This window comes from Fretibacterium sp. OH1220_COT-178 (genome assembly GCF_003860125.1).
Taxonomy (GTDB): Bacteria; Synergistota; Synergistia; order Synergistales; family Aminobacteriaceae; genus CAJPSE01.
In genome coordinates this window covers 1-57,504 of the sequence record NZ_RQYL01000018.1, presented here as the reverse complement: position 1 = coordinate 57,504, position 57,504 = coordinate 1, and the positions used below count along the sequence as shown (strand labels likewise).

The window sequence follows — 57,504 nt, the reverse complement described above, 5'->3', positions numbered from 1 at the left end:
TCGAAACAAACAGACCTTCATCGATATGATTTACCTCGTCGCAGGACATTTGAATTTGACTGAATAGTTCCTTACCCACACAGAATAACGAGGAACCAAATAAAATTTGTAGCCGGACAGGCCTTTCGGATGCCAGGAGGACAAGCTGTTGAGAACACTGAGAAGATTATTCTTGAAATGTTTATAAAGTTCTTGAATATCCGTAACATCCTTTACCTCTAAAGGAAGTATATGGCATTCGGGACTTTTTCTTTGTTCCTTCAATATACGTTTTACCTCGTAAGCCCTGTCCTCTGTTTGATTTTTTGGATTTTTAGCCTTCTTTTTACTGGACGGGAACAGATACACGCTGTCCAACTTCAACTCTCTGCAAAGCGTCAGGATACTACCCGAAGACGATGTATCCGGAGCTCCCGATTTATCGTCCGGGTACGGGTCCCGCATTCCCACAAACGACAACAACACCTTTTTCTCCGGTGCATCCTCTCCCACGTCCTGCCCCATCTCCTTTATTACGCAATCCTCCATGATTTTCTCTCTTCCTCGAAGCGTTCACTCCCGGCTTCAGACAATCTCCGGCGCTCCTATCCTGACTGAGGAGGTCCCCCCTCACCGCGGGCTCCGACGGCTCGAATCAAGCCGTCTTCCCCCTCAAAGATCTTTCCACAATCGATAAAACCTCGGCCAGCAGGTCGACAGGAAAGACAACGCCCCTTGGGGATCCCCCCACGGATTCCCGACCGCCCCATTCTCTTCCCTCAAGGTTGGGCAGGAGGGGGAAGACATTCTTCAGACCACCGGCCCCAAAAGCCCGTTCGGCCACCTCTTTGTTCGGACAGGCCAGCATGACGTTCCCCGCCTTCTCCACGTGAGAGATCACGCACCAATGACGCCATCCCTCGAGTGACGTCGGAGAAAACGCCTCCTGCCGAAAAAAATGCACGTCATGTCCCCTGACGGTCGAAGGCGCCACCAGAAGCACCTTGCCCGAGGGGCCCAAGACCGCTCTTGCGTAGTCCTTCAAGGCCTGTTCCCTGCGCGCCCTCTCCCCTTCCTGAAGCTGATCGATTTTTTTCGCATAACGATCAAAATGACAGAACAGGTCGAGAAACAACTGAACTCCATAGAGCCAGCTCCAGCCGCTCCGTCTGACGGAGGCCATTCCGGCCCTCCAGAGACGGATCGCATCGCCGTAACGCAGACCTTCGGCATTCATGTTCAGAGGATCCGTGTCCAGAAGGCCCACTTCCGGGTTGAGCTCTTCCAGAAGTTCACGGGGCAGGAGCCCCATAAGCGTCACCCCCGTCAGCACGGAGTCCGCGTCGGTATGGTTGACCATCAGACGGGCGGGGGCATCCTCACCCAGTGTACCGTAGAACGCGAGCGCGGTGACGCAGGCAGAGGGGAGATGCGAATAGTCGTTGTGATGGTCCAGGCAGCGAAAATCGACATACGACACCGTCCCCTCGGCCATCTCGATGGGGATAAACCCCTCCCCCATGAGCTCCGGAATCGTCTCCGGCTCAGGCTGCCAGAGCAGCTGGATCTCACGCCCCCTGCAGAAGGTCGTCAGCAGTTCTCTCATCGAGCATTCTCCTTTTTCACCGGCTTGCCCCGCCGTCTGCCTGCATCCTCCTCTTTAGGAAAAGGACGGCGCACCACGGAACCTCTACGCCAATAAAGATGCGTTCCCGCCACCCATTTTCGAGCACCTCGACGGCGCCGTTTGCACACCAGGTCTTTCTCTCGTCTCCGTTCCGGACAACACAACGCAATTTGCATGGCAACGCCCTCACCACGCCTACGCGGTGAGGGCTCGGGGCGAAGCGAACGGACCCCGCCAGCCCACCGGAACGGGCCGACGTTGGGCGACCGGCTTCCGTATCGACGTTCCAGTGGAACATCCTCCCCGAATCCCCAGACCATTCATTGTCTCCAAAGGGGTGAACATCGATGTCGTCCCCTCAAACGTCCGCTGTCCATTCCATAAATTCACTGGGATTGTAATTTGCTCTGAATGTGTTCTCGAGCTCCTTCTCATATTTGTCGTGAGAGCTGAAAGCATGGGTGACGTGAAAGACTCCCTCATGAAGAAAACCCGCAAGACGCTCCGAGGATGCCGAACGTTTCATGATGATCAGATCCGTCTTGTCCCTGCTCCAGGTATGATAATGGGTGTTCCTCCACAAGGGACTGCTGCAGTTGGATATCATGGTCCTCAGGATCTTCCCCGAATCGCCGAGATCCCGCTTCAGAAAATCCCTGACCTGAGAGCGGATTTTTGGCGGGCGGCTCCCTTCGGTTTCAATCTTGAGAAGACAAAACGCCAGGGGAGAGAGGGTGATGTTCCCGCTACTGTCGACAGGTTCCGTGAACGACAGGAATAAATCGCGTTCCTCCGGGCAATAGCCGTCGATAGCGTCGAAAAAGATCTCCTCACGGACGGCCGTCTCCTGTTCGATGCGCTGCAAGGCCTTCTGGGCCCTTTGATAGAGGTTGAGGTCGAACGCAAAAGGAAGGGGCGGGAGGTCGATCAGTTCCTCGGCGTGCTCGAAGATATACACACTGCGTCTTCGGTAGAGCATCCCCAAAGTGGTAAGGAAGGGAACCACCCCTTTGAATCCCCCCGTCGGGTTCAGGATCACCTCATACTCATAACGGATCTGCTCATCGGCCAGATAGTCCAGCACAATGTTCACGAAGTTTCTGAGACCTTCTTTACGCAGTTTTTTGGAATCCCGAACCTGGAGTCCCACGACATGCTTCAGCTCCACCTGTTTTTCGCCCATACCGTAGGTCTTCAGGATCGTCTCTCTCAGGACCTCCGAGGTGGCGCGGCCGTCGGCCGTATCCGTGGCCAAAAGCACCACCCTGTCGTCCCCGCACAGCTTCAGGCGGTTCAACGAGTTCATCTCCGCGCTGCATTTCCTCTGTTCCTGATCCTGAGAGAGATCGATGTCCTTGAGCCTGTCACGGATACATTGCTTCAGGCCAGGCACACTTTCATGTTCCCAGGGATGGCCCTTTTTCGCCGCTTCCCTGAATTCTTTGCATCCCCCTCCAATAGAGGTTCCCGTCGTGCACAGGACAAGCTTGTTCATCCTTTTCCCTCCTGCAATTCAAGCAAAAAATCAAAAATCACCGCAGTTCTCCAAAAACCCTCCATCCAATCCCGAGCCCCGACACAGCACCCGACGGAACTGACTTGAGGAGGGGGGAGTATCCTCCCCCCTCTCAGTCACGGCACACGTTCCAAAACATAGCATCCTTTTCCGGAGAGATCGACCCCCACAATCCTCGCCCTTACCTCGGTTCCCTTATCGACCTTCAGAACCGGATCGAACCGGGCTTCCTTACCCTCTATCGTAAAGGAACTGTTCCCTTTCTTGTTGACCTTGTCGCAGCGAACCGTCAACTCCTCACAGATCGGATGAGTAAAACCGGCCTCACGACTGCGCTTCTCCGCATCGGCCTGCTGGGCTGCCTGCAGACGCGCCCGCTTCTCCTCTTCGGACTCCTCATGCCGCATCCGTCCATAGCCCGACCGGGTCTTCCCGCCCGCACCATAGCGCTCAAAAGCCTCTCCCAGAAGCCGAAGCGCCAGATCCTCCCATTTCTTCCGGACCTCAGGGTCGGGATCCTCGCATCCCACGCGCACCTCGAACGCCCCCTTCACGGAGAGGAAGGTCACCGGGTTGGGGTCGTCGAAGTCCGTCGGGGCTCCCTCGCCCGTGTAATACGCGCTATGATGAGGCGTCATGACGTCAGGGCAGAGCGAATTTGGAAGGGAGTCGGGAAGGAGCCATGCGTCGTAAAAGCGAAGGAAACCCGCCTTGGCGTCCTTTTCTTTACGGGACAGAGGGACTTTTCCAAAAAGCACCTCGTAGACGGGCCCCGCCTGCCGGGTCGGACGCGTCCTGCCGTCCAGGGCAGGAGAACGAAAACGTTCGTCCTCCGCGCCCCAGACCTCGGAACAGTAGTGAGCGGCCAACCCTTTCAGGGAGCTTCCGGGGATCATCGGCGCCCCGTAGAGCGGGTTCAGGGTCAGTCCGGTCTCGAGCACACTGCCGCCCCCAAGCCCCGCGATGAGCCGCCCCTCGGTTTTGAAAATGCGCGAGGACGTGCAGGCCGACAGCGCGCTCTTCCGCATCTCGAAGGCCCTGGCATAGAGGGCCTGGACCTCCTCGTCCCTCACCGAGGAGCGCGCGGCCCGGAAGAGCTCGTCCCGTCCCCTCTGAGCGGCCTCCTTCTCCTCCTCCCCACTCTTGGTCTCCGTCAGGTAACGGGCCAGGAGCAGCGAGGCGTTCTGCCCTTTGGAGAGGTCTTTCAGCGCATCTCTCAGCGCCTGCATCTCAGTTCCCTCCCTCCGCCTGACAGTAGCGCTTGATCCAGGACGAGGCCATCAGGACACGGCGCGAGAGGCGCATATACTCCATCAGCTCCGCCTCCCGGCTCCGCGTGCAAAGATCCCCGCCTCCGTCCTCGCCCAGAACCCTCTCCAGATCCGACAGGTAGTCCGCCCTGCCCTTGGCCTGAGCGAACGCCAGCGCCTGAGCCAGGCCGCAAGAATGTACCAGCGACGGGAACGCGAGGGCGAAACTGCTGTATTCCTCAAACCCACTGCTCCTGCCCTGGACGCGTTCAAATGCGGTCTGGGCCATCTGCTGATCCTTCGTCCGAATACTCATGACCAACCTCCTCACAGCTTCTGGAAGAGGCAGCGTACCTGCCCCTTGCCGGTCGAGGCCTTGCCGCCGATCTGCAGTTCGAGGGGCTTGGAACAGAAATTCTCCAGCAGCTTCTCCTTCGTCAGCTCATCGTTTGCATTCTTGTTACGGTACACGCGATCGCACCAGACCGTCCCCGCCAGAAGGGCCTCGACCGGCAAGGCCTCCTCGTACCAGAGCGCACCATCTGCAACGGTCCCCGACGCTTCGTCGATCCGGATATGCGCGCTGACCTCCGTGCCGGACTCGCACAGAAAGGTGAAGATATCGTCGTTCACGATCGCCAGCCTCTCCCGGAAGATGGCCTGCCATTCGGGGCTGTCCGCAAAGACAGCCCCCGCGATGAGTTCCGCGCAGGCATCGGCCTTTTCGTCCCTCTTACAGTCGAGATCCAGATCCTCGAGGTAGAGTCTCGAACCGTCACGAACGAGCTTCGTCGTCTTCGTCAGGACAGCGGAGCCCACGCTCATGGACGGCACGTCCATCCCCGCGTCCCGCTTCAGCCGCTCGAGACAGAAGGGCGAGGTCACCCAGGCAAACGTCCCGTAGAAGCTCCGGACGGGCAGGCAGACGATACGGGCATCCGTGAACACCAGAGAACCCGCCGTGCTGTTTGCCTCATTGCTGTCCGAGGCGTTGGCCGTTCCGAACGCGGCCCGGACAAGTCCATTCTTCTTTCTCTCCTCCTCGGTAGCCCCGAAATGATCGGCCACCACTCCTTTCACGGCGGAGCCGGGAATGCAGGGCCAGTTCGTGACCTTCTCCCGTGCTATCGGCAGGTCGATGTAACCAACGCCCCGTCCCGTCCCTACGTGAAGCGGTGTTACCGTATGAATCCAGTAGCGTTTCTCGAACTTCGTATTATCCACCACAACCCTCTCCTTCCCGAAACCTCAAAAACATCGAGCGGATTCACGGCCGCTCCAGAGCCCCCAGAGGGCCAGCCCGAACCCGTCGCGCCCGTCCTGTGCGGAGTCGCAGACGGAACGGAGCCAAAGCGTGGAAAGTTCCGCCCCGCCCTCCAATACCTCGAAGAAATACACGCTCCCCGCAGGGACCATCCGACGCAGGGCCTTGGGGCCGTTCCTTCCCCTTTCGTAGCTCCAGCCGGACAAGGGCTTCCAGCGTCCCACGACGGCGGAGACGAGTCGGACCGACACGCCGCTCCCCGGTATGGTCCCCGTCAAATTGCCGTGCTCCTCGCGAAGCCAGCCCGGAAGCCAGCCCTTCGCAAAGAGGGCCGGAGTTGCCAGGACCATGCGCAACCCCTTGCCGGACCTCACGTTCAAAGCGTCGGGCGCCTTCCAGAATTTGTCCTGGTCTCCGCTCTCCACCGTCTCCGCAAGGCGCCGCTCCCCCCCAAGGGGAACGAGGAAACGTCCGGCCAGAAGGGTGTAATCCCCGAAGTTCACCCGGACGCCGATCCGCATCTGGCTCAGCCGTCCCTTCGACTCGCCATCCCTGGGCCTCCTCACGAAGTCCAGCCCCGTGGTCGTGAACAGCTTGGTATCCTCCGCCGCGCCGCTCTCCGGAAGGATCGTCACGTTCGTGCGGTCCTCCTTCACGGGGGCGGGAAGTCCGTCGATCCTCATCAAGACCCGCTGATCCTCCTCGCATCCCAGCCACTTCGCCATCGCCTCCAGAGACCAGAAGTCGTCGCTCCGCTCCGGCTTGAAATCCTCCTCGGGCATCTCCACCGGAGCGGACGGAACAAGGCTCTCGTGGGGCATCGGTACGCCCAGCCCTTCGCCCCGGGCCATCGGACGGATGCGAAGGATATCCGCAATCCCCGTCTCTTTCTCCACCTTACGGATCAGGGCGTCGAGCGGACGGGGAAAATAAATCTGCTCGTCCGCGATCGGAAAGGCGCCGTGCACCTCGATCGTCTTGAGTTGTTCCGGCGTGAGCGTGTCCTTCTCCTTCCAGACAGCGGTACGGACAGCCCCCGCGATGACCGACGGGGAGATCCAGTCCATCGAGCGCACCCGGTTCCCCTGCCCCGCGCCGAAGGGCCTGGAGTCCCGCGCGATCAGCGGGCTCAACGGGGTCAATCGAAAATACCTCATACTCTCTCCCATGTTCACCGGTCCCCTCCCTTCGCCTGCCGGACCCCAAACCCGATCCATTGAGCGATCAGCAGCTCGTCCGAGAGCCTATCGATATCGCGGGCATCACCCCGCGATATCACCAGCTCGTTTTGTAGTCTGTCGATCTGGCATGAACCACACAACGCCGCATCAATGTACGTCTCTACCCGATTCCGTTCCTTATCACTCAGATTCACGTCCTTGCGACGGAATATTCGTTTTATATCGTCCTGCATGGCGGCCTTCAGGACATCTCCGGCCTCCCATCCCCTGTAAAACTCCACGTTTTCACGCAACTCGTAGGGGAACTTATTGGGTATGGCCCCATCGGCGAACAAACGCGCCCAATAGTGCAGGCGCTCGTCCAGGGAGACCTTGGCCAAGGCTCGCGTCTCTTCGGCCCTATCTCCCCACTGTTCCCGCACGACGACGGCTCCGGAGCCGCGCGACCGCACGACGACGGCAAGCCCGTTGCGGTCCGTCTTCGCTTTGAGGCTCCCTTCCCCCACCCCCTTCTTCGCAACCTTTTCGGCTTCGCGGCCGAATGCCAACAGGTCCTCCAAATCCTCCATCGCGTGTCCGATCGAGATCCCCACGGACAGGGTGGGAGCCCTCTGATCCTTGATGGACTTATAATCCTTCAGGAGCTCGCCAAACGCATCGTGCAGCTCCCGGGCACAAGGCAGGCACGTGTCGAGCGGCAGGAAGGCCAACACGTCGTCCCCTCCCGTGTAGACGCAGACGCCACTGTGCTCTTGGACGATCTCTCGTGCCTTCCCCGCAAATTTCGACAGGGTCGAGGAGAATTTCTGGTGCCTCTCCATGTCCCCGATCTCCGAGATCGCCGCGCCCATCCGGTCGCCGTCGGCGACCAGCAAGGCGAAATAGGGCTCCAGAGGCCTGTCCTGTGGGCGCAGACGGGACAATATCTCGGCGATGGCCTTACAGGCCGCATTCGCCCCCTCCTTATCCCCGCACTCCGCCAGCATCGAGGCATGGCGGGAGAGCAGCACGGCCGTCCCCTCATAGGGAAAGGCTTCGCCCCCCCTCACGCGACTGATGGCCCCCGCTTTGACCAGTGCCTCACAATGCGGCGTCAGCTCCCGGAGCGTCTCCACCCGGAGCGTCTCCTCCCTCGCGCCGCGCACCCACGGGTCCACGGCGACGCGCGACACGGACGGGAAACGTTCGTCCCCGGCAACGCGCTTGATGAGCCCCACGGAGTCGAGAGCCTCACCCTCCTTCAGACGCAATCCCGCAATCGCCGGGACCTTTCCATCCCTGAACACACTCTCCCGCAGTCCGTCCAGCGAGGACTTCGGAACCCCGAACTCCCCCTCATACGGCAGAAAATCGCGCAGGTTCTTCCGGGCCGCCAGCAGGCGGGCCACTCTTTGGCGGGCCGCCTTATAGGCCCCCTCCCCCGTCCCGATCTCCGTCCAGGCGGCATAAAACTCGATGACGTCTTCGATCTGCTTATCCCAACGTTCCTTTACAATACAACGCTCCGCCTTTTTATAGGCCTCGTCGGCAAACGCCTTAAAACGCTCGACTGCGGCCGTCCTCGTCTTGTCCGACAAAGCCCTCATCTCGGCATGGCCGCCATGCACCCGCGCCAGAATCACGTTGGCGACGTTCAGCTCGGATTTCGGATTCAGGTCCCCGTCCGGTTCGGGAAAAATCAGCTCGGCCTTGGCATCCTTCAGGGCTTTCGCCGCGGCCTTGGAGATCTCCGAGAGCATGAACGAACCGAACCACAGGTCGCGTGTGCGCCGTGCCGCGGCGATGAACTCCTGAACCGGCCCGATGCTCAGCTGCAGAAGACAGCTTTTGACCTCCTGGCTCACAGGCTCACCTCCTATAATCTCTTTCTTTCAAATAAGCCCTAAACGCCTCGAGCGCATCGCCGTTATTCGAACGTCCCTTCATCGGTGAATTGTTGTAGGTTGAAAACTTGGGGTTGATGATCTGGTCAGAAGAAATTGGATACGTATCTTTTGTGTCGCTGCGCTCAAGCAGAAGACTGCAGAGAGGCCCAGTCTTCAAGAAGATGATCATGGGGACGACTTTACCATTTTTCAATTTGACTGGAGAGAGAAGAACGGGGCTTGCCATTCTGGAACTGGATTCCGGCTGTAGACACGTGTCAATCGGGTCCATACCTGGTTTGGATTTACCCCCAAAATCGCTGTCCTTAAAGTGAAAGATGATCGGCATACCAAACCTCGCGCGGGGGAATCCCTCAACTTGCATGGTCGGCGCATGGCGCTCCAAATGGGCTTCAACCTTCCCTCGAATCGTATCAGGCTCCGGCCATCGTGAGCGACCCGGCGTTTTTGTTTTTTCTTTGCTCTGTCCTTCGTTTCGCCCTATCCCCGCCCCCTGACGGAACTGCTTTATGAGGCCAACCATCTCGCACCAGGCACTTTCCGCATCATCCTTCACATTCCCCATCAGAACAGTTTCAATACCTGGAGCTCCTGTTAAAAGGCTGGAAATATTTTCCGTGCTTTCCATCGCGCAGTCTTTAGAATAAAGCGCTCCGCACCCACGCCGTGCCCGAGCCCCCAGTCCACCGAAATTAATCCATCCATGGAGGGAATTCAAAACCTGTTCCCTCTGAGCATCTGGAAGTTTCGGAGAAAAGGACAGCAAAAGTTTGAATCCCGCGTTTACGAGAGCCAAAGATGGAGCGACGTCCGGTTCTCCTTTTTTTCCGATTTTCCCCTGAAAAGGAAAAATCGCGTACTGTAGCTTGTTTTTCCCCGTTTCAAAAACAATCTTTTTCTTTCCGCCTTCTTCTGAAATAGAAGCCATAGCTTTTAAGCTCAAGCGGGTATCAGGCAGCCTGACCCTGAGCGCTACCTTGCTGGCTGATTGAGTGCTTCCGAAAATTGCGGCTTCCTCCTTTCTCATATCGTTTAAGGACAGTTTCAGCCCATAGAGCAAACGCCACCAAAATCGCAGATGTCCGCGAATAGAGGTCGCCCTCACCGGCATCTCCTCATCGACAACCCCCGCCACAACCCCGCCGCCGTACATCGGGGTGATCAGCTCGATTTCATAGACCCGTTCTTCCGGGGAGCCGCCTGGCCCGGTACTTTCAATCCCGTCAATGCACACCGTCTCCGGAACACTCCGCCCCATACCGCACCATCCTTTCCATAAAAAATACCGATCGCCTCAAAACTCCACCAACACCTGCCCCATTCCCTGGGTCGTCTTGTAACCGACGCCGCAGAAAAAAGCGAAAGCGGTCAGGCAGGCAAGCGCCTTTCTGACCGCCGTTCTTTCGTTTTTCCAGACATAACGGATCCGTCCCACACAGCCCCGAAAGACGAGGCTCTCCTTCAGCAGGACCGCCGCACTTCGCAGGGAGTAATCCGCGACAAACGTGTTTTCCAACGTGTCTTCAATCAGGCTCTCCCCATAGGCCGCTTTCCACCGGGCCGCCAGGCTCCTGAACCAAAAAATCGGCTCGGGAAGGATGTTCTGAACCGAACCGCTCTTGAAACCGGAAGGAGAGAGAAACACGACGTCAGCCCCATTACAGGGGGGACTCTCCCGAAGCTCTTCTTCGTTCACCCGTCGGCTCATCGCATTCTCTCCGGGGCGCGAGACGTGTCGGACCCCGATGGGCGCCCCGCCGAGGGTGAGCGAAGAGCCCGCCACAGCCTGCGCAAAGGAATCCAGAAGCGCATCCTCCAGGAAGGAAACGCGAAAGGCCAGCTTTTCGCCCTTTTTAAGTTGAAGGACCCCTTTCCCCCAGGAGTAATGCAGCGTACGCCAGAAGGACTCCGGCGTGAGCGCGCTCAAAGCCGCGCCGTTGAACCCGGACACGCCATGCAGACACTCCGGGACGCCCCTCTCCGAGGCCGCCGCGTCAAAGCGGAAAAAAGCAGGTAACCGTTCGAGACAGGAAGGTGACCGTCCGACAGAGCCTCGCACAGGACAAGAGAAGAGATCAAGATTTCCCCACCCTCTCAGCAGATTGTTTTTGGGAAAAGTTCCCATTTCAAAAAAGGGTCTTCTTCAAATAAGGATCTCCAGGGGCTCGGCCTGCCACACATCCTCATCTCCGGAAAGCAGCCGCAGCCGCCAGTATATCCCCGTGAGGAAATCGTCCGAACCCTTCAGTCCCGCTCCGAGGGCCACCTCTCGGGCTGCAGCGATCGGGACGAGGATTCGCCTGTGGTTCGGTGCCGGAAAGATCAGCTGCCCCTCCTCGATATCCATAGCCAAAGCATGGACTTCTCTCCCCGACCTCAGCGCGTACAGTCCGCCTCTGACCGCCGCCCACGCGGCCCAGGCATCAACAATCACCGTCCCCATACGGGGACCGTTGGTGTGTATGGTCTCGATTTTAACAGCAAGACAGCGCTTTGTAGCATCTTTTTCATCATGATCGCTAGATTGTCAATCTAAAAGCGACAGGCAAATTGAAAAAGGCCTCATTCGGGGTACGAAAGCCGAGACACTTTCTTGGACGGTTGTTCAGCCGTTCTACAATTCGCAGAACATGATCGTTGCGTACCTCTCGGAAGTCGAGTCCCTTGGGCAAATAGCGCGCGAATGAGTCCGTGGGGAGCAGCGTAAATCTTGAGGGACCTCGATGAGGGTCAGAACTTGAACTGCTTTCTTCTAATCCTGCCTTTGTCGATAGGACTGCATTTTACTCCGAGGAATTGAGATAAAGGTGGTGTTGCCGAACAGCCATGTCAAATAGCTCGTTCATTACCGTGTCGGCTGCCGCCGTTTCATAGAAGTTCGCCATAGAATGCAAAAACTCACGCGTCGGTCCCTCAATGACGACCGCCGGATATCCATACGACATCAGAATGGCATTCATGCACAGTGCTGCAGTTCTCTTGTTCGCATTCTCGAACGGCTGAGTTCGGGATATAAAAAGAAATGTCGCAAATGCGCGCTCTGGGACAGACAGAGCCCCTTTGTTGAGAAAATCAAGCCCCTGTTCCATGATCCCGCGGATTTGAGCGGGAGGTGGAGGAATGTAGCTGCTCTCCTCTATGCGAACGGGCATTTGGCGCAGTTGGCCAGGGTGTCGTACTTCGTCTCGAGCCAAGATTCCGTGCAGTCTGCCGATCAAATCGAGGTCGAGTGCAAAGGTTGAGGATTCCTGGTTTTTCAGTCGTTCAAACAGATAACGTGATGCTTGCCCATAATTTTCAACCGTGCGAATGGCCATCGTCGGCATATCTGCAACACCACGCCCATACTCGATGATGATTTTGGCATCGAGATCGGAGGTCTTGATGTTCTCAAACGTCCGCAGCGTTGATGCAACATAGGACGGGATTTCCCGAACGAAAGCATAAAGAGCGTCCTGACGGTCCGCAAGTGGATGCAGAGTCCTCGTCTTTTCGGGCGCGATATGCCAGGTGAATCCCAAGGAAACCTTCTGAGCAAATAGGTCTTCCATGTGATCCCTCCTTCCGAGAGGAAAACTATTTAATAGATGACATACGTATTTTGTATAGCCTCAACTTTCGCATTGAAAAAGGGCTGTAAAAAAGGGCCTTGCATCTTGCAAACAGAATAACGAGCCAGAAACAAGAAGAGGCATGGAAGCCTTTCGGGTAAAATTGTATCGTCCAAAAACACAATCCCCTGGAGGTCCATGCCATGCAAATCATAACACAAACCGCTGCTGCCTTAAACGAAACCTCTTCCATAACGGAGTCCTTCTTCAGCGCCTTCAAACTTGGCTCCCTTCTGAAGAAAAGCGGAGCCTACAAGACAAAAGGCATTCCGGTGCTCGGAATTTTTCGCCAACTCTTCGAGCTGGCCTTCATTCACAAAAAACTGTTCGAAGCCCTCCGTGCAGGAGGCGCCGTCTTTGCTGCAAAAGACACCTTCTATCGGTTCCTCAACTCGCTCGAGGCGGAGCTTCAGTCGCTTCCCGTACGCCTCGTTTTTGTCCGTAACCGAAGGAAGCGGAAGGAGTATCTGGTTCTGCTCCCCACGGATCGTTCTCTTTCGGAGGAGGAGGTCGTTCGTCTTTACGGCAAACGTTGGAGTATCGAAGTGTTTTTCAAAACCTGCAAGTCGTTGCTGCGCCCGACAAGGAAATGCCAGTCCATCAGTTATGACGCGATGAGCGCGTGGATATCCATGGTGTTCGCGCGTTACGTGATGCTGGCGTACCTGAATCGACTCGATGCGGACGAGCGAACGGCGGGAGAGCTGTTTTACAGCGTCTGTGACGAACTTGCGGACATCACGTTGCTGGAAGCCTTTGAGCTTCTGAATAAGGGGCTGGGTGGCGTATGTGTCGGAGAAGCTGTGCCTGTCGGAAGAGGACCTGAGTGCAATGCTCGAAGTCTTCCCGGCCTCCCTTCCGGCCCCATTGAGAAATAAACTGAAACTGTCCGCATGAACGGGTTCCTTTAGCGGTTCAGGATCAATAGATGCCCTGATAACAACGGTTTACATCCTAAAACCAGATGCGAAAGTTGAGTCGTTTACTTGTCCCATCACGACCTTCGAGAACGACGAGGCGAGACCATGTACCGAGGCACTACACAAGAAGCTGCAGAAACCGAACTTCAGCAAGAGTAAAGGCTTTCCCATCGATAGTGATGAGGATACCCTGAACCTGAGCGACTCGCCATGCTACACAGTCCGCCCAAACTGGACTCCAGTCAAGAAACAGGACGCGGTAAAAACCTCGATACGCACAAATACGGAACGCTTGTGCCACTCCTGGGTACAAAAACATCTCTAAATTCAGCTCCTCCTTCCTGAAAAATTCAGAGACTCGTACCGGCCGGGAGGCCGCAATATCCGAATTCGCTCTCCAGACCGCGCCGGCTCGCCGCCAGGCCGCACAAGGATGCCCGCCATAGGCCGTGTGGTGTACAATGAGGACAACACGACATCGAGGAGGCGCATCCCTTGCTGCTGATAGAAAATCCGTCCACCGACCCCGCGTACAACCACGCGCTCGAGGAGTATCTGCTGAAGAACCTTCAGGAGGACGTCTTCATGGTCTGGCAGAACGTGCCGACGATCCTCATCGGCCGGAACCAGGACGCCCTCTGCGAGTACGACGCCGATTACGTCCGGGAGAAGGGCATCCGCGTGGTGCGCCGGCTCTCGGGCGGCGGGACCATTTACTGCGACCTCAAGAATCTGCAGTACACCCTCATCGCCCCCTTCCGGGACGATGGGGAGAACCCGTTCCTGAAGTTCGCCGCACCGGTCGTCGGCGCCCTGAGGCAGCTCGGGATCGACGCGGAGTTCACGGGCCGAAACGACATCACCGTAGAGGGCAAAAAGGTCTCCGGCAACGCCCAGTTCCGGTACGAGAACCGGGTGCTGCACCACGGGACGCTCCTGTTCGACGTGGACAGGGAGGCCATCTCCAAGGCGCTGCGGCCCAACCCGGTCAAGTTCGTGAACAAGCAGGTCCGGTCCGTCGCCAGCCGGATCGGGACGCTTGCCGAATACGTGCGCATGGACGTTCGGGAGTTCATGGAGCACCTTAAGGGACACTTCATGAATCACTACGGCATCCGGGAGACCTACGCCCTCCGCGAGGACGGGCTGCGGGAGGTGATGCGGATCAAGCGGGAACGCTTCGACTCCCCCTCCTGGAACCTGGGGGTCCGGCATCGATTCACCCACGGCTACGACGTCCGCCACCCCTTCGGCATGATCGGCTACCGTCTCGACGTCGACGCGGGGGTCATCCGGCACGCGGAGATCCTGGGGGACTTCTTCGGGGATCGGGACGTCCTCGAGCTCGCGAGGCGCCTGGAGGGAAACGCACTGGACCATGCGGAGCTCTCCCGGGGACTTGAGGGCATTCGTGTCGACGACTACATCCGCGGCATGGAGAACGGCGCCCTGATCGAGGACCTTCTGGCCGCCCGCACCACGGCCGCGTAAAAACAGAGGGAGGGATTTTTCCATGACGGCCCCAAAAACGGCCTTGCGCAAGCCCGAGTGGCTGAAGATCAAGATTCAGGGGGGACGCCCGTTTCAGGAGGTCGAGGAGCTCCTGAGGAGCCTGCACCTGAACACCGTATGTCAGGAGGCCAACTGTCCCAACCGCATGGAGTGCTACGGCAAGAGGACGGCGACCTTCATCATTCTGGGGCGGAACTGCACGCGCAACTGCACCTTCTGCAACGTCAGCCGGGAGCTTCCCGACCCCGTGGACCCGCTCGAGCCCGCGCACGTCGCCAGGGCGGTCCGTTCGCTGAAGCTCCGCCACGCCGTCGTCACCTCCGTCACGCGGGACGACCTCCCCGATCAGGGCGCGGAGCAGTTCGCCGCCTGCGTCCGGGAGATCCGGGCCCAGTGCCCGGAGACGACCATCGAGCTGCTCATCCCCGATATGCAGGGGCGCGAGGACCTTCTGGACATCATCCTGGCGGAACGGCCGGACGTCCTGAACCACAACGTGGAGACGGTGCCCTCCCTCTATCACAAGGTCCGGCCGCAGGCCGACTTCGAGCGGTCCCTCGCCGTCCTCCGCTACGCGAAGAGCAAGGGCTTCAAGACGAAGTCGGGCATCATGGTCGGGCTCGGAGAGCGGGAGGACGAGGTGATCGCCGTCATGGAACGGCTGAGGGAGGGGGACTGCGACATGCTGACCGTGGGGCAGTACCTGCAGCCGACGGCGCAGCACATCGCAGTCTACGAGTACGTCACGCCGGAGACCTTCGAGCGCTATCGCGCCAAGGCCCTGGAGCTCGGCTTCGCACGGGTGGCCTCCGGCCCCTTCGTCCGGAGCTCCTACAAGGCGGAGGCTCTGTAGCGGCGGGGGCTAGCGGAAGGGGACGTCCGCGGAGACGGGGTGGAGGGCCCCGGCGTTGAGGGGGGTCTTCCGGTTGCTCAGCAGCAGGACCCTTCCCCCGTCATGAATCACGTTGACATCCTGGGGCAGGGGCGCGTGGAGCGTCTGCTCGCTCTCGATGAGCAAAAAGGCCCTGCCCTTGCCCCCCCAGAGACGATGCAGCGCGGTGTCGCTTCCCGTCGGCTGCTCCAGCAGCCCCGGAACCAGCGGAGCGTTGATGAGCTCGGAGCTCCGCAGCGTGTAGAAGAACAGGGATGGACGGTTCATCGCGTACTGCACCAGAGTGTCCCCTCTGTGCATCTCCCCTCGAAGCAGGGTCCCCTCGTCATGAAGGGAGGAGCGCTCCGCCACGAGGTCGAAGGCCCCGGCCAGAGGAAGAAGCCCCATCAGGGCGACGGCCGAGACGTTGCGCATCAGCTTGACCAACTGCCTTGTCCGGGCATAGTACCAGCCCGCCAGGGCGACGAGCGCCATAAAGAACGCCCACATCAAGATCGAGGACCACGCGTCCGAAAGGAAGGGCGGGAGGCCGAAGAGCAGGACCGGGAGCCCCAGCACCAGGAACAGGGCGATGTAGAGGATATTGAGCGCCACAGAGCTCTGAACCCTGAGGATTTCGTTCGCCTCCACCCACTCGTCCAGGCGGTCCCCGGCCAGGGCCGCCAGCGGAGGAAGACAGGCGACGAGGGCCAGGGCATCCCCCATAAGCACCCCGAACACGAGGAAGATCCCGGCCCAGAGGAGCAGAAAGAGCCTCGGCCCCTCCGGGTTCAGCAGGTCCTCGCCGTTCCTCGGCCAGGATTCCGTGACCGCCTGCCACAGAATCCCCGTCCACGGCACGGTCCCCGCCAGAAGCATCGGAAGGGCCAAGGGCAGCGACGGCAGAAACACCGGCGTTCGATAGCCCATCAGCGTCAGGATCATGGGGTTCTTAGAGTACAGCAGGAAAACGTAGCCCAAGACCAGCAGAGCGGAGACCGCCACGCCCGGCCCATAGAGCAGGGGCCCCGTCAAGGAGGCGGAGTCATCGGTCAGAACCGAGTAGAGGTAAAGACAAAGCCACGGCAGGAGGAGCCCCTCGGGCCCCTGGACGATAAAGGCCAGGGCGGCGGCGGCATGGGCCCAGACGGCATGGCGGCGATCCTCCCAGGCCCTGACGAACGCCGCCAGCGCGAAAGTGACGAGGCAGGCGTAGAGGGCATGCGGCGCGGCCAGCTGGGACGCGACGAAGCTCAGGGGCATCGACCCCGTAAGCACCGCGGCCAGTCGTGCCCCGCGAGGACGGGCCCTTCCCAGGACCATGGCGGAGGCGAGGGCCATGCCGAGCCCGGAGAGGGCAGGAACGAGGCGAACCGCAAACTCCCCCCACCCGAAGAATCCCAGGGACAGCGCCTCGAGCCACCAGAACCCGATGGATTTCCCGGCGTAGGGGACGCCCCCCACCTCGGGCATCAGGGAGGACCCCCGTGCCGCGGCATTCAGCCCCACGGAGGCGTGGATGCCCTCGAGAGGATCCAGAAGCCCGTGATCGCCGATCCCCCGCAGATACAGGTATCCCAGGGTCAGGGCGATCAGCAAAACGGTTTTGTGGCGGAAACAGAACGACTTCAAGGACAAGGCGTCACCCCATCAGAACCGTATGTCGCGCGAAAGGGCCTTGACGAGGTTGCATCCGAGGAGCGTCAAGGCACTCGGCTCGAGCGCGAACGGAACCCTCCCCAGATAGACCCCGTCGAGCTTGATGTAATCGCCGGGATTCAGGCCGGTCAGGGGGTTCGCCAGGGAGGGAGCGTAGAAGACCGCCAACAGGTTGTCCTTCGGAACGAGCGAGGGATTGGGCCCCCCCAACTTGAGGGCGTAGCCGTAATCGTTGAGCCTCCGCACGGCACTCACGTAACCGCTGACGACGATACGCCTGTCCTTCCACCGGGCGTCGAACGACACCTCTCCCTGGGCCATCTCCAGCGCCAGGGCGCCCGCCTCCTGAACGCCCGCGTTCCGATCCGCGATGCGCTGTTCGATATCGCGATAGAGGGGGACGAAGGGCTCGAATCCCTGTTCGACCAGGGGCTTGAGCAGCGACAGCGCGTCGTCCAGCCGGCGCTCCCCGCCATGGGCGTTGGCATAAAAAAACGCCAGGACGTAATCCACGTAAGGGTCCTTGCCTTGGAGCGCCTCGAGCTTGGTGCGCCACACCATGGGAGAACGCGTCTCCCCCCCCACGCCGGAGAGGGAGAAATTCGCCAGCTGCGCCATGGCCCGATAGTTGCCCTTGTTCGCCGCCTTGTGATACCAGTACGCGGCCTTGTCCTCGTCCTGCTCCACGCCCTCGCCGTAGTCGTACATCACGGCGATCGCGGTCATGCAGCGCGGGTCGTCGGAGGCCAGCATCCACTGATTCAGGGCCTCCGTGTAATCCCCGTCCCGACGGGCCTCGAGCCCCTTCTCGTAATTGGCCTCCGCACACCCCGAGACGAACAGAAGAAACAGCAACGTCGCCAACGTCCCTCTCATTCCCGATCCCTCCCGGCGGCAGCGTCCGATCGAAAAAAACATTCCATCACCTTCAAGGAGCGGCCGCTACTTGAAAAGGGGGAGCAAGGCCTTGAACTCCGGCGTGCCCGCGGCCCCCAGCATTCGATACACGACCGTCTCCGTCGGCACGACGAGGGCTCCGCCCCTCCGGACCGCGTCCAGGGCCAGGGCGTGATTCTCCGAACTGCGGCTGCCGCAGGCGTCGGCGGCCAGGACGACGTTCCGCCCCCGGTCGATCAGGTCCATGACGGTGGACAGGATGCAGATGTGGGTCTCGATGCCGAACACGACGGTCACGGAGCGCCCCAGGGCATCGAGCGCCTCGTCGAAACCGGCGCACCCGCAGCAGGAGAAGCGCGTCTTCTCAAGGCGCGGCGTTCCGGCCGGGACAAGCTCGTTCAGCTCGGGCAGGGTGGGGCCGATCCCCTTGGGATACTGCTCGGTAACGATCAGCGGCAGCTTCAGCACCTTTGCCGCAGTCAGCAGACGCACGGCGTTCCGCAGCACGGCCTCGTTCCCGTCGATACTGGGCATCAGGCGCTCCTGGATATCGACCATCAAAAAAGCCGTATTCTCCGCTTGGACGGAGCCAAACATTGGACCCACTCTCCTTCAGGCGTTCCAAAACTTTTCTCGACAAGGGCAAGCACGAAAAATCCGGTCCCTTCCTCTTTAGGAGCGTTTTCATTATACAATAGGAGAATCAAGGAACTTCGCGACGCCCGCGGAACTTCGACGGCCGGAGCGGAACCTCAAAGAACGCAAAAGAAGGAGAATCGACTTGGAACGTGAAAATCTGCGCGGCTGCAGGCGCATCGTCGTGAAGGTGGGAACCAGCTCCATCACCTACCCCACGGGGCAGATCAACCTGGAGAAAATGGAACTTCTGGTCCGGGAGGTCTCCGACCTGCACAACTCCGGCCGTGAACTGATCCTCGTCAGTTCCGGGGCCGTCGGGGCCGGGGCCGGAAAGCTGGGACGCATGCCTTCGACCCTGCCGGAAAAACAGGCGTTGGCCGCCGTCGGGCAGGGGCTCCTGATGCAGATGTATGAAAAATTCTTCGCGGAGTACTCCAAGAGCGTGGCCCAGGTCCTCCTGACGCGGGACTGTTTCTCCGAGCCGGGACGTTACCTGAACTCCCGCAATACGATCTTTGCGCTGCTGGACTACGGCGTGATCCCCATCGTCAACGAGAACGACACCGTTGCGGTCCACGAGCTGAAGTTCGGGGACAACGACCGGCTCTCCGCCATGGTCGCCTGCAACGCGGGGGCCGACCTGCTGATGATCCTGTCGGACATCGACGGCCTCTACGACGCCGATCCCCGCAGGAACCCCGGCGCGCGCCTGATCCCGAAGGTCTCCGTCGTCACGGAGGCGATGGAGGCCAACTCGACGACGAGGGGCAGCTCCATGTCCAGCGGGGGGATGGCCACCAAGCTGGCCGCGGCGCGGATCACGATGGCCAACGGAATCCCCATGGTGATCGCATCGAGCGACGAACGCAACGTGATCCGGCGCATCGCCGGGGGCGAGGAGGTCGGCACCTTCTTCATCCCCAGCCGGGAGGGATACGCCGCACGCCGGCAGTGGCTGGCCGTCGGCAGCGCCCCCAAGGGAGTCCTGCGGGTGGACGAAGGGGCCGAGCGGGCCCTCGTCCACCAGGGAAAAAGCCTCCTGCCCTCCGGGGTCCGGGACATCGAGGGGAACTTCCGGCCGGGGGACGTGGTCTCCATCCGCAACGGCGCCAACCAGGAGGTGGCCAGGGGGATCAGCAACTACGCCTCCGGGGACGCGCGCAGGATCCTCGGCCGCCGGTCGGGGGAGATCGCCTCCATACTGGGCGTCTGCGACTACGAGGAACTGGTGCACCGAAACAACATGGCCCTGGTCTGAACGAAAGGACGGAAACGCATGAGCATGGAGCACGAACTGGCACAAATGGGAGACCGGGCCCGGGCGGCCGCACGGGAGCTGGCGGTCGCGGGGGCGGAGGCCAAAAACGGCGCGCTGCGAGCCATGGCGGCGGCGCTCCGCAAGGACTCCGGCCTCATCCGCTCGGAGAACGCGAAGGACCTCGAGGACGGCCGTGCCGCCGGGCTCTCCGCGGCGACCCTGGACCGCCTCGCCCTGGACGAATCCCGCATCGAGGGGATGGCGTCCGGCCTGGAGGAGATCGCCGCCCTCCAGGACCCCATCGGCACGGTCCTGGGGATGTGGACGGTGGATCGGGGCCTCAAGGTGGGACGCGTCCGAGTCCCTCTGGGCGTGGTGGGCATCATCTACGAGGCCCGGCCCAACGTGACCGCCGACGCGGCGGGGCTGTGCCTGAAATCGGGCAACGCCGTCATCCTCAGGGGCGGCAAGGAGGCCCTGCGCTCCAACGTCGCCATCGCGGGCGCCCTTCGGGCGGCGGCCACGGGAGCGGGAATGCCGGAGGGGGCCGTCCAGCTCGTCTCCAACCCCGACCGCACGGCCTCCGTCGGGCTGATGCGCCTCCAGGCCCTGGACGTTCTGATCCCCCGCGGGGGCAAGGCGCTGAAGGCGGCCGTGACCGAACACGCCCGAGTCCCCTACATCATGACGGGCGACGGCAACTGCCACACCTTCGTCGACGCCTCGGCGGACGTCGACATGGCCCTCGACATCGCGGTCAACGCAAAGACGCAGCGCAGCGCGGTCTGCAACGCCATGGAGACGCTGCTGGTCCACAGGGACATCGCGAAGCGATTCGTCCCTGCGGCGATGGAGGCGATGGCGTCCCGCGGCGTGGAGCTCCGCGGGGACGAGGACATCCGGGCCCTCTATCCGGACGCCAAGCCCGCCTCGGAGGAGGACTGGGACACGGAGTACCACGACATGATCCTGGCCGTCCGGGTGGTGGACGGCATCGAGGAGGCCATGGAGCACATCCACCGGCACGGAACGAAACACAGCGAGGCCATCGTGACGGAGAGCTACGCCAACGCACAGCGATTCCTGGCCGGCGTTGACGCGGCCGCCGTCTACGTCAACGCCTCGACGCGCTTCACCGACGGGGGCGTGTTCGGGTTCGGGGCCGAGATGGGCATCAGCACGCAGAAGCTGCACGCCCGCGGCCCCATGGGCATCGAACAGCTCACGTCCACCAAGTTCGTCATCTACGGCACCGGCCAGATCCGGGGAACCAACCCCGAGCCGCTCCGCTAGGGACGCTCCGCCGCAATGTCGAGCGGCGGCACCGATTCTGTTCTGTATCGGCAAAAAATCATGAAAGGACGTGTATCGTTTTGAATTGGGAGACGATCAACGGAGTGTTCACCCTCAGCTTCGACCCCTTGTTCACCACGGCCATCGCGGCCATCCTCTACATGATCGGCGTCGGACTCCGGCGCAAAATAGCTTTCCTGACGCGCTACAGCATTCCCGCCGCGGTTATCGGCGGGCTCGTTATGGCTCTGATCACCCTCTTTTTACACCATCGGGGCGGAGCCACGGTGAAATTCCAGACCACGCTCCAGAGCCCCATGATGCTGGCGTTCTTCACCACGGTCGGAATCGGCGGAAGCCTGGGGCTCCTGAAAAAAGGAGGGCGGGCGTTGATCGTCTACCTCTGCGCCTGCTGGGGACTCGCGGTGTTCCAGAACGCATTCGGAGCCTCCTTGGCCAAGATCTTCGGCATTCATCCGGTTCTGGGCGTCATGGCCGGTGCGGTCTCCCTGGAGGGCGGACACGGAGCGGCCGCGGCATTCGGCCCCACGGCGGAGGCCATGGGGATCGCCGGGGCCAAGGCCGTCGCCATCGCATCGGCGACCTTCGGCCTGATTGCGGGCGGGATCATGGGAGGGCCTCTGGCAACCTGGCTGATCCAGCGCAACAAACTGGAGCTCTCCGCCTCTCAGGACGCGCTTTACAAGACGCATCCGGACCTCGAGACAATGTCGAGGGAGACCGACAGTTTCGACCTCTTCCGCATGCTGACCCTGGTGCTCGCCCTCATGGCGCTGGGCTCCATGGCCTCCGGCTGGTTCAATGATCAGGCCAAGAACGTCTGGAAATGGCAGAACTTCTCCCTTCCCGGGTACGTCGGAGCCATGTTCGCAGCCGTGATCTTCCGCAACCTGAACGATGGACTCAAGGTCGTCAGGCTTCACGAGCGAGCCATCGAACTCATCGCGGACATCTCCATCGGCATCTTCCTGACGATGGCCATGATGAGCCTGCGCATCTGGGACCTCTACGATCTGGCCATCCCGCTGATCGCCATTCTGTTGCTCCAGGTACTGAGCATCGCGATCATCGCCATTTTCGTTCTCTTCCGTCTTCTGGGCAGGGACTACGATGCGGCCGTCATCTGCTCCGGCTTCGTCGGACACGGGCTCGGAGCGACCCCCAACGCGGTCTCCAACATGAGTGCGGTATGCGAGCGCTACGGAGTGATCTCCTACAAGGCATTTCTCATCGTCCCGCTGTGCGGCGCGGTGCTGATCGACCTGGTGGGAATCCCCAACATCGTCTGGTTCATCAATCGCCTCGCGGCTGCCTTTCCTGTCGTCACACCCTGAGCTCCCCACCCGAGGCAACCGGTACCAAACGCCCTACGAAAATCCGCCCCAAGGCTTCCCTCCGGGCGGATTTTCCCTCCCATACTCAGAAATACTCCCGTTGAGTAAAGTCCGGGGCTTCTATATAATGTGACCCTGGGCCCGGACATCCGGGCCAATCGACAGCCTGATTCGGAAAGGGCACCATTTGTATGGAAGTCTCAAGCATTCAAGGCTTTGCGAACGTTCAATTCGACCCCGTGTTCACCGCAGCGATCGCCTCGCTCCTCTTTCTTCTGGGCGTCGGTCTGAGAAACCGCTACGAGATCTTCAGGCGCCTGTGCATTCCCGCCGGAGTCATCGGAGGCCTCCTGGCCGCGGCGACGACCTTCTCGCTGAGCGCATCGGGGGTCGCCGCGGTCAATTTCGACCTCAGCCTGCAAATACCGATGATCGCCGTATTCTTCACCCGAATCGGCCTCACGGGAAGCTTTCGCGCCTTTCATCGGGGCGGCGAGACGCTCTTCCTCTATCTCTGTTGTTGCTGGGGCCTGGCCCTGTTGCAGAACATCGTGGGGGTGTCGGCCGCAAAGCTCCTCGGACTCCATCCCCTGCTGGGCGTCATGGCGGGCGCCGTGTCCCTCCAGGGCGGGCACAGCCTGGCCGTCATCTTCGGCCCATCGGCCGAATCCCTGGGGGCGGAGGGAGCGCTGGTCGTCGCCGTGGCGGCGGCCACCTTCGGGATCATCGTCGGAGGCACCCTGGGGGCCCCCGTCGCGGACTGGCTGGTCCGCCGAAAAAATCTGAAGCTCACGACGGACCTGGAATTCTTCAAGAAGGGCTACCACGACTCCGAGGAGCGGGAGGCCATCACGATCAACGACTTCATCCACACGTTGGGGCTCCTCCTGGCCCTGATGGCGTTCGGGCGCTGGGGGGCGGATCGGCTGCAGCACTGGGCCAGAGAGGTCTGGGGCTGGGGGAACTTCACCTTCCCCGGATATCTGGGCGCGATGTTTCTGGCGGTGGCGTTCCGCAACCTGAACGACGCCCTGAAGATCGTTCGCATCCACCCCCAGTGCCTCGACCTGATCTCGACGGTATCGGTCAGCCTCTTTCTGACCACCTCGATGATGAGCGTCAGGATCGGCGAACTTTACGGCCTGGCCCTTCCGCTGCTGGCGATCCTGGCCGTTCAGACCGCCATGATCCTCCTGATGACGGTATTCGTCATCTTTCCCCTGATGGGCGGGGATTACGACGCGGCGATCATCTGCTCCGGCTTCATCGGCCACGGGCTTGGAGCCCCGCCGAGCGCCGTCTCGATGATGCGGGCGGCCTGCGACCACCACAATCTGGTCTCCTACAAGGCCTTTCTGATCGTCCCCCTCTGCGGGGCCGCCCTGATCGACCTGTTCGCGATCCCGAACATCCTCTGGTTCATGAGGTCGCTGGCGCACTGACGGACGGCGCCGAACCTTCGACGCCCATTTCAAGGAGGTGTGAAACGATGGAATACCGGAACTTCGAGGTGCTCGTCGAACGGGCCCGGGCCCTGCCGGGCAAGCGCCGATGCGTCGTGGCCGGCGCGGAGGACGAGCACGTACTGGAGGCGGTCCTCGCGGCGGAAAAGGCGGGAATCATCGGCCTCCCCGTACTGACGGGCAACGCACGCCACGTCGCGGAGCTGGTCCGATCCCTGGGCGGAGCCCCGGACCGGTGCGTCCTCTCCGACGTCCCGGACGGCGAGAACCCGGCCCAGCGCGCCGTGGAGCTGATCGCCTCCGGGGCCGGAGACTTCCTGGTCAAGGGCAGGATGGATACGAAGGACCTGTTGAAGCCCGTCGTGGACCGAGCGAACAACCTGCATACCGAGGACTCCCCCTCCGGCGGCCTGATGTCGCACCTCGCTTTCTTCCAGATCCCCGGCGTCGACCGGCTCGTGGTGGTGACCGACGGCGGCATGGTCGTGTATCCCGACCTGAACCGGAAGAAGGGGCTGATCCTGAACGCCGTGACGACGCTGAGGGCGATGGGCTGGGAGCGCCCCAGGGTGGCCGTGCTCTGCGCGATCGAGAAGCTGAACCCCAAGATGCGCGAGACCGTGGAGGCCGCCGAGCTGACGGAGATGAACCGGCGCGGGGAGATCGACGGCTGCATCGTCGAGGGCCCCATCTCCTACGACGTGGCGATGAGCCCCGAGATCGCCGCGATCAAGGGCTACGAGAGCGAGAACTGCGGCCGCTTCGACGTCCTGCTGACGCCCGACATGACGGCCGGCAACCTTTTGGGCAAGAGCCTTCTGGTGTCGGCCCACGCGCAGCTGGCCGGGATCGTCGTCGGGGCGAAGATCCCCGTTGTGGTCACCTCCCGCGGATCGAGCGCCGAGGAAAAGTTCCATTCCATCGCGCTCTGCGCCGTAGCCTCCGCGCCTCACTTGGACTGAACATCGCCGCCTACTCTGGCTGCAGGAAGGAACATCCGAAACCATGGAAAAAAGCACAGAAAAACTTCAGAACACGCGCATCACGTTCCACGATCTCCTTCAATACCGTTTCCTGTCGGCCCCGCGCTTCTCCCCCGACGGTTCCAAGATCGCCTTTGCCGTCCACCAGGCCGACCTGGAGAACAACCGCTATCTCTCCGACCTGTGGATCTACGACCTGGCCACCGAGACCCGTTTCCGTCTGACCGCCACGGGCGCGGAGAAGGCCTTCTGCTGGGACGTCTCGGGGACCGGTCTGATTTTCGTCAGCGGCCGGGAACGCCAGCCAGTCGAGCACAAGCCCAAGGAGGACGCGGAGAAACGGCGTGCCGAGGCCGCCCGCATCTACCGCATCCCGGTGGCGGGGGGCGAGGCCCGCTTTTTGGCGGAGGTCCCCCGGACCGTGGCCGCGCTCTGGGCGCTCGACGAGGAGCGCCTCCTGCTCCAGACCGTCGATGCGCGTCCGGAGGACCGGTTCGAGGACGCGGACTACGAGGTCTTCGAGCAGATCCCCTTCTGCTCGAACGGCAAGGGGTTCACCGGTCAGTCCCGAAGGACGCTCTCCCTGCTCGCCCTTGGTTCGGGCGAGCTCGAGGACCTGTCGCCGCACGACATGGAGGTGCGTCAGGTGCGCCTCTCGCCCGACCGCAGGCGGGCGCTGGCGACGGGGGTCGTCTATGGGGACGCGATGCCGGAGACGAGCGGGGTCTGGGAGTTCGACCTGGAGGCGAAGGCCGTGACCGAACGCGCCCCCCAGGCCCAATTCGCATGGTCCTGCGCGGACGTGTTCGCGGGCGGACTCCTGCTGACCGGCACGGACATGAAGCGCCACGGGCACAACGAGAACGTGCGCTTCTACCGGGCGGCGAACGGCGCTCCGCAATGCCTGACGCCCGACCTCGACCGGAGCCTGAGGAACTCCATCATCTGCGACTGCCGCTACGGAACGACCGACCAGGCGCACGCCTTCCTCGTGGACGGCGACCGGGCGTGGTTCGTCTCCACGGACGGATGCCGCTCGCACCTGCACGCCATCGACGCTCAGGGCGGCATCGAGCAGATCTCGCGGGAGCTGCGCAGCATCGACGAATACGACGTTCGCGGCGGCCGTGCGGCCGTCGTCGGCCTCGAGGGGCTGGGGCTCCAGGAGCTGTACCTCGTGGAGCCCGGCAGGGAACGGCGTCTCACGGACTTCAACGCGAAGGCCCTCGCGGGAAAGGACCTGAGCGTGCCCGAGCACGTCCGCCTGGAGAACGGTTCCCCCGAGGGGCTCGACTGCTGGTACATGCGTCCCGTCGGTTTCGAGGTCGGCAAGAAGTACCCGACCCTGCTGCACATCCATGGCGGGCCCAAGGCGACGTTCAGCGACGTCTTCGTGCACGAGATGCAGTGCTGGGCGGCGGAGGGGTTTGTCGTGCTGTTCTGCAACCCGCGGGGCAGCGACGGAAAGGGCAACGCCTTTGCCGATGTCCGGGGCAAGTACGGCACCATCGATTACGAGGACCTGATGGCCTTCGTGGACTGGGCCGTCGACACTCTTCCCTTCGTGGACCGAGACCGGATGGGCGTGACCGGCGGCTCCTACGGCGGGTTCATGACCAACTGGATCGTCGGTCATACCGACCGTTTCCGGGCGGCCGTGACGCAGCGGAGCATCTGCAACTGGGTCTCGATGGCCGGCATCTCCGACATCGGATACTTCTTCGTCCCGGACCAGCAGGCGGCCGACGTCTGGAGCGACGTGGACAAGCTCTGGCAGCACTCCCCCCTGAAATACGCCGACCAGGTGAGGACCCCGACCCTGCTCATCCACTCGGACGAGGACCATCGCTGCGAGATCTCGCAGGGGCTCCAGTTCTTCACGGCCCTCAAGCGCAACGGCGTGGAGGCCCGCCTGTGCGTCTTCAAGGGCGAGAACCACGAGCTGAGCCGCTCCGGCCGTCCCAGACCGCGCCTGGCCAGGCTGCAGGAGATCGTGCGCTGGTTCAAGGATAAAGTGTAGGGGGTGCGGGGAAAAGTCCCTCCCCCCGCTAGAGCAGCCGAATCAAGAACATATAGAGCGCCGTCCCCAGAAACACGCTGAGGATGGCGCTCTTCTTCAGGATCTGGGCAGCGACGACGACGGCCACGGCGGACAGCTCCGCGATCCCGTAGGGCCAGGCCGTCAGCTTGACGTGCCTCAGGCAATGGACCACCAGGACGACCATGATGGAGGCGGGCAGCACCGCGCCGAGGTAGCGGAGGAAACCGGGCACCTCCCTGTTTCCGCCGAACAGAAGATAGGGCAGGCCACGGGTCAGCATCGTGACGAGGGCGACGACGGCCAGGACCGACAGGGAGCCGAGGCTCACGATGCGCCACCCCCCATTCCCAGGGCGACCCGGTCCCTGAGGACGAGCAGCACGATCAGGCTTGCGGACAGAGCAGGCAGAAGGAAGCGGTCCGGCCCCAGGAGGCCGTAGAAGGCGAGCGCGGCGAGGAACCCCGCGACGGCGGGAATGTGAGATCCGAACCGGCGCCACTGATCGACGCAGATCGTCGTGAAGAACGCCGTGGCGGAGAACTCTATGCCCCGCATGTCGAAGGGCATCGTCCGGCCGAACAGGGCCCCCGCAAGGCAGCTGAAGGCCCAGAGCAGATGGCACGTCGCGGCGATGCAGAGGTCGGCCTTCCGCGAATCCATTTCCGGCGGGTACTCGATGGAACAGAGCACGGAATAGGTCTCGTCGGTCACCGTGAGGGCCAGATAGGGGGACATCCAGCCCCGGCCGCGGAACCGTTCGACGAACCCCAGGCCGTAGAAGATGTGACGCGCGTTGACGAAGAACGTCATGAATGCGATGGCGTAGAGGGGGACCCCGGAGAGCATGAGCGAGATCATGACGATCTGCATCGAACCGGCATAGATCAGGAGACCGGCCAGGAACGTCCAGAGGACCGAGTGGCCGGCCTCGACGGCCAAGACCCCGAAGGCGATGCCGATGAACAGATACCCCACGGTCAGAGGCGCTATGTGCTTCAGGACAAAGCGGAACGGACTCACGATACGCACTTCCCCCTCGCGGAAAAATTGGGCTTATTATCCCACAACCCGGCGGCCGGTCGCCCCATCGCTCCCGGAGGCCGCAGAAAACGCCGAAAAGCCTCCCCCGTCGCCGAAAAGGCCGTGCCGATTCACCTGGCCCCCGCTCCCGTCCTCGATTATAATGATGAAGGGACTTGCCTCTTCCTCGCGTACCCAAAGAGGAGCGGCACGCAGCCGGGCCGGCGCTGCGGCCCGGGATTTCTTGCGGCGCTCCTCCTCGCCCGCCGGAGCGGTTCCGCAGGACGGGAGCGGAGGAACGGCGCCATCTCCTTGGCCTTTTTCCTTTTCCTAAAGTCCATTCACGAGACAAATCCGAAGGGAGCAAAGCATGGACAAGAGAGCGATTTTGACGTGGATCGACGCGAACCGGGCCCCCTTTGAGGCCCTGGCTCTGGAGATATGGGCTTCTCCCGAGCTCGCCTATCAGGAGCACGAGGCCGCCCGGCTCCAGATGGACTTTTTGCGGCAGCGCGGTTTCAAGGTGGTGCAGAAGGGCGACATGCCCACCGCCTTCATGGCCGAGTGGGGAGAGGGGGGCCCGGTCGTCGGCATCCTTGGCGAGTACGACGCCCTAGCCGGGATGTCCCAAACCGTGAGCACAAGGCCCGAGGCAACCGCCCCCAAGGCCCCCGGACACGGCTGCGGACACAACCTGCTGGGCGTCGGCGGCCTCATGGCCGCGTGCGCCGTAAAGGAGGTCTTCGCCTCCCAGGGGATCCAGGGCACCGTACGCTACTACGGCTGTCCCGCCGAGGAGGTCCTGACCGGCAAGGGGGACATGGCGAAGGACGGCTATTTCTCCGGCACGGACGTGGCCCTGAGCTGGCACCCGGCCGACTGCAGCTCCGTCACCGCCGCGACCATGACGGCCATGGTCTCCGCAAAATTCCGTTTTCAGGGAATCTCCGCCCACGCCGGCGCGTCCCCCGAGGCCGGTCGGAGCGCGCTCGACGCGGTGGAGCTGATGAACGTCGGCGCCAACTACTTGAGAGAGCACATGGTCGCCCAGGACCGCCTGCACTACGTCATCACCCAGGGCGGACTCGCCCCCAACATCGTGCCGCCCGAGGCCGAGGTCTGGTACTTCGCCAGGGCCCCGCACGACGGAGAACTGGTCTCGCTCTGGCGGCGTCTGGTCAAGGTGGCGAAGGGCGCGGCCCTCATGACCGAGACCGAGGTCCAGACCGAGATCCTGGGCGGCTGCTACAACACGCTCCCCAACAAGGTCCTCAACGCGCTGCTGGAACAAAATCTCCGTTCGTTTGCCGGTCCCGTCGCCTACAGCGAGGAGGAGATGCGCTTCGCCCGGGAAATTCAGGAGTCCCTGCCGTCCGGACAGCGCGAGGCGGCCCTGAGCCGGATGCCCGAGGGGATCGGGACGATCCTGAACACGGCACCTCTCCCCTGCTTCGACGCGGGAAAATTCGTGATGGGTTCGACCGACGTCGGCGACGTGGCGAACATCATGCCCACCTCCATGGTCTGGGTGGCATCGTGGCCCCTCGGCGTTCCGCACCACTCCTGGCAGGCCGTGGCCTGCTCGGGGGGCTCGCTGGGGCTCAAGGGCATGGTTCTGGCCGCAAAAACCCTTGCCGGGACCGTTTATGACCTGGCTGTCGACCCCAGCCTCGTTCGGCGGGCCCGAGAGGAGTTCGAGGCCGGGCGGAAGGGCAGGGTCTACCGCCCGATCGGGGCCTTGCTGAGCGCGGCCGGCTCCGAATAGGATCCGTTCGCCGTGATCGAAAGCGCTCTCGGGATCCTTTCCCGAGAGCGCTTTACCTTGAGGATGCCTACGGATTGCACGATCGGCCCAGACCTTCGGCGAACGTTCCCAAAAGGCGGCGCACCCCAAAAACGATGAGAGCACGCCTACGAGAACGAGTCGGCTCGGCGGACGGATCCCGATCCCCGTACGCGACGGGCGGAGCCGAAGAGGTCCGGCTCCGCCCGCCACCAAGAAAGGGCCCCTCAGTCCAGCTTCACGGCCGTCCCGCTGCACGTCACCATCAGCATGTCGTTGCCCGTTCCCAGCACCTCGTAATCCATCTTGACGCCCACGACGGCGTCGGCCCCCATCGCAGCCGCCCTCTGGGCCATCTCGGCCAGGCTCTCGTCGCGAGCGCGGGTCAGCTCCTCCTCGTACCCCTTGGAGCGCCCTCCAAAGACGTTCCGCAAGGCCGCTCCGATGTCCTTCAAAAAGTTGACGCCGGCGACCACCTCGCCGAACACGATGCCCCGATACTCCCTGATGTTGCGCCCCTCCACGCTGGGCGTCGTGGTCACGATCATCAAAAATACCTCCTCCGTTCTTTCCCACACAAGGCAAGGCCCGGCATCGTCACCGGGCAAACGGGTCCTCGTCCCGATCCGCGTTGCGGACGTACTCGATCCTCCGTGCCGCCGCCTCCGCCTCCGCCCGGCCCAGGCGGTCCTCCAGGAATCCCAGGGCCATGTCCATCCCGGCGGAGACCCCGGAGGAGGTGTAGAACTTCCCGTCCACGACCCAACGGGCGCAGGATACCCACCGCACCGAGGGATTGACGGAGACGACCCAGTCGAAGGCCCGCTTGTTGGAGGTAGCCCTGAGCCCGTCCAGAAGCCCCGTCGCGGCCAGAAGGGCCGAGCCGGTGCAGACCGTGAGGACATGGGCCGAGCGTTCGGCAACGTCCTTCAGCCCCGCAAGGTACGCCGGGTCGCCGACCAGAGCGCGCGTACCCATCCCACCCGGCACCAGCAGGACCTCGGGCTCGGATCCCGTCCCCAGGGGTTCCGTCCATACCCGAACCCCCTGAACGCTCACGACCATCCCGCCGTTCGGGGAGACGCAGCGCACGGAGAAGCCCGGAACGCTCCCGAGGATCTCCACGGGGCCGAAGGCGTCCAGGGTCTCGAAATTCCGAAACAGCAAAACGTCGACGTTCATGCCTCCACACCTTTCGTTGCATCGGCCCTGCGCCGCCGGTCTTGTCCTCCCTGCGGAAGCCCCGCGGCGGAGGGGCTCACTCCGGCTTGGGCTCCCTGAAGAGCAGCCGCTCGATGACGTCCTGAAGCACCGCCCCCTCGTAGAGGATCGCGTGAACCCCTTCGGAGATGGGCAGCTCGATGCCCTTCGTTCGGGCATAGGCCACGAGGGCCTTCACCGTGTGGGCCCCCTCGACCACCTGGCCGATCTCCGAGACCGCGGAATCGGCCGACGCCCCGCGCCCGATCGCCGCACCGAAGCGAAAGTTGCGGGAGTGCGCGCTGTAGCAGGTTGCCATCAGGTCCCCTACCCCCGCGAGCCCGGCCAGGGTCAGGGGAGAGGCGCCCATGGCGGAGCCCAGCCTCATGATCTCGGCCAATCCGCGCGTCGCCAGGGCGGCCCTGGCGTTGTCGCCGACCGAGAGCGAGTGGGCGATACCTACGGCGATCGCGATGATGTTCTTCACCGCCCCTCCCAGCTCCACCCCGACGACGTCCCCGCTCGTGTAGACCCGAAAGCGGGGGGCGTTCAGCAGCTTCTGCCACTCGACGGCGGTGGCGGGGTCCTTCGAGGCCACGATGACCGCCGTAGGGAGGTCCCGGACGACCTCCTCGGCATGGCTGGGCCCGGAAAGCGCGCTGTAGGAGGAGCCGGGCAGGACCTCCTCGAAGATCCTGTGGGGCATGAGCCCGGTCGATATCTCGATCCCCTTGGCCAGGCTCAGAAAGCTCCGCCCCTCCGGGGACAGGGGGGCGAGGCGCTCCAGAACGCTCCTCAGGCTTTGGGTCGGAAGGGCCAGGACCACGCGGTCCGCCCCCTCCAGGGCCTCCTCCAGGACCGCCGTGGCCCTCAGGGATTCCTGCAGAGGGTAGTCCTTCAGATAGCGCGGGTTGCGATGACGCTCGTTGATGTGGCGGGCCTGGTCGCCCCCCCGGCACCAGAGGACGACCTCGCGCCCCACCCGGGCGGCATGGTCCGCCACCGCGGTGCCGAAGCTCCCCGCTCCCAGAACGGCAAGACTCATGGATCCGACTCTCCTTTTCTAGCTTTCCTTCTTCCGGCGAACGACAAGGACGATGCCGTCGAGGGCGGAGACGATCCCGACGTCCCCTTCCGAAAGGCTCCCGTCCTCCGCACGGGCACGCCAAAGCTCCCCGCGGCACCGCACCATTCCCTCGGCTTCGGCCGTCAAGGGCTCGACGGCCACGGCCTCCAGGCCGATCAGCCCCCGACGCCCCGTGGAGACCTTTCGCCTCAGGCTCCGGGCCACCATGAACGCGAACAACGTGAAACAGGCTCCAAGCGCAACCGTTATCCCCGCAATCAGGGACACGGAGACGCGCAGCAGCTCCCCGCCCGGGGCACGGAACAGGAAAAGCCCCCCCGCGACGAGCACCGCGACCCCGAGCAGGCTCAGGATCCCCATCCCGCCCACCAGAAGGTCGAGCCCCATGACGATCACGCCCGCCCCGACCAGGGCCACGCCCGCCCAGCTGAACGGGAGCATCCTCAGGCCGATGCTCCCGAGCAGGAGCATGACGGCCCCCGTCGTGCCCAGGACGAAGCCGCCGGGGGTGATGATCTCGTAGAACAGCGCCAGAAGCCCCCCCACCAGAAGGAGGTAGGCGATATCGGGGCTCGAGAGGAACTGGATCAGCTTCTCCTGCCAGGTCATCTCCACGCGCTCGACCGGCATTCCTGGCCGCAGCGCGATCTTGACGGGGTTCGCATCGACGGTCACGACCCGGCCGGATACGGCCTCCAGAAGGGAGTCCAGGTCGTCCGCGACGAGATCGACGACCTTCTCCGCCAGGGCCTCGTGGGCCGTCAGGGACAGGCTCTCCTGGATCATCCTCTGCGCGGCCTTCTGATTGCGGCCCCGCAGCTGGACCAGGGCGCGCATCTGGGCCTCCAGGTCGTTGACGACCTTCTTCTTCATGTCGTCGTTCGGCAGGTCCTTTCCGGATGCGACCACGGGATGCGCCGCCCCGACGTTGGTCCCCGAGGCCATGGCCGCGACGTGGGCCGCCTGCATCATGAAGGCGCCCGCCGAAGCCGCCCGACCGCCGGGCGGAACCCACATCACCACGGGGGCCCTGGAGCCCAAAATCGCCTGGACGATGCCGCGCGTGGCCTCCACCAGCCCGCCGGGCGTATCGAGCTCGAAGACGACGAGGGCGGCTCCCTCCTCGTCCGCCTGCCGGATCACCCGCCCGACGAACTGCTCCATCTGCACGCCGACCGAGCCCGACAGGGGGGCCAGGACCACCTTGGAAGGCGCGCGGGCCGGGGCCGCCGAGCCCCAAAGCATCAGGCCCAGGACGGCCAGAACGATGACGGGGAAAACCGCGTTTTCCCTGCGCGAAAGGTTTTTCATAAGACGACCTCCAAGTTCGGGGGAACGCCGGCCCTCCCGGCGCGCCCCTGGCTTACGCCTCTTTTCTCGACAAGCCCGCGGCCAGGGCCTGATTCAGGTGCGAGACCGCGACGATCTCCAGGCCCTCCACGCGCTCGTTCCGCTCCCGAGAGCTGACGACGGCGCGGGAGAAGCCCAGCCGGGCGGCCTCCCTCAGCCGCACGCCGAGGCGCGTGACGGGGCGCACCTCCCCCGCCAGTCCCACCTCGCCCAGCCAGCAGGAGCCGCCCGGAAGCGGGACGTCCCTCAGGGCCGACGCCAGGGCGGCACAGGCCGCCAGGTCGGCCGACGGGTCCTGAATCGACAGCCCGCCCGCCACGTTCATGTACAGATCGTGCCCGCTGCAGGGCAGCCCGCAGCGTTTTTCGATGACGGCCGTCAGCAGCTGAAAGCGGTTCAGCTCGATGCCCCGTGCGGTACGCCTGGGGTAGGGAAAGACCGTGGGCCCCGCCAGGGTCTGGATCTCCGCGGCCAGGGGCGTGGTCCCCTCCAGGGCGATCGTCATGGCGACCCCCGAGACCGCGGCGTCCGACCGGTTCCAGTAGAGCCCGCTCTTGTCCTCCACGGGGATCAGCCCGTCCTCGCGCATCTCGAAGACCCCCAGCTCGTCCGTACTGCCGTAGCGGTTCTTGACCGCGCGCAGCATGCGATAGGACGAGTACCCCTCCCCGGAGAAGGTCAGGACGGCGTCCACCATATGCTCCAGCAGCATGGGCCCCGCCAGGCGGCCGTCCTTGGTGATGTGCCCCACGAGCACCGCCGGGACGTCGCCCGCACGGGCCGCGTCGACGACCCTCTGCGCGACGGCCCGAACCTGATTGGGCGTCCCGGGCCAGCCCGCCTCCCCCTCGGCCCTCATGGCCTGGACGCTGTCGAGAACGACGAAGGAGACGTCCCACAGGTTCTGAAGCGCCCCCTCCAGATCGGTCCCGCAGCAGAGCAGCAGACGGTCCGAGGCCACTCCCAGACGGGCGGCGCGCAAGGCCACCTGAGCCTCGGACTCCTCGCCGGAGATGTAGAGCACGGAGGCCCCCGTCCCCGCGACGCGCCCCGCGGCCTGCAGCAGCAGGGTGGACTTGCCGATGCCCGGCTGGCCTCCGATCAGGACGACCCCGCCGGGGACCAGCCCTCCGCCCAGGACGCGATCCAGCTCCCCGATGCCCGTCGAAAGGCGGCGCGGCGGCCGGACGTCGACGGCGCTCACCACCCGGGCGGCGACGGACCGTTTGGAGGGAGCCGAGGACGCCTCGGACTCCAGCGTCCCCCAGGCCCCACAGGACGGACAGCGTCCCGTGCGCGTGGTCGTCATGTGCCCGCAGTCGGCGCACACGTAACGGATCGGCTCGTCCCTGGCCACTCGAACACCTCCGCAAATAGGTTTCCCCTCGAGCATCATTATACCCCGCGGGGCAAAACCGGGAGGGGACCCGGTTCCGCACCGAAAAGGGTATAATCCTGGACGGACGGTCCGCGGCCGGCGGAGACGGAGCGGCAATCATTCGGGAATCGAGGTATCCACAAGTTGGACAAGAGCACATCGGGTATCCTTCTTGCCGTGGGGACGGGGCTGCTTTGGGCTCTCAGCAGCCCGGCCTCGAAGCTTCTGGGACAGAGCGGAGCGGACATGAACACCGTCGTCCTTCTTCGCTGCGCCGTATCCTCCCTCGTGCTCGGAACATGCATCGGGCTCTTTGCGCCGCAGCATCTCCACATCCGGAGGAGGGAGTTTCTGGCCCTGTTCCTCCTCGCCCCTCTGGCCCCGGTCTGCGCCTATCTGGGTTTCATGCTCTCGGTCGCCTACCTGCCCGTGGCGACCGCTCTGGTCGTCCGCTACACCGCCCCCATCGCCACGGCCATGGGCTCCTCGCTGATAACGGGAGAGAAACCCGGCCCATACGATCTGTTCGGCGCCATCGCCGTCTCGCTCGGCGTCCTCTGTTCCGTCATGCGCCCCGACTGGAGCGTCGACACGGAGATCTCCGTGCCCGGCCTGATCTGGGGCCTGCTGGGCGTCCTTGGCATATCGGCCCAGGCCCTGTGGGGCCGGGCCTCGGTCACGAGGGGCGGCGTTTCCGGAATGGGGATCTTCTTCTACAGCAACCTCTTCGGCGGCCTGTGGATGTTCTTTTTCAAGTCCCTGACCTCCGGGTGGTCGGACCTTCCGGAGCTGACGGGATTCCAGATCGGGCTGATCGCGATCACCGTCTTTTTCACGTCCCTCCTGGGCTATTACACCTTCTATGCGTCCCTGCGCCATATTCCGGCGTCGACGGTCTCGCTTCTGACGTCGGGAGAGGTTCCCGCGGCGATCGTGATGACCTCGATGGCCACGGACTCCTGGCCGACCCGACCCGCCGTCCTGGGCTGCATTCTCATCCTGTCCGCCATCGTGCTCTCCTCCCGGCAAGCCGGGAGAACGCCGCACGTGCACCGCGGGGCAGAATGACCCGCCGCACGGCAAGACATTCCGGAACCTCGAAGATCGGGCCGTCATTCGCCCTCTTCGTTTTCATTTTTCTCATTTTTTATCGTTGACATACAAAAAAATAAGAACTAGACTTAGAATCGGGGATGCTGGAACCGCTTCGCACATCCCGTTCCTCTCGATCGGTATTCCTGTCCTCCCATCCGTCGCTCGTTTTTGGATCGGTCTCGCGTTTTGGGGTTCGTCGGCCAATAGGCGCAGCAAAAATCGTCAACGGGGGCAACACAGGCAAAGCAATCCATTCCCTTATTTTTCCTTAAGGAGGAGATTGACGTGCAATCGTTGTTAGGGCCTGTTTTCGGTGAATTTTTCGGCACCATGGTGCTGATCGTCTTCGGCGACGGAACCGTCGCCGCCGCCGTGCTGAAGGGATCCAAGGCCGAGGGATCGAGCTGGGTCCACATCAATTGGGGCTGGGCCTGGGCCGTCGTGATGGGGGTCTTCGCCGCGCAGGCCATGGGAGCCCCTCAGGCGGACATCAACCCCGCCGTAACCCTCGCCAAGTTCATGGCCGGGGTCTACCCGAGCGCATCCCTAGCCCTGACGATCATGGGCGCCCAGATCCTGGGGGCCTTCGTCGGAGGCGTGATCGTCTACTTCGCCTACCTGAATCACTGGGAGGGCACCCCCGCCGGCGCGCAGCTGGCGGTCTTCTCCACCACGCCGGCAAAGTGGAATCTTCCCTGCAACTTCCTCACCGAGGCCATCGCCACCTTCTTCCTGGTCACCATAATCATGTGCATCTTCTCCAAGGGCGTCGGGGGCGTCGCCCCCGCTGTCGGGCCGTTCCTCGTCGGGGGGCTCATCTATGCCCTCGGCGCCGCGCTCGGCGGCCCCACCGGCTACTCCATGAACCCGGCGCGCGACTTCGGTCCGCGCGTGGCGCACTTCCTCCTTCCGATCCCCGGCAAGGGGGATTCGGACTGGCAGTACGCCTGGGTGCCCACCGTCGGGCCCTGGGCCGGTGCCGCCGTCGCCTCCGTGTTCTGCCAGGCCTTCGGCCTGATGTAGACGCATCGGGGCGGCTCGGCCTCTTCGCGAGAGGACATTCCCGCCATCACGCCGGATAACGCGGTACGACAAGGAGGTTGCACTATGTCCGAAAAGAAATATGTCGTCGCAATCGACCAAGGCACCACCAGCACACGGTGCATGGTGTTCGACAGGAAGGGGCTGCCCGTCTGTTCGCAACAGATGGAGCACGCCCAGATCTACCCCAACCCCGGCTGGGTGGAGCACGACGCCATGGAGATCTGGTCCCGCACCCAGGACGTCATCCGGGGGGCCCTCTCCGCGGGCAACATCGCGGCGGGGGACATCGCCGCCGTGGGGATCACCAACCAGCGCGAGACCACCGTGGTCTGGGAAAAAAGCACCGGAAAGCCCATACACAACGCCATCGTCTGGCAGTGCATGAGGACTCAGGACTTCTGCGCGCAGTGGCAGAAGTCTTCCGGATGGGAACAGACCATCACCGGCGAGGGCAAAGTGAAGGACATCACGGGGCTTCTGATCAGCCCCTACTTCTCCGGGACCAAGATCAAGTGGATCCTCGACCGCGTGCCCGGCGCCCGCGAACGCGCCGAGCGCGGGGAACTGCTGTTCGGCAACACCGACACCTGGCTGATCTGGAACCTCACGGGCGGCCCCAACGGCGGCGTCCACGTCACGGACGTCTCCAACGCCTCCCGCACCCTGCTGATGAATATCGAAACCCTCCGGTGGGACAGGACCATGATGGATTTCCTGGGCATTCCGGAGGCCATGCTGCCCCAGATCAAGCCCTCCAGCCACGTCTACGGCAACACCGTGAAACACGGCCCGTTCGGCGCGGAGATCCCGATCGCGGGCGACCTCGGCGACCAGCAGGCGGCCCTCTTCGGCCAGGCCTGCCTGAGCAAGGGAGAGGCCAAGAACACCTACGGAACGGGCTGCTTCATGCTGATGAACATCGGCGACAAGCCCATCCCCTCGAAGAACGGCCTGCTGACCACCGCGTTCTACAGCCGTGAGGAGGGCAGGTGCGTCTACGCCCTGGAGGGCTCCATCGCCATCACGGGCGCCGCGGTGCAGTGGCTGCGCGACAACCTGAAACTGGTGGACGAGGCCCCCGACACGGAGTACTTCGCCTCCAAGGTCGAGGACTCGGGCGGCATCTATTTCGTCCCCGCCTTCTCGGGCCTCTTCGCACCCTACTGGGACATGACCGCACGCGGGGCCATCGTGGGGCTCACCCGCTTCATCCGCAAGTCGCACATCATCCGGGCCACGCTGGAGAGCATCTGCTACCAGACGCGGGACGTCATCGAGGCCATGCAGAAGGACTCCGGCGTCAACCTGACCAGCCTGAAGGTGGACGGCGGGGCCGTCAAGAACGACCTGCTGATGCAGATGCAGGCGGACATCCTGGGGACCGAGGTCGTGCGCCCCGTCGTCAACGAGACGACGGCCCTGGGCGCCGCCTACGCTGCGGGCCTGGCCACGGGGTTCTGGAAGGACGAGAGCGAGATCCGCAACAACTGGGCGATGGACCGCAAGTTCGCCAGCCTGTCCACCACCGAGAGGCGGAGGGCGATGTACGACGGCTGGAAGAAGGCGGTCGAGAAGTCCCGCGGCTGGACGGATTGATTCCCGAACGGACGGTTTTGCGCACGCAGACAGCCCCAGACGCCACCTCTGGGGCTGTCCGTCTGTAGGGGCGTTGGGACTTCGGGGAGGGGGGATCGCCATGCCTGGAGAACAGTACGACGTCGCCGTCATCGGCGGCGGGATCATCGGCGCCAGCCTGGCACGGGAGCTCTCGCGCCACAAACTGAGGATCGTCGTCCTGGACAAGGCCGCCGAGCTTCCCGCGGGGGCCAGCCGGGCCAACAGCTCCATGATTCACGGCGGGTTCGACGACAGGCCCGGATCCGTCAAGGCCCGCTTCAGCGGCAGGGGCAACCGGATGTACCACGAACTGAAGGACGTTCTGGACTTCCACCTGAACGAGTGCGGTTCCTACGTCTGCGCCTTCGACGAGAGGGACGGGGCGCACCTCGAGAAACTCCTGGAACAGGGCCGCGCCAACGGCATTCCCGGCCTGGAGATCGTCTCGGGGGATCGGCTTCGGGAACGGGAACCCCACGTCTCCCCGGCGATACGGTCGGCCCTCTGGTCGCCCACCGCCGCGATCGTCAACAACTTCGAGGCGGTCGTCGCCTTCATGGAGAGCGCCCGGATCAACGGGGTCGAACTGCGGCTGGAGACCCGCGTCACCGGACTGATTCTGAGCGGCGGCGGGGTCCTGGGCGTCCGGACCGACCGGGGGCCCGTTTACGCTCCCATCGTCGTCAACGCCGCGGGGGTGCACTCCGACGAGGTCGCCGGCTGGGCCGGGGACCGGAGCTTCCGTATCGTCCCGACCCGGGGCGAGTATTACCTCCTGGACCGCTGCACCGAGGATCTCATCAGCAGCTTCTTCTTCGCCTGCCCCTCCGAGCTCGGAAAGGGCATCACCGTGGCCCGCACCGCGGAGGGCAACCTGCTGGCCGGCCCCAACGCCGTCGTCCAGGAGGACCGGGAGGACCTGTCCACCACGACGGAGGGGCTCGACGAGGTGCTGAGGGGGGCCCGCAAGCTCGTGCCCGATTTTCCGGCACACCTGAACATCACCACCTTCGCGGGGATCCGCGCCAACTCGGATACGGAGGACTTCGTCATCGGCGCGCCCGGCTCCCCGCGCGGCTTCGTCAACGTCGCGGGGATCAAGTCGCCGGGCTTCACCTGCGCGCCCGCCATCGCGGTCCACGTCGCCGAGCTGATCCGCGAGGAACTGGGCGACCGGGCCGTCTTCGAGCCCAACCGGGCCTTCGTCCCGGAGCGCAGGCATATCCCCCGATTCGGCATGCTTCCCCTCGAGGAGCGCAAGAAGCTGGTCGCCGAGGACCCCGCCTACGGGCAGATCGTCTGCCGGTGCGAGACCGTGACGGAGGCCCAGGTCGTCGAGGCCGTCCGCAGGGGCGCGCGCACCGTCGCGGCGGTCAAGGTCTGGACCCGGGCGGGCACGGGACGCTGTCAGGGCGGCTTCTGCTGTCCCCGCGTGGCGGAGATCCTGGCCCGTGAATTGGGGATCCCCATGGAGGAGGTCACCCGGCACGGGGGGGACTCCCGCCTCCTGGTCGGCAGGACCAAGGAGTACCTCCTGAAGAAGGGGGTGCGGCCATGAACGGGGATCGGCCTATCGACGTGCTGGTCGTCGGTGCCGGCCCAGCCGGCGTCGCGGCCGGGATCGGCGCGAGGCGCGCGGGCGCGGGGCGCGTCGTGGTCCTCGAGCGCGACTGGGACCTGGGGGGAATCCTCCAGCAGTGCATCCATCCCGGCTTCGGACTCCAGACCTTCAAGGAGGAGCTGACGGGCCCGGAGTACATGCACCGTTTCGTCGTCCAGGCGCACGAGGCCGGGGTGGAGTTTCTCGCGAACACCATGGTCTTCGGAATGGACCCCGATGGGAGCGTCTGGACGATGAACCGCGACAGGGGCCTCGAGCACCTCATCCCCGGCGCCACGGTCCTGGCCATGGGCTGCCGCGAGCGACCGCTGGGCGCAATCCGGATCCCGGGAAGCCGTCCCGCCGGCATCTACACGGCCGGAACGGCGCAGCGGTTCGTGAACATGGAGGGCCAGATGCCCGGAAACCGGGCGGTGATCCTGGGCTCGGGCGACATCGGCCTCATCATGGCCCGGCGGATGATCTGGGAGGGGGCGACGGTGGAGGGCGTGTACGAGGTCATGCCCTGGGCGGGCGGCCTGAGGCGGAACATCGCTCAGTGCCTGGACGACTATGGCATCCCCTTCCATCTGGAGACCACGGTCACCCGCGTCCACGGCCGGGATCGGCTGGAGGGCGTGACCGTCGCGAAGGTCGACGGGGCCCGTGCGCCGGTCCCGGGGACGGAGCGGTTCGTGCCCTGCGACACCCTGCTGCTGGCCGTGGGACTGATCCCGGAGAACGAGCTCTCGCGGGGTGCGGGAGTGGAGCTCCATCCCGTCACGGGGGGGCCGGTGGTGAACGATCTGCTTCAGACCAGCCGTCCCCCGGTCTTCGCGGCCGGAAACGCCGTGATCGTCTACGACCTGGTGGACAACGTCAGCGACGAGGGGCTCAGGGCAGGTGCGAACGCCGCCCGCTACGCGCGCGGCGAGCTCCCCGCCCCGGATCGCTCCATCCCCGTCCGGGGAGGGGAGAACGTCCGGCTCTTCTCGCCGCAGTTCGTCACGGGCGCATCCGACGTGACGGTCTACCTGCGCGTCTCCCGTCCCTTCGAGTGCCCCTGCCGCGTTTTCGCCGAACCGGGGCTCTTCTCCCAAAAACTGCGCTACGCCCGCCCCGGGGAGATGAACGAGGTGCGCCTGGGGGCGGACTGCATCCGAGCGCTGACGGACCTGAAGGAAATCGTCGTCGACGTGGAGGCGCTATAACATGTGGAGGGGGATGAAACCATGAGCGAGGAGAAGAGGATCATCTGCGTATCCTGCCCGTTGGGCTGCGCCCTCACGGTGACCTGCGACGGGAACGCCGTGCGCCGGGTGGAGGGCAATACCTGTCCCCGGGGACGCTCCTACGCCGAGACGGAGGTGAGGAACCCGCGGCGGGTGTTCGCCTCCACGGTCCGCGTGCGGGGGGGCAGGCTGCCCGTCTGTCCCGTGCGCAGCCAAAAGCCCGCGCCCAGGGACCGGCTCTTCGACATCGCGCGCGCGGTCGCGGCGCTGGAGGTCGACGCCCCCATCGCCATCGGCCAGGTGCTGCTGCCGAACGTCTGCGGCACCGACGTGGACATCGTGGCCAGCCGGAACCTGGCGGCGGAGTGAGCGCTTCCGATCCCGCCGGCCTCCGTGCTCCCTCGGAGGCCGGCGCTTTTGCGTCCGGGGTTTCCCCCGGACGCTCCCGGATTGATTGACAAAGACCGAGCGGCTCTATAAATTAGAGCCCAATCCCACGCACCCGTCTCGAGACGTGGCGGCATTGCCGTTTTCGCCTCGGACAGGGCGCCTCAAGGTGGGTCGCAGCAAAACAAACGGAGGTTCTCGCAATCATGGAAAAGAAATTGTCCGTACCCGCCGCCCAAAGGGGCGGAGCCGTCGTTCCCTTCCTGGCCAGCATCCGCTTCAGGATCATGAGGGCCTTTGTCTTCGTGGCCCTGTTGCCGCTCTTCTCCATCGGCGTGGTCGTGTATGTGCTGCAGGCCGGCTACGCCCACTACGAGCGGCAGATCGACAACGAGGTGTCGAAGGTCTCCACGGGGCTCGACCTCTATTTCGACTCCATCCAGAACTCCGTCGCCATGCTGGCCTCCCAGAACGCCCTGAAGGACGCGGGCACGGCACTGACCTCCTACGTGAACCTGGAGGCGAACACCCCCGAGGGCAAGGTCCGGATGGACCCCGAAAGCTTCTCGCCGCAGGCGAGGGCCATCTACGAGGACTTCGTCAATTTCGTCTCCTCCAACCCCTCCATCGCCTTCCTCAACATGGGCATGGAACACGAGGGAGGGTACATGTCGCACCCCGTCTCCGATCGGTCTCCGGGATACGACGCGAGGGCGCGAAGCTGGTACAAGCTCTGCAAGCAGGCCCCGGACGGCAAGGCCATGTCCGGCCTTTACGTCTCCTCGGACGGAACCGCCTCCATCGAGGTGATGAACTGGATCGTGGACCGGGAGGGCCGGTTCATCGGAGTTCTGGACGCCTCCGTTCCTCTGGCCGGCATTCAGAAAATGTTGCAGGGGGTGACCCTCGGAAAATCCGGCTATCTCGTCGTGCTGGACAAGGACGGCATCGTCATCTCCAATCCCCGCAGTCCCGAGACGGTCGGCAAACCCGTCTCCGAGCTCGGCATCCCGGGCTACGAGGCCCCCAAGGGGAAGCGGAGCGCAAAAGTTCAGTTCGAGAAGGACGGGACGACCTGGAACGTGCAGTCCCTCCCCTCGCAAAACGAGGCTCTGGGCTGGACCTCGATCGGAATCGTCGACGAGCGCGAATACACGCTCCTGAGCCGGGGACTCAAGATCCTGATCGCCGTGCTCTTCCTGGGCGGCCTGCTCGTTTCGATGGTCGTGGCCCTGACCATCACCCGCAACATCGCCGGTCCCCTCAACCACCTGGCCGGCTTCATCGCCCGGCTCGGGGACAAGGACTTCTCGGGGACCCTTTCGGAAAAGCATCTGAGGAAGAGGGACGAGCTGGGAGCGATCGCCCGCGCCGTCAGCAGCATGACCGCCTCCGTGGCGGAAGTTCTGCGCGGCATCCGCACCGAGACGGACAAGAACGCGGGGCAGGCGGAGTCCCTGGCCGAGGTCGCCTCGACGCTCCGCACGTCGATCGGCAAGGTGGAAAGCACCCTCGAGACGATGAACGGCCTCCTGGACAGGAGCATGGTCTCGCTCGACGGGGTCACGGCCTCGATCGACGAGATCGCGAAGAGCGCTCAGGCCAGCGCCGAGAGCGCATCGGACGGGGCGGAACAGACCCACGGCATGAGCGACGGGGCCGGACGCGCTGTCTCGAAGGTCGACGGGGTCGTCGACAACATCAAAAACGCGGCCGGCGTCTCCACCCGAACCCTCGAACAGATCCACAACCTCGCCGGGTCCGTCGACACCATCTCGGGGTTCGTATCCACCATCACGAGCATCGCGGACCAGACCAACCTGCTGGCCCTGAACGCCGCCATCGAGGCCGCGCGGGCGGGCGACGCCGGACGCGGGTTCGCCGTGGTCGCCGAGGAGGTGCGCAAGCTGGCCGAGGAGTCCGGACGTGCCGCCGCGGAGATCAGCTCCCTCATCGGCGGCCTCAGGGAGCGCTCCGAGGAATCCGTCCGATCGACGGAGCGGACGGGCACGCTGCTGAACGCCATCGTGGACGACGCCGCAGCCGCCCAGGGCGAGCTCGCGGAGGTCCTGAACGCGATATGCCGCCTCAACGACGCGATTCAAAGCCTGGCCGCCGTGGCCGAGGAGCAGGCGGCCGCCTCCGAGGAGATGAGCATGGGGGCCCAGAACATGGCGCAGTCGATCGGCGAGGTCCTCTCGGTGGAGACCGAGCTCAACGGCGAGGCCGAGGAGAACGGGAGAGCCGCCGACCGGATCGCCGAGGTCTCCGAGGGGATGACCGCCACCGTGAGGAAGCTCAGGGCGCTCGTCGACACCTTTACCCTGGGGGACTGACCGAGCCGGATCTTGCGCTATACTAGTCTTCACGGAATCGTCATCAACATTTTTGAGGGGTGTTGGAACGATGAACAAGAAGGAATTGCTCCTGGGCAACGAGGCGATCGCGGAGGCGATCGTCGCGGCCGGATGTCAGGTCGCAACCGCCTATCCCGGAACCCCGTCCTCCGAGATCCTTCCCGCCGTCGCCCGCTGCGCGGACGGGCAGAACGCGAAGATCGCCGTGGAGTGGGGCGCCAACGAAAAAGTGGCCTACGAGATGGCCGTCACCGCCACCTTCGCCGGTGCGCGGGCGTGCTGCGTCATGAAACACGTGGGGCTGAACGTCGCCGCGGATCCCTTCATGACGACGGCCCTCTACGAGCTCAAGGGCGGCATGCTTCTGGTCGCCGCCGACGACCCCGGCCCCCACAGCTCCCAGAACGAGCAGGACAGCCGCTTCTTTGCCATGTTCGCCAAGGTCCCCTGCCTCGACCCGTCGGACGCCGTGGAGGCCGCGGCCATGGTCGCCGAGGGCTACGCCCTCTCCGAGCGGCACGGCGTGGTGACCATGCTGCGTCCGACGACGCGCATCGCCCACTCGCGCCAGGCGGTGGAGCTCCCCTCGGTCCGGGCCGAGGGGCTGCCCGTCAAGTTCGACCGCAACCCGGTCCGCTGGTGTCCGCTGCCGGCCCTCGTGCGCACGTCGCACCCCAAGCACAACGAGCGGATACGCAGGATCCGGGAGGAGTTCGAGACGGACTGGAGCCGCTACAACTACGAGCTGCCCGCGTCCAAGCCGGCGAAGCTGGGCGTGATCGCCTCGGGCATCGCCTTCGCGTCGCTGTGCGACGTCCTGAAGGAGTGGGGGCGCACGGATGTCGACATCCTCAAGATCGGCACGCCCTTCCCCCTGCCGTCCGCGATGGCGGACGCGTTCGTCGCCCGGCACGAGCGCGTGCTGGTGCTGGAGGAGAGCTATCCCGTCATCGAGATGCAGCTCAAGGACCGGACGAGGGTCCTGGGGCGCTGCGACGGCACGGTCCCCGGAGCCGGCGAGCTCCTGCCCGAGGTCATCGCCAAGATCCTGCTGAAGGCGCTGGACGAGCCGGCGCCGAAGGGGGACGTCGCGGTGGACTTCTCCCCCGTTCTGGAGGACCTGCACCTCGTCCCGCGCAAGCCCCAGCTCTGCCCCGGGTGCCCGCACCGCAGCAGCTTCTTCTCCATTCGAAGGGCGCTGCCGAACGCGATCAACCCCTCGGACATCGGCTGCTACACGCTGGGGATCAACCAGAAGGGCATCGACGCCAGCATCTGCATGGGCGGCGCCGTCACCATGTCCTCGGGCTTCTTCCTGGCCCACAGGGTCACGGACCAGACGCGCCCCGTCGTCGCCACCATCGGGGACTCCACCTTCTACCACATGGGGGTGCCCGGCCTCCTGAGCGCCGTCTACAACCGCCACGCCTTCGTCCTCTGCATCCTCGACAACGCCTCCACCGCGATGACGGGCGGACAGTCGCACCCCGGCCTGGGGGACAAGCCGCGCAGGGACGATCCCGGCATCGCCGTGGACCTGGAGCGTCTGGTCCGGGGCTGCGGCGTCTCCTTCGTCGAGACCGTGCCCGCCTACGACAACGCCGCGGGCGTCGATGCGGTGAAGCGGGCCTGGCAGCACGCGGAGGCCGAACGCCAGCCGGCCGTCCTGATCTTCAAGCACCCCTGCATGCTGCTGCGTCAGCCCCAGGAGGTCATCCCCATGACCGTCGACCAGGAGAAGTGCGTGGGCTGCCGCTACTGCATCGACTACTTCGGGTGTCCGGGCCTTCGCTTCGACGAGAAGGCCAAAAAGACCTCCATCGACCCGCGCTACTGCGTCTCCTGCGGGACGTGCGAACCGGTCTGCCCGCACAAGGCCATCGTGAAGAAGGGGGCGAACTGAGATGCGCCAGGACAAGGATATGCAGTACGTCATCGTCGGGATCGGCGGACAGGGCATCTTGTTCACCAGCAAGGTCCTGGGCCGCGTGGCTATCGACAAGGGGCTGCCCGTGATCGGCAGCGAGGTCCACGGCATGGCCCAGCGCGGGGGGTCGGTCATCAGCCACTTCAAGATCGGCGACTACCGCAGCTCCCTGGTCCGGATGGGGCAGGCCGACGTCCTGATGGCGTTCGACCAGTCGGAGGGCATCCGCAGCCTCCCCTACCTCCGGGAGGGAGGCACCTTCATCGTCAACGTCCACGACGAATCGGTCTTCGGGAACGAGCGCCTCGCCGCCTACCTCTCCGCCCGAAAGATCGACATCTGCCGCTTCGCGGGCTACGATATCCTGAACGAGCACATGAAGGGCAACTATCTCTTCCTCAACGTCCTGATCCTGGGCGCCGCCAGCGGCATGGGCATCGCCGGCCTGGAGCGCGACCGGGTCGTGAGCGCCCTGAAGGAGCTGGCCCCTCCCAAGCACCTGGATGCGAACCTCAAGGTCTTCGAGCTGGGGCTCTCCGCCTCCGGGCGCTAGCCTCCCCTCGCTCCGCCCTGTCCGAGGCGGGGAACGCCCCCTGCGGCGCACCCCGCCTCGGGGCTTGTCCCTCCATGGGGTGCGGCGGTCCGCCTTCAGCCTGACGGAGCTGCTGGTCGTCCTGCTGATCCTGGGGATGCTGGGCGGAGGGCTGGCCCTCCGCTCCTGGGCCCGCCCCTCCCCCGAAAAGGAGGCGGACCGGGCCATGCGGTGGGTCCTCCGTGCCCTGACGCTATCGAACCATACGGGGCGTCCCTTCACGCTCCTCCTCGACGAAAGGGCCTCCAAACCGCTGTCGCTGACGTGGAAGGACTCCGGGAACACCGAGGCGTTCCCCGCCTCCCCGGAGTTCCGGTTCCGCCTTTTGCGGCAGGGGACCTTCGACAACAAGAGCGTCTACGACCCTCAATGGGGCACCCTGACCCCTGCGGCCACAATCCGGATCTCGGCGCCGCAGGACGGCGGGCACCATTACCTGATCCTCTCGGGCTACGGCCGGGTGCGTACCAATACGGCCCCTCCGCCTGGAGGAGTGGAGTAAGGGCACACTTTTGTGTACAATATATCGAATGAACCCCCAACGCGCCTCCAAGGAGGGATTTCTCCATGATCTCGGTACTGCGAACCCACACGAACCTTAGGACTCCCGGACACGAGGAGCTCTCCCTGGACAACATCCGTCCCGGAAGCTGGATCAACATGATCGAACCGACGCGCCAGGAGCTGGAGGACGTGGCCCGACTGGCCGCCGTCCCCCTGGACTTTCTGAGCGCCGCCCTGGACGTGGAGGAGTCGAGCCGCATCGACTTCGAGGAGACGGACGAGGACAGCGGCTACAACGCCTGCATGCTGATGGTCATCAACATCCCCAAGCACCCCGAGAGCTTCGACTTCGACACCCTGCCCCTGGGCATCGTCGTCACGGAGACCTACTTCATCACGATCTGCCTCGAGGAAAATCCGATTCTGCCTGGGGCGAAGGGCGGGGTCAGCGGCTTCTGCACCTGGAAGCGGACGCGATTCCTGCTCCAGGTCCTCTACAAGACGGCCGGGACCTACCTCCAGTACATCAACGAGATGAACCGGATGTCCGACAAGATCGAGGAGGCGCTGCGCCAATCCATGAAGAACGAGGAGCTCTTCAAGCTGATGGAGCTGGAGAAGGGGATGACCTTCTTTACGGGCGCCCTGCGGAGCAACCGCGTGGCCGTCGACAAGCTGGTGCGGATGCTGAAGAACCCCCAGTTCCAGGAGCTGGTCAAGGTCCGCGAGGAGGACGAGGACCTTTTGGAGGACGTGATCGTCGAATACGACCAGGCCTACGACATGGTCCGGGTCTACAGCGACGTTCTGGGCGGGATGATGGACGCCTTCGCGTCGATCATCTCCAACAACCTGAACATCGTCATGAAGTTCCTGGCCTCGGTCACCATCATCCTCTCCATCCCCACCGTCGTCTCCAGCTTCTGGGGCATGAACGTCGGCGTCCCCTTCGGAGAGCACCCGAACGGCTTTCTGTGGGTGATGGGCATCGCCTTCGGCCTCAGCACCGCGGCGGCGTACTGGCTGTGGAAGAAGAAGATGTTCTGATTCCACTCGGCCCCATGCGAACGACTGAGGAGGGAGGGGGCGGCGGCATGATGCTCATACGGAACGGCAGGGTGATCGACCCGGGGAGCGGCACGGACGGGGTTCTGGACGTCCTCGTCGACGGGCCGAGGATCGCGGGGCTCGGGAGGTACGCCGAGGACGCCTGCACGGAGGTCCTGGACGCGGGGGGGAGGGTCGTCGCTCCCGGCCTGATCGATACGCACGTCCATTTCCGCGACCCCGGCTTCACCCACAAGGAGGACCTCGAGACCGGCGCGGCCGCGGCCAAGCGGGGGGGCTTCACGACCGTCGTCTGCATGGCCAACACGAAACCGGTCGTCGACGACCCCGACACGCTCCGCGACATTCTGACGCGCGCGGCGGGGCTGGACGTCCGCATCCTGCAGGCGGCCTCGGTGACCAGGGGGCTGAGGGGCGCGGAGCTCGTGGACATGGACGCGCTGCGGGCCCTCGGCGCCGCCGGGTTCACCGACGACGGCATCCCGATCATGGACACCGCGCTCCTGACGCGCGCCATGGAGCGGGCACGCGATCTGGGCGTCCCCATCAGCCTTCACGAGGAGGACCCGGCGCTCATCGCCAACAACGGGGTGAACCGCGGCGAGGTCTCGGAGCGGCTCGGGCTCGGCGGTTCTCCGTCCGTCGCGGAGGACGTCATGGTCGCGCGCGACTGCATGCTCGCCCTGGCCACCGGAGCGCGCGTCATCATCCAGCACATCAGCTCGGGCAACGCCGTGCGGATGGTGCGGCTCGCCCGCTCGCTCGGCGCCGACGTCTGGGCGGAGGCGACCCCGCACCACTTTTCTTTGACCCAGGAGGCCGTTCTGGAGCACGGCACGCTGGCCAAGATGAACCCGCCCCTGCGGACGGAGCGGGACCGCCGGGAGGTCGTCGAAGGGCTGAAGGACGGCACCATCCGGATCATCGCCACCGACCACGCCCCCCACACCGAGGAGGAGAAAAACCGCCCGATCGACAAGGCCCCAAGCGGCATCGTCGGCCTGGAGACGGCCCTTGCCCTGGGCCTGACGCACCTCGTCCACGGCGGCCACATGACGCTCCCGGCGCTGGTGGACCGGATGACGCTCGGCCCCGCGACCGCCTACGGGCTCGACTTGGGCACCGTCGCGGTGGGGGCGGAGGCCGACCTCGTGATCTTCGATCCGGACGAGAGGTGGACCGTCTCGGACCTCGCCTCCAAATCGCGGAACTCCCCGTTCCTGGGCCGCGAGCTCCGCGGCAGGGTCACGCACACGATCCGTGCGGGCAGGGTCGTCCACGCTCTCCGGTGAAGCCCGGTTCGCCCAAAGGGAGGTCGCATCGTGCCGAAGGTGATATCGAACGAACGCATTTCGCGTGACTTTTGGGTCATGCGGGTGGCCCAGCCCAACGAGGCCCGTATGGGGCAGTTCTGCATGCTGCGGTCCTGGGACCGCTATCCCCTCCTCTCGCGCCCGGTGAGCGTATTCGACGCCGACCCGGGGACGCTCTCCTTTCTGTACAAGGTGATCGGCGAGGGAACGGCGCTGCTCTCCCGGTGCCGGGAGGGCGACGCGGTCACGACCGGTCGTGTGCTGGGGAACACGTTCCCGCTCGTCTCGGGGAGGATCGCCATGGTGGGCGGCGGCGTCGGCATCGCCCCCCTCTACCTGGCCGCGAAGACCCTCAAGGCGCACGATCCGGCGACGACGGTCGACCTGTACCTCGGGTTCAGCGACGAGGCCCTGCTGGTCGAGGAGTACGCGGCGGTCGGCGACAGGACGACGGTGAAGGTCGGCGGCTTCATCACGGACGCGATCGACCCCGAAGGCTACGACTGCGTCCTGACCTGCGGGCCGGAGATCATGATGCGGGTCCTCTACGAGAAGTGCCGCGCTTCCGGCACGAAGCTCTACGCCAGCCTCGAGAAACGGATGGCCTGCGGCTTCGGCGTCTGCCTGGCCTGCAGCTGCGGGACGACCGCGGGGCGCCGGAAGGTCTGCACGGACGGTCCGGTCTTCCCCGCCGAGGAGGTGTTCTGAGGTGGGCCCGGCCGTGGACTTTGCGGGAGTGACCATGAAGAACCCCGTCGTGCTCGCCTCGGGCACGTGCGGCTTCGGCCGCGAGCTTCAGGGGTACTTCGACCTTTCGAGGCTCGGCGGCATCGCCTCCAAGGGGCTCACCCTGAACGAGCGCAAGGGCAACGAGGGCATCCGCGCGTGGGAGACCCCCAGCGGGCTCATGAACAGCATCGGGCTGGAGAACCCCGGCGTGCGCGGCTTCATCGAGAAGGAGCTCGACTGGATCAACGGACACGACGTGGCGAACATCGTCAACCTCGGGGGGCACAGCATCGAGGACTACCTGGAGGGCATCGCGCTCCTCAACGACGTGGAGCTCGATCTGCTGGAGCTCAACATCTCCTGCCCCAACGTGAAGCAGGGCGGCATGAACTTCGGGATCAGGACGGACACGGCCCGGGACGTGGTCCGCACCCTGCGCGGAATATGCCGGCACAAGCTGGTCGTCAAGCTCTCCCCCAACGCCGAGGACGTCGTGGCGCTCGCCCGCGCCTGCGAGGAGGAGGGGGCGGACGGCCTGTCGCTGACGAACACCTATCTGGGGATGGCGATCGACATCGAGAGGCGCAGACCGGTCTTCGACAACGTCTATGCCGGCCTGTCGGGCCCCGCCATCCGGCCGATCTCGCTGCGCATGGTCCACCAGGTCGCCCACGCCGTCAAGATCCCCGTCATGGGGATCGGGGGCATCGCCACCTGGCGGGACGCGGTCGAGTTCATCATGGCCGGAGCGACGGCCGTGCAGATCGGTGCGGCGACCTTCGTCAAGCCGGACCTGGCCCTGGACGTCATCGACGGCATCGCCGCCTTCCTGGACGCCCAGGGGATCTCCGACATCGCCGAGATCCGGGGAATCGTGTAGAGGCGTCGACCTCCTCTCCCGCCGTTTGCAACGATCGAAAGCCACAAGATATTGCCACAGGACAGACGGCTCTCAAGACGTCTTTGCAACGATCTCACGATGGCCGTGCCGTGACGAACGGCGGCGCCCACCGAACGAAAAACGGTGGGCGCCGCACTTGTTTTTCGGGAGGGCCTCCTAGGCCGCGCCGTCCCCGCGCCCTCCCCTGACGGCCTTGACCGCCTCGGCGATGAGGAGCGGCACCATCGAGAGCGCCAGCACCAGCACCCAATCGAAGGCATTCAGCGGAACGACGCGGAACGCCCGGGCCATGAACGGGACGTAGACGACGCCCATCTGAACCGCGACGCCGGCGATCAGAGCCAGGATCATGGCCCGGTTGCTCATGAGCCCCAGCGTCAGCAGGCCCTTCGTCCGGCTGCGCAGCGAGAGGGCGAAGAGGAGCTGCGAGACGGCCAGGACCACGAAGGCCATGGTGCGCGCGTGCTGGAGCCCGAGGGCGTTCAGCGGGTTGCCGGGCACCTCCAGGTCCGCCATGTGCCACAGGATGGAGAGGTCGTGGACGCTGGTGTAGCGCATCGCACCAACCACGAAGGCCGCCAGGGTCAGCAGCCCGATCAGAAGCCCGTTGAACGCCAGGAACCCGATGCTGCCCTTGAACAGGCTTTGGGCGGCGTGGCGGGGCCGTTCCCGCATCACGTCCGGGTCGCCCGGCTCCACGCCGAGCGCGAGGGCCGGGAAGGTGTCCGTGATCAGGTTGACCCACAGCAGGTGAATGGAGAGGAGCGGCACCGGCCAGCCCAGCAGGACGGACAGGAACAGGGCCACGATCTCCCCGATGTTGCAGGAGAGCAGGAACAGGATGGCGCGCTTGATGTTGGCGAAGATGTTGCGCCCCTCCTCGACCGCGGCGACGATGGTGGTGAAGTTGTCGTCCGTCAGGATCATGTCGGACGCACCCTTGGCGACGTCGGTCCCCGTGATGCCCATGGCGACACCGATGTCCGCCGCCTTGAGGGACGGCGCGTCGTTCACCCCATCGCCGGTCATGGAGACGACGTTGCCCCGCGACTTCAGGGCCTTGACGATGCGCACCTTGTGCTCCGGCGAGACGCGGGAGAACACCCGCAGCGACTCGACGCGGAGCGCCAGCTCCTCGTCGGAGCAGGCGTCCAGCTCCATGCCCGTCATGCCCTGGTCCGGCCGTTCGGCGATGCCGAGCTCGGAGGCGATGGCCAGGGCCGTCCTCGGGTGGTCGCCCGTGATCATCACCGTCGCGATGCCGGCCTGCCGGCAGGTCTCGATGGAGTCCTTCACCTCCATGCGCGGCGGGTCCATCATCGCGGCCAGGCCGACGAAGGTCAGGTCCCGCTCCATCTCACCGGGCTCGAGGTCGCCCGAGCCGCTGTCCCGGAAGGCCACACCCAGGACCCGGAGCGCGGCGTCGGACATCGCGCCCGCCGCGGACAGGATCTCCTTCCGCACCGCGTCGGTCAGGGGGACCGCCTCCGGACCGCGCAGAACGTGCGTGCATCGGGCCAGCAGGTTGTCGGCCGCGCCCTTGGTCAGGACGCGGAAGCCCTCGCCGTAGGCATTGACGGTGGACATGAGCTTGCGGTCGGAGTCGAACGGGGCCTCGTCGGTCCGGCGGTGCTCCGCGTTCAGCGCGGCGGCCTCCAAGCCGTGGCGCCTCCCGGCCTCGATCAGCGCCACCTCCGTGGGATCGCCCGTCGCGCCCGACTCGCCCGAGGTGGCGTCGTTGCAGAGCACCAGGATCTCCAGCAGCAGGCGGTGAACGGCGTTCTGCCCGGGGGCCAGCTCGGCGGCATCCGGGGTCTCGCCGCCGACCCAATACTTCATGACGGTCATGCGGTTCTGGGTCAGGGTGCCCGTCTTGTCCGAGCAGATGACGTCGACGGCCCCCAGGGTCTCGACGGAGGGCAGCGTGCGGACGATGGCGTTCCGGCGCACCATGCGCTGGACGCCGATGGCCAGGACGATGGAGACGATGGCCGGCATGCCCTCCGGGATGGCAGCGACGGCCAGCGAGACCGCCGTCATGAACATCTCGAAGGCGCCGCGCCCCTGAAGCAGCGAGAGCCCGAACATCGCCGCACAGATCCCCAGAGCGACGATCCCCAGAACGCGCCCCGTCTCCGCGAGCTTCCTCTGGAGCGGCGTGCGCTCCTCCCGCTCCTCCAGCATCCCGGCGATACGCCCGATCTCCGTTTCCATCCCCGTCGCCACCGCCACGCCGACCCCGCGGCCGCTCGTCACCAGGGTCGAGGCGTAGGCCATGTTCCGCCGGTCACCGAGGGGCACGGCCCCGTCCGTCAGGACGAGTCCGGCGTCCTTGTCCACGGACAGGGACTCGCCCGTCAGGGCGGACTCGTCCGTGCGCAGCTCCGCGCTCTCGATCAGCCGGAGGTCGCAGGGGACATAGCGCCCCGCGTCCAGCAGCACGACGTCGCCGGGGACCAGCGACTCGGAGTCCGTCTCCAGCACGGTCCCGCCGCGCAGGACGTAGGCCCGGGGGGTGGAGAGCTTTTTCAGGGCCTCCATCGCCTTTTCGGCACGGGCCTCCTGCGAGACGCCGATCACGGCGTTCAGCACCACCACGAGTCCGATGATGACCGTGTCCGCGACCTCGCCCAGTAGGCCGGAGACGGCCGCGGCGATCAGCAGGATGAAGATCAGGGGGTCGTTCAATTGCGCGGCGAAGAGCTGGAGCAGGCTTTTTTTCTGCCCCTCCTTCAGCCTGTTGGGCCCGTGCTCCGCGAGGCGCCGCCGCGCCTCCTCGTCGGCCAGGCCCCGTTCGGCCGACGTGCCCAGCGCCCGCAGGGCGTCCTCTGCGGAGAGGGTGAAATAAAGGTCCTTTCGTATCGGTTCCATGGCAGTCTCCTTCGGGAATTAAACTTTCGCCGTCCTTCCGAGGTAAAATGGGAACGATGCGCACCGACGGCATCGCGCGTACATCCACGATATTACCTTATCGAAGGCGTTTTTGCATGGGGCTTTCGGCGTTTTCCGGAAGCTCCGGGATCGGGAGAGGAGGAGTGCGTATGTCTCAGAACGGCAATTCCCCGGAGCTCGCTCCGGGCATGGAGGGACGGGCGGGCTCGGGGGCCCAGCTCACGCTGCGCGGGGTCCTGCTGGGCGCGCTGGGGGCCGTGGTGATCACCACGAGCTCCATGTACGTGGCGCTGAGGATGGGAGCCCTGCCGTGGCCCACCATCTTCGTCGCCGTCCTGTCCATGGCCCTGCTCAAGGGCCTGGGAAGGACAAACGTCAACGAGATCAACGTGACGCACACAGCCATGTCCGCGGGCGGAATGGTCGCGGGCGGGCTGGCCTTCACCCTGCCGGGGCTCTACATGCTGAACCCCGAAGCCCCCATGCGCTTTCCCGCACTGCTGGCGGTCACCCTCAGCGGAACCCTGCTGGGCGTCGTGTTCACCGCCCTCGTGCGCGGTTACTTCATCGAGCGGGAGCAGCTCCCCTTCCCCATGGGCATCGCGGCCGCCGAGACCGTCCTGGCGGGGGACGAGAGGGGCAGCAAGGCGCGCACGCTCTTCGGGACCCTGGGGGCCGCTGCCGTCTTCACCCTCCTCCGGGACGCCTGGGGCAAGATCCCCGCGGTCTGGATCTCCGCGCCCCTGGCGGCCAGGGGCGTGCCCTTCGGCGTCTGGGTGGCCCCCATGGCCGCGGGGATCGGCTACCTGATCGGGCCCCTCTACACGGGCGTCTGGTTCCTGGGGTCCCTGATCGGATTCTTCGGACTGATCTACGCCGGCGTGTCCCTGGGCCTCTTCGCGGACGCCGCCGCCGCGTCCGCCTTCAAGGACAGCCTCGGCATCGGCCTGATGGTCGGGACGGGGACCGGGATCCTGGTGAAGGGCATCCTGCCCCGCGCCCGAGAGATCTACGGCCCCATGCTGAGCGGCCGCGCCGCCCAGGACCGCATGATCGGCCTCCGCTTCGCGCCGCTGCTGCCGGTGGTCCTGGCCTTCGTGCTCACCTACGTCGCGGGCCTGAGCATCCTCGGCAGCGTCCTGACCATCCTGGGCGTCTGGGTCACCACCGCGATGGCCGCACAGATCACGGGCCAGACGGGCATCAACCCGATGGAGATCTTCGGCATCATCGTGCTGCTCCTGGTCAAGGCGGCCTCCTCGTTCGGCACGGAGCTGGGCGTGGAGCAGGCCTTTTACGTTGCGGGCGTCGTGGCGGTGGCCTGCGGCCTGACGGGCGACGTGCTCAACGACTTCAAGTCCGGCCACACCCTCGGGACGAACCCCAGGGCCCAGCTGGCCGCCGAGGTCGTGGGCGGCCTGATCGGCGCCGTCGTGTCCGTGCTGGTGCTCGTGGTGATGTACAAGGCCTTCGGGAGGATGGGGCCCGGCACCGAGCTCCCCGCCCCCCAGGCCTACGCGGTCTCGACGATGGTCGGGGGGCTGCCGCACACCAAGGCCTTTATTCTGGGCCTCTTGCTGGGGCTCGTGTTCTACCTCCTCAACGTCCCGGCCATGACGCTCGGGATCGGCGTCTACCTCCCCATGTTCATCTCGGGCACCGTCTTTTTGGGCGGCGCGCTGGCGTTTGCGATGCGCAGGCTCTTCCCGGACCGGAAGGGCGGGCTGGGCGTCGTGGTGGCGTCGGGCCTCCTGGGCGGAGAGGGGATCACGGGCGTCCTCATCGCCATCGGGAAGGTCCTGTCCTTCCTGGCCCGGTAGGGTGGCCGCGATGTTCAGGGAAATTGCGATCACCGACATCCCGGGGCTTCGCGTCGGCCATGCCCAGGACGCGGAGGCGGGCACGGGCTGTACCGTCCTGATCTGCGAGGCCGGAGCGGTGGCCGGGGTGGACGTGCGGGGCGGGGCCCCCGCGACGCGCGAGACGGACCTCCTGAACCCCGTGAACCTGGTGGAGAGGATCCACGCGGTGGTTCTGAGCGGCGGCAGCGCCTTCGGGCTCGACGCGGCCTCCGGCGTGATGGCCTGCCTGGAGGAGCGAGGCGTCGGGTTCAACGTCCAGGTGGCGCGCGTCCCCATCGTCTGCGGCGCCTCGCTCTTCGACCTTCCGGTGGGGGACCCCAGGGTGCGGCCCGATAGGGCCATGGGGTACGCGGCCTGCCAAAACGCCGTGGCGGAGCCGCCGGCACAGGGCAGCGTGGGGGCCGGGACGGGGGCCTCCGTGGGCAAGCTGTGCGGCATGGAGCGTGCGATGAAGGGCGGCTTTGGCCATTATGGGCTGGAGTGCGGGGCCCTCCGGGTGGCGAGCGCGGTTGCGGTGAACTGCCTGGGGGACGTTCTGGACCCCGACACGGGGTCCGTCCTTGCGGGTCTCCTGGACGAGGGCCGGCAGACGGTCCTGGACACCGAGCTCGAGATGTGCCGCCGCTACGCGGACACGGGCAACCTCTTCGCCGGCAACACGACGATCGGGGTAGTGGTCACGAACGGACGCCTCTCGAAGCCGCAGGCCGCGAAGGCCGCCTCAATGGCGCACGACGGCTTTGCGCGGGCGATGCGCCCGGCGCACTCGATGTGGGACGGGGACACGATCTTCGTGCTCGCCACGGGGGAGGTTGAGGTGGACGTCAACGTCGTCGGCATCCTCGGCGCCCAGACCATGGCCCGGGCGATCGCCAACGCCGTTATGTACGCCGAACCCGCCTACGGCCTGCCTGCCGCGCGCGATCTCCCGAAAACGGCATAAGCGCCCGACGGCCGCCCCAGCCGCCCGCCTCCCCGCAGGAGACGGGCGGCGCCGGCTTCGGCTATGGTTAGGAGGGATCAAGGATGCCCGTAGGGAATCGTCCAGGAAGCTCGCGCTATTTTCTGCGATTCGTGGTGCTGATGGTCGTTGTGGTCGTGTCGGGGTGGCTGTACTACCGCTACGGCCCCGATGGTCTGGAGTTCGAGTGGCTGCTGGAGCCTCAGTTCAATTGTGCTACTCCGTTTGGGCACGGGGTGGCTTGGGTGCAGGAGAAGGAGGGCGGTCCGTACAAGCTGATCGACAAGAAGGGCCGCGCCGTGGTCAGGGATTTCTCCGCGAAATATGTATCGCCTGCCGATGTCCTCTCGTATTTCGAAGGCCCCGGGAACCTTGAGGGCTATGTGGACCTCACTGGAAA

At 64.6% G+C, this 57,504-nt stretch carries 50 protein-coding genes; 27 read left to right on the top strand and 23 right to left on the bottom strand.

The annotated features are described in order from the left end of the window. Positions 1-30: 30 nt before the first annotated feature. From EII26_RS08270 to EII26_RS08215, 12 genes are all read right to left on the bottom strand, one after another. A complete protein-coding gene (locus EII26_RS08270) occupies positions 31-528 on the bottom strand; it encodes a hypothetical protein (protein ID WP_124888684.1) in 498 nt (165 codons plus the stop codon). Between the two features lie 106 nt (positions 529-634). Continuing rightward, positions 635-1,585: a hypothetical protein gene (locus EII26_RS08265; RefSeq protein ID WP_124888683.1), complete on the bottom strand. Its 951-nt coding sequence runs from the start codon at positions 1,583-1,585 to the stop codon at positions 635-637. A 379-nt stretch (positions 1,586-1,964) separates the two neighbouring features. Further along, positions 1,965-2,999 carry a putative CRISPR-associated protein gene (locus EII26_RS08260; RefSeq protein ID WP_158612214.1) on the bottom strand — a complete coding sequence of 345 codons (1,035 nt, stop codon included), beginning with the start codon at positions 2,997-2,999 and terminating at the stop codon, positions 1,965-1,967. Positions 3,000-3,238: 239 nt separating this feature from the next. Further along, on the bottom strand, positions 3,239-4,351 hold the full coding sequence (gene cmr6, locus EII26_RS08255) for a type III-B CRISPR module RAMP protein Cmr6 (RefSeq protein ID WP_124888681.1): 1,113 nt from the start codon (positions 4,349-4,351) through the stop codon (positions 3,239-3,241). Position 4,352: 1 nt separating this feature from the next. Next, on the bottom strand, positions 4,353-4,688 hold the full coding sequence (locus EII26_RS08250; RefSeq protein ID WP_199735143.1) for a type III-B CRISPR module-associated protein Cmr5: 336 nt from the start codon (positions 4,686-4,688) through the stop codon (positions 4,353-4,355). A gap of 11 nt (positions 4,689-4,699) precedes the next feature. Further along, positions 4,700-5,596 (bottom strand): type III-B CRISPR module RAMP protein Cmr4, encoded by an 897-nt coding sequence (cmr4, locus tag EII26_RS08245; RefSeq protein WP_124888680.1) that lies wholly within the window; start codon positions 5,594-5,596, stop codon positions 4,700-4,702. A gap of 24 nt (positions 5,597-5,620) precedes the next feature. Further along, positions 5,621-6,793 (bottom strand): type III-B CRISPR module-associated protein Cmr3, encoded by a 1,173-nt coding sequence (locus tag EII26_RS08240; protein ID WP_255415951.1) that lies wholly within the window; start codon positions 6,791-6,793, stop codon positions 5,621-5,623. Between the two features lie 14 nt (positions 6,794-6,807). Next, positions 6,808-8,661 (bottom strand): type III-B CRISPR-associated protein Cas10/Cmr2, encoded by a 1,854-nt coding sequence (gene cas10, locus EII26_RS08235; RefSeq protein ID WP_124888678.1) that lies wholly within the window; start codon positions 8,659-8,661, stop codon positions 6,808-6,810. A 4-nt stretch (positions 8,662-8,665) separates the two neighbouring features. Then, complete coding sequence (gene cmr1, locus EII26_RS08230; protein WP_124888677.1) at positions 8,666-9,961, bottom strand: type III-B CRISPR module RAMP protein Cmr1; 1,296 nt, start codon at positions 9,959-9,961, stop codon at positions 8,666-8,668. Between the two features lie 36 nt (positions 9,962-9,997). After that, positions 9,998-10,654 (bottom strand): CRISPR system precrRNA processing endoribonuclease RAMP protein Cas6, encoded by a 657-nt coding sequence (gene cas6 / locus EII26_RS08225; RefSeq protein ID WP_158612212.1) that lies wholly within the window; start codon positions 10,652-10,654, stop codon positions 9,998-10,000. A gap of 192 nt (positions 10,655-10,846) precedes the next feature. Next, positions 10,847-11,146: a hypothetical protein gene (locus tag EII26_RS08220; protein ID WP_124888675.1), complete on the bottom strand. Its 300-nt coding sequence runs from the start codon at positions 11,144-11,146 to the stop codon at positions 10,847-10,849. 340 nt (positions 11,147-11,486) lie between these two features. Further along, entirely contained in the window at positions 11,487-12,254 is a 768-nt protein-coding gene (locus EII26_RS08215; RefSeq protein ID WP_124888674.1) for a Fic family protein, read from the bottom strand. Positions 12,255-12,457: 203 nt separating this feature from the next. Here EII26_RS08215 and EII26_RS08210 point away from each other — a divergent pair, with 203 nt between their 5' ends. From EII26_RS08210 to lipA, 3 genes are all read left to right on the top strand, one after another. Next, the gene (locus tag EII26_RS08210; protein WP_124888673.1) at positions 12,458-13,192 is read left to right on the top strand and encodes a transposase; all 735 of its coding nucleotides are present in this window, start codon (positions 12,458-12,460) and stop codon (positions 13,190-13,192) included. Between the two features lie 537 nt (positions 13,193-13,729). Further along, a complete protein-coding gene (locus EII26_RS08205) occupies positions 13,730-14,725 on the top strand; it encodes a lipoate--protein ligase (protein WP_158612211.1) in 996 nt (331 codons plus the stop codon). Between the two features lie 22 nt (positions 14,726-14,747). Further along, positions 14,748-15,599 carry a lipoyl synthase gene (lipA, locus tag EII26_RS08200; protein WP_124888671.1) on the top strand — a complete coding sequence of 284 codons (852 nt, stop codon included), beginning with the start codon at positions 14,748-14,750 and terminating at the stop codon, positions 15,597-15,599. Positions 15,600-15,608: 9 nt separating this feature from the next. Here the strand turns inward: lipA and EII26_RS08195 are convergent, their stop codons facing one another. The 3 genes from EII26_RS08195 to EII26_RS08185 all read right to left on the bottom strand — a co-directional run bounded on the left by EII26_RS08195 (position 15,609) and on the right by EII26_RS08185 (position 18,770). Next, positions 15,609-17,255 (bottom strand): ArnT family glycosyltransferase, encoded by a 1,647-nt coding sequence (locus EII26_RS08195; RefSeq protein WP_124888670.1) that lies wholly within the window; start codon positions 17,253-17,255, stop codon positions 15,609-15,611. A gap of 12 nt (positions 17,256-17,267) precedes the next feature. Next, the gene (locus EII26_RS08190) at positions 17,268-18,152 is read right to left on the bottom strand and encodes a tetratricopeptide repeat protein (protein WP_158612210.1); all 885 of its coding nucleotides are present in this window, start codon (positions 18,150-18,152) and stop codon (positions 17,268-17,270) included. Positions 18,153-18,218: 66 nt separating this feature from the next. Beyond that, the gene (locus tag EII26_RS08185; RefSeq protein ID WP_124888668.1) at positions 18,219-18,770 is read right to left on the bottom strand and encodes a hydrolase; all 552 of its coding nucleotides are present in this window, start codon (positions 18,768-18,770) and stop codon (positions 18,219-18,221) included. Positions 18,771-18,954: 184 nt separating this feature from the next. Here EII26_RS08185 and proB point away from each other — a divergent pair, with 184 nt between their 5' ends. The 6 genes from proB (at position 18,955) to EII26_RS08155 (ending at position 27,184) form a co-directional block, all read left to right on the top strand. Then, complete coding sequence (gene proB / locus EII26_RS08180; protein ID WP_124888667.1) at positions 18,955-20,070, top strand: glutamate 5-kinase; 1,116 nt, start codon at positions 18,955-18,957, stop codon at positions 20,068-20,070. 18 nt (positions 20,071-20,088) lie between these two features. Continuing rightward, positions 20,089-21,363, top strand: a complete 1,275-nt coding sequence (locus tag EII26_RS08175; RefSeq protein ID WP_124888666.1) for a glutamate-5-semialdehyde dehydrogenase — start codon at positions 20,089-20,091, stop codon at positions 21,361-21,363. 80 nt (positions 21,364-21,443) lie between these two features. Further along, a complete protein-coding gene (gene gltS, locus EII26_RS08170; RefSeq protein ID WP_124888665.1) occupies positions 21,444-22,718 on the top strand; it encodes a sodium/glutamate symporter in 1,275 nt (424 codons plus the stop codon). A gap of 191 nt (positions 22,719-22,909) precedes the next feature. Continuing rightward, positions 22,910-24,160: a sodium/glutamate symporter gene (locus EII26_RS08165; RefSeq protein ID WP_124888664.1), complete on the top strand. Its 1,251-nt coding sequence runs from the start codon at positions 22,910-22,912 to the stop codon at positions 24,158-24,160. A gap of 47 nt (positions 24,161-24,207) precedes the next feature. Beyond that, complete coding sequence (locus tag EII26_RS08160; RefSeq protein ID WP_124888663.1) at positions 24,208-25,143, top strand: phosphate acyltransferase; 936 nt, start codon at positions 24,208-24,210, stop codon at positions 25,141-25,143. Positions 25,144-25,186: 43 nt separating this feature from the next. Beyond that, positions 25,187-27,184 (top strand): S9 family peptidase, encoded by a 1,998-nt coding sequence (locus EII26_RS08155; RefSeq protein ID WP_124888662.1) that lies wholly within the window; start codon positions 25,187-25,189, stop codon positions 27,182-27,184. Positions 27,185-27,212: 28 nt separating this feature from the next. Here EII26_RS08155 and EII26_RS08150 read toward each other — a convergent pair whose 3' ends face one another. Together EII26_RS08150 and EII26_RS08145 are read right to left on the bottom strand one after the other, a co-directional pair. Further along, positions 27,213-27,533 (bottom strand): branched-chain amino acid transporter permease, encoded by a 321-nt coding sequence (locus tag EII26_RS08150; RefSeq protein ID WP_199735142.1) that lies wholly within the window; start codon positions 27,531-27,533, stop codon positions 27,213-27,215. After that, positions 27,530-28,225: an AzlC family ABC transporter permease gene (locus EII26_RS08145; protein ID WP_124888661.1), complete on the bottom strand. Its 696-nt coding sequence runs from the start codon at positions 28,223-28,225 to the stop codon at positions 27,530-27,532. The genes EII26_RS08150 and EII26_RS08145 overlap by 4 nt, the downstream gene beginning before the upstream one ends. A gap of 370 nt (positions 28,226-28,595) precedes the next feature. Here EII26_RS08145 and EII26_RS08140 point away from each other — a divergent pair, with 370 nt between their 5' ends. Then, a complete protein-coding gene (locus EII26_RS08140; protein WP_124888660.1) occupies positions 28,596-29,990 on the top strand; it encodes an amidohydrolase in 1,395 nt (464 codons plus the stop codon). 245 nt (positions 29,991-30,235) lie between these two features. On the opposite strand, the gene EII26_RS08135 is transcribed toward EII26_RS08140, so the two are convergent. From EII26_RS08135 to radA, 5 genes are all read right to left on the bottom strand, one after another. Continuing rightward, positions 30,236-30,556, bottom strand: coding sequence for a putative heavy metal-binding protein (locus tag EII26_RS08135; protein WP_124888659.1), 321 nt, complete (start codon positions 30,554-30,556; stop codon positions 30,236-30,238). 49 nt (positions 30,557-30,605) lie between these two features. Further along, entirely contained in the window at positions 30,606-31,190 is a 585-nt protein-coding gene (locus tag EII26_RS08130; RefSeq protein ID WP_124888658.1) for a DJ-1/PfpI family protein, read from the bottom strand. 76 nt (positions 31,191-31,266) lie between these two features. Continuing rightward, positions 31,267-32,253, bottom strand: a complete 987-nt coding sequence (locus EII26_RS08125) for an NAD(P)H-dependent glycerol-3-phosphate dehydrogenase (protein WP_124888657.1) — start codon at positions 32,251-32,253, stop codon at positions 31,267-31,269. 18 nt (positions 32,254-32,271) lie between these two features. Continuing rightward, positions 32,272-33,606 (bottom strand): NfeD family protein, encoded by a 1,335-nt coding sequence (locus EII26_RS08120; RefSeq protein ID WP_124888656.1) that lies wholly within the window; start codon positions 33,604-33,606, stop codon positions 32,272-32,274. A gap of 52 nt (positions 33,607-33,658) precedes the next feature. Then, positions 33,659-35,002, bottom strand: a complete 1,344-nt coding sequence (gene radA / locus EII26_RS08115; protein WP_199735140.1) for a DNA repair protein RadA — start codon at positions 35,000-35,002, stop codon at positions 33,659-33,661. A 165-nt stretch (positions 35,003-35,167) separates the two neighbouring features. On the opposite strand from radA, the gene EII26_RS08110 reads away from it, so the two are divergent. From EII26_RS08110 to EII26_RS08045, 14 genes are all read left to right on the top strand, one after another. Continuing rightward, positions 35,168-36,091, top strand: coding sequence for a DMT family transporter (locus tag EII26_RS08110; RefSeq protein ID WP_124888654.1), 924 nt, complete (start codon positions 35,168-35,170; stop codon positions 36,089-36,091). 312 nt (positions 36,092-36,403) lie between these two features. Then, the gene (locus tag EII26_RS08105; protein ID WP_124888653.1) at positions 36,404-37,141 is read left to right on the top strand and encodes an MIP/aquaporin family protein; all 738 of its coding nucleotides are present in this window, start codon (positions 36,404-36,406) and stop codon (positions 37,139-37,141) included. An 84-nt stretch (positions 37,142-37,225) separates the two neighbouring features. After that, entirely contained in the window at positions 37,226-38,758 is a 1,533-nt protein-coding gene (gene glpK / locus EII26_RS08100) for a glycerol kinase GlpK (protein ID WP_124888652.1), read from the top strand. 100 nt (positions 38,759-38,858) lie between these two features. Continuing rightward, positions 38,859-40,337, top strand: coding sequence for an NAD(P)/FAD-dependent oxidoreductase (locus tag EII26_RS08095; protein WP_124888651.1), 1,479 nt, complete (start codon positions 38,859-38,861; stop codon positions 40,335-40,337). Beyond that, a complete protein-coding gene (locus EII26_RS08090; protein ID WP_124888650.1) occupies positions 40,334-41,590 on the top strand; it encodes an NAD(P)/FAD-dependent oxidoreductase in 1,257 nt (418 codons plus the stop codon). The genes EII26_RS08095 and EII26_RS08090 overlap by 4 nt, the downstream gene beginning before the upstream one ends. Before the next feature lie 21 nt (positions 41,591-41,611). Then, on the top strand, positions 41,612-41,980 hold the full coding sequence (locus EII26_RS08085) for a DUF1667 domain-containing protein (protein ID WP_124888649.1): 369 nt from the start codon (positions 41,612-41,614) through the stop codon (positions 41,978-41,980). A 224-nt stretch (positions 41,981-42,204) separates the two neighbouring features. Continuing rightward, positions 42,205-44,334, top strand: a complete 2,130-nt coding sequence (locus tag EII26_RS08080) for a methyl-accepting chemotaxis protein (protein WP_124888648.1) — start codon at positions 42,205-42,207, stop codon at positions 44,332-44,334. Positions 44,335-44,404: 70 nt separating this feature from the next. After that, positions 44,405-46,258, top strand: coding sequence for a thiamine pyrophosphate-dependent enzyme (locus EII26_RS08075; RefSeq protein WP_124888647.1), 1,854 nt, complete (start codon positions 44,405-44,407; stop codon positions 46,256-46,258). Position 46,259: 1 nt separating this feature from the next. Next, positions 46,260-46,835 carry a 2-oxoacid:acceptor oxidoreductase family protein gene (locus EII26_RS08070; RefSeq protein ID WP_342447306.1) on the top strand — a complete coding sequence of 192 codons (576 nt, stop codon included), beginning with the start codon at positions 46,260-46,262 and terminating at the stop codon, positions 46,833-46,835. Between the two features lie 64 nt (positions 46,836-46,899). Next, a complete protein-coding gene (locus tag EII26_RS08065) occupies positions 46,900-47,376 on the top strand; it encodes a prepilin-type N-terminal cleavage/methylation domain-containing protein (protein ID WP_158612209.1) in 477 nt (158 codons plus the stop codon). A 65-nt stretch (positions 47,377-47,441) separates the two neighbouring features. After that, positions 47,442-48,425 carry a magnesium transporter CorA family protein gene (locus EII26_RS08060; RefSeq protein WP_124888645.1) on the top strand — a complete coding sequence of 328 codons (984 nt, stop codon included), beginning with the start codon at positions 47,442-47,444 and terminating at the stop codon, positions 48,423-48,425. Between the two features lie 47 nt (positions 48,426-48,472). Further along, positions 48,473-49,738, top strand: a complete 1,266-nt coding sequence (locus tag EII26_RS08055) for a dihydroorotase (protein ID WP_199735138.1) — start codon at positions 48,473-48,475, stop codon at positions 49,736-49,738. 30 nt (positions 49,739-49,768) lie between these two features. Beyond that, the gene (locus EII26_RS08050; protein ID WP_124888644.1) at positions 49,769-50,467 is read left to right on the top strand and encodes a dihydroorotate dehydrogenase electron transfer subunit; all 699 of its coding nucleotides are present in this window, start codon (positions 49,769-49,771) and stop codon (positions 50,465-50,467) included. Position 50,468: 1 nt separating this feature from the next. After that, complete coding sequence (locus tag EII26_RS08045) at positions 50,469-51,368, top strand: dihydroorotate dehydrogenase (RefSeq protein ID WP_124888643.1); 900 nt, start codon at positions 50,469-50,471, stop codon at positions 51,366-51,368. A gap of 177 nt (positions 51,369-51,545) precedes the next feature. On the opposite strand, the gene EII26_RS08040 is transcribed toward EII26_RS08045, so the two are convergent. After that, complete coding sequence (locus tag EII26_RS08040) at positions 51,546-54,260, bottom strand: cation-translocating P-type ATPase (RefSeq protein ID WP_124888642.1); 2,715 nt, start codon at positions 54,258-54,260, stop codon at positions 51,546-51,548. 170 nt (positions 54,261-54,430) lie between these two features. Between EII26_RS08040 and EII26_RS08035 the strand changes: the two genes are divergently transcribed. From EII26_RS08035 to EII26_RS08025, 3 genes are all read left to right on the top strand, one after another. After that, positions 54,431-56,101, top strand: a complete 1,671-nt coding sequence (locus EII26_RS08035; RefSeq protein ID WP_199735137.1) for an OPT/YSL family transporter — start codon at positions 54,431-54,433, stop codon at positions 56,099-56,101. Between the two features lie 10 nt (positions 56,102-56,111). Then, complete coding sequence (locus EII26_RS08030) at positions 56,112-57,086, top strand: P1 family peptidase (protein WP_124888641.1); 975 nt, start codon at positions 56,112-56,114, stop codon at positions 57,084-57,086. Positions 57,087-57,169: 83 nt separating this feature from the next. Next, a partial coding sequence (locus EII26_RS08025) for a hypothetical protein (RefSeq protein WP_148092553.1) occupies positions 57,170-57,504 on the top strand: 335 nt, incomplete at its 3' end.

What these genes read in the sequence shown, in the direction of transcription:
- EII26_RS08060 (WP_124888645.1), top strand. Translation starts at nt 47,442, where the DNA reads ATGATCTCGGTACTGCGAACCCACACGAACCTTAGGACTCCCGGACAC.
- EII26_RS08240 (WP_255415951.1), bottom strand. Translation starts at nt 6,793, where the DNA reads ATGAGGTATTTTCGATTGACCCCGTTGAGCCCGCTGATCGCGCGGGAC.
- EII26_RS08135 (WP_124888659.1), bottom strand. Translation starts at nt 30,556, where the DNA reads ATGATCGTGACCACGACGCCCAGCGTGGAGGGGCGCAACATCAGGGAG.
- EII26_RS08130 (WP_124888658.1), bottom strand. Translation starts at nt 31,190, where the DNA reads ATGAACGTCGACGTTTTGCTGTTTCGGAATTTCGAGACCCTGGACGCC.
- EII26_RS08175 (WP_124888666.1), top strand. Translation starts at nt 20,089, where the DNA reads ATGAGCATGGAGCACGAACTGGCACAAATGGGAGACCGGGCCCGGGCG.
- EII26_RS08075 (WP_124888647.1), top strand. Translation starts at nt 44,405, where the DNA reads ATGAACAAGAAGGAATTGCTCCTGGGCAACGAGGCGATCGCGGAGGCG.
- lipA (WP_124888671.1), top strand. Translation starts at nt 14,748, where the DNA reads ATGACGGCCCCAAAAACGGCCTTGCGCAAGCCCGAGTGGCTGAAGATC.
- EII26_RS08210 (WP_124888673.1), top strand. Translation starts at nt 12,458, where the DNA reads ATGCAAATCATAACACAAACCGCTGCTGCCTTAAACGAAACCTCTTCC.
- EII26_RS08165 (WP_124888664.1), top strand. Translation starts at nt 22,910, where the DNA reads ATGGAAGTCTCAAGCATTCAAGGCTTTGCGAACGTTCAATTCGACCCC.
- EII26_RS08085 (WP_124888649.1), top strand. Translation starts at nt 41,612, where the DNA reads ATGAGCGAGGAGAAGAGGATCATCTGCGTATCCTGCCCGTTGGGCTGC.
- EII26_RS08125 (WP_124888657.1), bottom strand. Translation starts at nt 32,253, where the DNA reads ATGAGTCTTGCCGTTCTGGGAGCGGGGAGCTTCGGCACCGCGGTGGCG.
- EII26_RS08095 (WP_124888651.1), top strand. Translation starts at nt 38,859, where the DNA reads ATGCCTGGAGAACAGTACGACGTCGCCGTCATCGGCGGCGGGATCATC.
- EII26_RS08040 (WP_124888642.1), bottom strand. Translation starts at nt 54,260, where the DNA reads ATGGAACCGATACGAAAGGACCTTTATTTCACCCTCTCCGCAGAGGAC.
- EII26_RS08190 (WP_158612210.1), bottom strand. Translation starts at nt 18,152, where the DNA reads ATGAGAGGGACGTTGGCGACGTTGCTGTTTCTTCTGTTCGTCTCGGGG.
- EII26_RS08265 (WP_124888683.1), bottom strand. Translation starts at nt 1,585, where the DNA reads ATGAGAGAACTGCTGACGACCTTCTGCAGGGGGCGTGAGATCCAGCTG.
- EII26_RS08090 (WP_124888650.1), top strand. Translation starts at nt 40,334, where the DNA reads ATGAACGGGGATCGGCCTATCGACGTGCTGGTCGTCGGTGCCGGCCCA.
- EII26_RS08030 (WP_124888641.1), top strand. Translation starts at nt 56,112, where the DNA reads ATGTTCAGGGAAATTGCGATCACCGACATCCCGGGGCTTCGCGTCGGC.
- EII26_RS08035 (WP_199735137.1), top strand. Translation starts at nt 54,431, where the DNA reads ATGTCTCAGAACGGCAATTCCCCGGAGCTCGCTCCGGGCATGGAGGGA.
- EII26_RS08080 (WP_124888648.1), top strand. Translation starts at nt 42,205, where the DNA reads ATGGAAAAGAAATTGTCCGTACCCGCCGCCCAAAGGGGCGGAGCCGTC.
- cmr6 (WP_124888681.1), bottom strand. Translation starts at nt 4,351, where the DNA reads ATGCAGGCGCTGAGAGATGCGCTGAAAGACCTCTCCAAAGGGCAGAAC.
- EII26_RS08220 (WP_124888675.1), bottom strand. Translation starts at nt 11,146, where the DNA reads ATGGGGACGGTGATTGTTGATGCCTGGGCCGCGTGGGCGGCGGTCAGA.
- EII26_RS08120 (WP_124888656.1), bottom strand. Translation starts at nt 33,606, where the DNA reads ATGAAAAACCTTTCGCGCAGGGAAAACGCGGTTTTCCCCGTCATCGTT.
- EII26_RS08185 (WP_124888668.1), bottom strand. Translation starts at nt 18,770, where the DNA reads ATGTTTGGCTCCGTCCAAGCGGAGAATACGGCTTTTTTGATGGTCGAT.
- cmr1 (WP_124888677.1), bottom strand. Translation starts at nt 9,961, where the DNA reads ATGGGGCGGAGTGTTCCGGAGACGGTGTGCATTGACGGGATTGAAAGT.
- EII26_RS08215 (WP_124888674.1), bottom strand. Translation starts at nt 12,254, where the DNA reads ATGGAAGACCTATTTGCTCAGAAGGTTTCCTTGGGATTCACCTGGCAT.
- EII26_RS08055 (WP_199735138.1), top strand. Translation starts at nt 48,473, where the DNA reads ATGATGCTCATACGGAACGGCAGGGTGATCGACCCGGGGAGCGGCACG.
- glpK (WP_124888652.1), top strand. Translation starts at nt 37,226, where the DNA reads ATGTCCGAAAAGAAATATGTCGTCGCAATCGACCAAGGCACCACCAGC.
- EII26_RS08140 (WP_124888660.1), top strand. Translation starts at nt 28,596, where the DNA reads ATGGACAAGAGAGCGATTTTGACGTGGATCGACGCGAACCGGGCCCCC.
- EII26_RS08155 (WP_124888662.1), top strand. Translation starts at nt 25,187, where the DNA reads ATGGAAAAAAGCACAGAAAAACTTCAGAACACGCGCATCACGTTCCAC.
- EII26_RS08270 (WP_124888684.1), bottom strand. Translation starts at nt 528, where the DNA reads ATGGAGGATTGCGTAATAAAGGAGATGGGGCAGGACGTGGGAGAGGAT.
- EII26_RS08160 (WP_124888663.1), top strand. Translation starts at nt 24,208, where the DNA reads ATGGAATACCGGAACTTCGAGGTGCTCGTCGAACGGGCCCGGGCCCTG.
- EII26_RS08250 (WP_199735143.1), bottom strand. Translation starts at nt 4,688, where the DNA reads ATGAGTATTCGGACGAAGGATCAGCAGATGGCCCAGACCGCATTTGAA.
- EII26_RS08070 (WP_342447306.1), top strand. Translation starts at nt 46,260, where the DNA reads ATGCGCCAGGACAAGGATATGCAGTACGTCATCGTCGGGATCGGCGGA.